Annotated in this window: 43 protein-coding genes (1 of these 43 only partly in view); 24 read left to right on the forward strand and 19 right to left on the reverse strand. The window is 71.9% G+C overall.

Translation table 11 applies throughout. From position 1 onward, the window contains the following. Positions 1-1,382: the 3' portion of a metallophosphoesterase gene (locus V5O46_RS25135; RefSeq protein ID WP_332886965.1), read on the forward strand. It extends 73 nt beyond the left edge of the window; the window shows 1,382 of its 1,455 coding nt (coding positions 74-1,455); its start codon lies beyond the left edge, outside the window; its stop codon occupies positions 1,380-1,382. Between the two features lie 45 nt (positions 1,383-1,427). Here V5O46_RS25135 and V5O46_RS25140 read toward each other — a convergent pair whose 3' ends face one another. The 9 genes from V5O46_RS25140 to V5O46_RS25185 form a co-directional block, all read right to left on the reverse strand. Continuing rightward, positions 1,428-2,171, reverse strand: a complete 744-nt coding sequence (locus V5O46_RS25140; RefSeq protein WP_332886966.1) for a TetR family transcriptional regulator — start codon at positions 2,169-2,171, stop codon at positions 1,428-1,430. A gap of 10 nt (positions 2,172-2,181) precedes the next feature. Further along, positions 2,182-2,664, reverse strand: coding sequence for a thiol-disulfide oxidoreductase DCC family protein (locus V5O46_RS25145; RefSeq protein WP_332886967.1), 483 nt, complete (start codon positions 2,662-2,664; stop codon positions 2,182-2,184). Between the two features lie 4 nt (positions 2,665-2,668). Beyond that, the gene (locus V5O46_RS25150; protein WP_332886968.1) at positions 2,669-3,076 is read right to left on the reverse strand and encodes a hypothetical protein; all 408 of its coding nucleotides are present in this window, start codon (positions 3,074-3,076) and stop codon (positions 2,669-2,671) included. 93 nt (positions 3,077-3,169) lie between these two features. Continuing rightward, entirely contained in the window at positions 3,170-3,580 is a 411-nt protein-coding gene (locus tag V5O46_RS25155) for a VOC family protein (protein WP_332886969.1), read from the reverse strand. Positions 3,581-3,988: 408 nt separating this feature from the next. Then, complete coding sequence (locus tag V5O46_RS25165) at positions 3,989-4,756, reverse strand: succinate dehydrogenase iron-sulfur subunit (RefSeq protein ID WP_332886970.1); 768 nt, start codon at positions 4,754-4,756, stop codon at positions 3,989-3,991. Continuing rightward, entirely contained in the window at positions 4,756-6,510 is a 1,755-nt protein-coding gene (sdhA, locus tag V5O46_RS25170) for a succinate dehydrogenase flavoprotein subunit (protein ID WP_332886971.1), read from the reverse strand. The genes V5O46_RS25165 and sdhA overlap by 1 nt, the downstream gene beginning before the upstream one ends. A 19-nt stretch (positions 6,511-6,529) precedes the next feature. After that, positions 6,530-7,018 (reverse strand): succinate dehydrogenase hydrophobic membrane anchor subunit, encoded by a 489-nt coding sequence (locus V5O46_RS25175; RefSeq protein ID WP_332886972.1) that lies wholly within the window; start codon positions 7,016-7,018, stop codon positions 6,530-6,532. A gap of 5 nt (positions 7,019-7,023) precedes the next feature. Next, entirely contained in the window at positions 7,024-7,404 is a 381-nt protein-coding gene (gene sdhC / locus V5O46_RS25180; protein WP_332886973.1) for a succinate dehydrogenase, cytochrome b556 subunit, read from the reverse strand. A gap of 182 nt (positions 7,405-7,586) precedes the next feature. Further along, complete coding sequence (locus V5O46_RS25185; protein WP_332886974.1) at positions 7,587-8,114, reverse strand: 2-oxo-4-hydroxy-4-carboxy-5-ureidoimidazoline decarboxylase; 528 nt, start codon at positions 8,112-8,114, stop codon at positions 7,587-7,589. A gap of 224 nt (positions 8,115-8,338) precedes the next feature. Between V5O46_RS25185 and V5O46_RS25190 the strand changes: the two genes are divergently transcribed. From V5O46_RS25190 to V5O46_RS25210, 5 genes are all read left to right on the forward strand, one after another. Further along, on the forward strand, positions 8,339-9,961 hold the full coding sequence (locus tag V5O46_RS25190; RefSeq protein ID WP_408649052.1) for a beta-N-acetylhexosaminidase: 1,623 nt from the start codon (positions 8,339-8,341) through the stop codon (positions 9,959-9,961). A 116-nt stretch (positions 9,962-10,077) separates the two neighbouring features. Further along, positions 10,078-10,590, forward strand: coding sequence for a hypothetical protein (locus V5O46_RS25195; RefSeq protein ID WP_332886975.1), 513 nt, complete (start codon positions 10,078-10,080; stop codon positions 10,588-10,590). Between the two features lie 85 nt (positions 10,591-10,675). After that, positions 10,676-11,230, forward strand: coding sequence for a hypothetical protein (locus V5O46_RS25200; RefSeq protein WP_332886976.1), 555 nt, complete (start codon positions 10,676-10,678; stop codon positions 11,228-11,230). A 215-nt stretch (positions 11,231-11,445) separates the two neighbouring features. Next, positions 11,446-11,772, forward strand: a complete 327-nt coding sequence (locus V5O46_RS25205; RefSeq protein ID WP_332887008.1) for a hypothetical protein — start codon at positions 11,446-11,448, stop codon at positions 11,770-11,772. Positions 11,773-11,889: 117 nt separating this feature from the next. Beyond that, entirely contained in the window at positions 11,890-12,384 is a 495-nt protein-coding gene (locus V5O46_RS25210; protein ID WP_332886977.1) for an LGFP repeat-containing protein, read from the forward strand. Between the two features lie 218 nt (positions 12,385-12,602). On the opposite strand, the gene V5O46_RS25215 is transcribed toward V5O46_RS25210, so the two are convergent. Beyond that, positions 12,603-12,731, reverse strand: a complete 129-nt coding sequence (locus V5O46_RS25215) for a hypothetical protein (RefSeq protein ID WP_332886978.1) — start codon at positions 12,729-12,731, stop codon at positions 12,603-12,605. Between the two features lie 537 nt (positions 12,732-13,268). On the opposite strand from V5O46_RS25215, the gene V5O46_RS25220 reads away from it, so the two are divergent. Then, positions 13,269-13,727 (forward strand): PH domain-containing protein, encoded by a 459-nt coding sequence (locus tag V5O46_RS25220; protein ID WP_332886979.1) that lies wholly within the window; start codon positions 13,269-13,271, stop codon positions 13,725-13,727. Positions 13,728-13,733: 6 nt separating this feature from the next. On the opposite strand, the gene V5O46_RS25225 is transcribed toward V5O46_RS25220, so the two are convergent. Beyond that, positions 13,734-14,978: an IS110 family RNA-guided transposase gene (locus tag V5O46_RS25225; protein ID WP_332886980.1), complete on the reverse strand. Its 1,245-nt coding sequence runs from the start codon at positions 14,976-14,978 to the stop codon at positions 13,734-13,736. Between the two features lie 904 nt (positions 14,979-15,882). Between V5O46_RS25225 and V5O46_RS25230 the strand changes: the two genes are divergently transcribed. Further along, positions 15,883-16,917 carry a DUF4190 domain-containing protein gene (locus V5O46_RS25230; protein WP_332886981.1) on the forward strand — a complete coding sequence of 345 codons (1,035 nt, stop codon included), beginning with the start codon at positions 15,883-15,885 and terminating at the stop codon, positions 16,915-16,917. Here the strand turns inward: V5O46_RS25230 and V5O46_RS25235 are convergent. Continuing rightward, on the reverse strand, positions 16,876-17,085 hold the full coding sequence (locus V5O46_RS25235) for a DUF397 domain-containing protein (protein ID WP_332886982.1): 210 nt from the start codon (positions 17,083-17,085) through the stop codon (positions 16,876-16,878). The two genes, V5O46_RS25230 and V5O46_RS25235, sit on opposite strands and share 42 nt — an antisense overlap. After that, complete coding sequence (locus V5O46_RS25240; protein ID WP_332886983.1) at positions 17,067-17,909, reverse strand: helix-turn-helix domain-containing protein; 843 nt, start codon at positions 17,907-17,909, stop codon at positions 17,067-17,069. The genes V5O46_RS25235 and V5O46_RS25240 overlap by 19 nt, the downstream gene beginning before the upstream one ends. Before the next feature lie 177 nt (positions 17,910-18,086). On the opposite strand from V5O46_RS25240, the gene V5O46_RS25245 reads away from it, so the two are divergent. The 8 genes from V5O46_RS25245 (at position 18,087) to leuE (ending at position 25,349) form a co-directional block, all read left to right on the forward strand. After that, entirely contained in the window at positions 18,087-18,314 is a 228-nt protein-coding gene (locus tag V5O46_RS25245) for a hypothetical protein (RefSeq protein WP_332886984.1), read from the forward strand. Between the two features lie 364 nt (positions 18,315-18,678). Continuing rightward, a complete protein-coding gene (locus V5O46_RS25250; RefSeq protein WP_332886985.1) occupies positions 18,679-19,500 on the forward strand; it encodes a DUF3152 domain-containing protein in 822 nt (273 codons plus the stop codon). 127 nt (positions 19,501-19,627) lie between these two features. After that, entirely contained in the window at positions 19,628-20,245 is a 618-nt protein-coding gene (locus V5O46_RS25255; protein ID WP_332886986.1) for an RNA polymerase sigma factor, read from the forward strand. Further along, positions 20,242-20,475: a hypothetical protein gene (locus V5O46_RS25260; RefSeq protein ID WP_332886987.1), complete on the forward strand. Its 234-nt coding sequence runs from the start codon at positions 20,242-20,244 to the stop codon at positions 20,473-20,475. The genes V5O46_RS25255 and V5O46_RS25260 overlap by 4 nt, the downstream gene beginning before the upstream one ends. A 393-nt stretch (positions 20,476-20,868) precedes the next feature. Then, the gene (locus V5O46_RS25265) at positions 20,869-21,531 is read left to right on the forward strand and encodes an RNA polymerase sigma factor (protein WP_332886988.1); all 663 of its coding nucleotides are present in this window, start codon (positions 20,869-20,871) and stop codon (positions 21,529-21,531) included. Continuing rightward, positions 21,531-22,739 (forward strand): hypothetical protein, encoded by a 1,209-nt coding sequence (locus V5O46_RS25270; protein WP_332886989.1) that lies wholly within the window; start codon positions 21,531-21,533, stop codon positions 22,737-22,739. Before V5O46_RS25265 ends, V5O46_RS25270 begins: the two co-directional genes overlap by 1 nt. 315 nt (positions 22,740-23,054) lie before the next feature. Continuing rightward, positions 23,055-24,635 (forward strand): acyl-CoA mutase large subunit family protein, encoded by a 1,581-nt coding sequence (locus V5O46_RS25275; protein WP_332886990.1) that lies wholly within the window; start codon positions 23,055-23,057, stop codon positions 24,633-24,635. Positions 24,636-24,692: 57 nt separating this feature from the next. After that, positions 24,693-25,349 (forward strand): leucine efflux protein LeuE, encoded by a 657-nt coding sequence (leuE, locus tag V5O46_RS25280; RefSeq protein ID WP_332886991.1) that lies wholly within the window; start codon positions 24,693-24,695, stop codon positions 25,347-25,349. 31 nt (positions 25,350-25,380) lie between these two features. Here leuE and V5O46_RS25285 read toward each other — a convergent pair whose 3' ends face one another. The 4 genes from V5O46_RS25285 to V5O46_RS25300 all read right to left on the reverse strand — a co-directional run bounded on the left by V5O46_RS25285 (position 25,381) and on the right by V5O46_RS25300 (position 30,121). After that, positions 25,381-26,328 (reverse strand): class I SAM-dependent methyltransferase, encoded by a 948-nt coding sequence (locus V5O46_RS25285; RefSeq protein ID WP_332886992.1) that lies wholly within the window; start codon positions 26,326-26,328, stop codon positions 25,381-25,383. 63 nt (positions 26,329-26,391) lie between these two features. After that, positions 26,392-27,606 carry an acyltransferase family protein gene (locus V5O46_RS25290; protein WP_332886993.1) on the reverse strand — a complete coding sequence of 405 codons (1,215 nt, stop codon included), beginning with the start codon at positions 27,604-27,606 and terminating at the stop codon, positions 26,392-26,394. Between the two features lie 179 nt (positions 27,607-27,785). Continuing rightward, positions 27,786-29,141 carry a polysialyltransferase family glycosyltransferase gene (locus tag V5O46_RS25295; protein ID WP_332886994.1) on the reverse strand — a complete coding sequence of 452 codons (1,356 nt, stop codon included), beginning with the start codon at positions 29,139-29,141 and terminating at the stop codon, positions 27,786-27,788. Then, positions 29,141-30,121, reverse strand: a complete 981-nt coding sequence (locus tag V5O46_RS25300) for a glycosyltransferase family 2 protein (RefSeq protein ID WP_332886995.1) — start codon at positions 30,119-30,121, stop codon at positions 29,141-29,143. The genes V5O46_RS25295 and V5O46_RS25300 overlap by 1 nt, the downstream gene beginning before the upstream one ends. A 198-nt stretch (positions 30,122-30,319) precedes the next feature. Between V5O46_RS25300 and V5O46_RS25305 the strand changes: the two genes are divergently transcribed. The 5 genes from V5O46_RS25305 to cutA all read left to right on the forward strand — a co-directional run bounded on the left by V5O46_RS25305 (position 30,320) and on the right by cutA (position 35,888). Then, complete coding sequence (locus tag V5O46_RS25305; protein ID WP_332886996.1) at positions 30,320-31,771, forward strand: DUF6716 putative glycosyltransferase; 1,452 nt, start codon at positions 30,320-30,322, stop codon at positions 31,769-31,771. A 32-nt stretch (positions 31,772-31,803) separates the two neighbouring features. After that, the gene (locus tag V5O46_RS25310) at positions 31,804-33,258 is read left to right on the forward strand and encodes an N-acylneuraminate cytidylyltransferase (protein WP_332886997.1); all 1,455 of its coding nucleotides are present in this window, start codon (positions 31,804-31,806) and stop codon (positions 33,256-33,258) included. Between the two features lie 11 nt (positions 33,259-33,269). Next, positions 33,270-34,208, forward strand: coding sequence for an N-acetylneuraminate synthase family protein (locus V5O46_RS25315; RefSeq protein WP_332886998.1), 939 nt, complete (start codon positions 33,270-33,272; stop codon positions 34,206-34,208). Positions 34,209-34,260: 52 nt separating this feature from the next. Continuing rightward, the gene (locus V5O46_RS25320) at positions 34,261-35,328 is read left to right on the forward strand and encodes a hypothetical protein (RefSeq protein WP_332886999.1); all 1,068 of its coding nucleotides are present in this window, start codon (positions 34,261-34,263) and stop codon (positions 35,326-35,328) included. A gap of 236 nt (positions 35,329-35,564) precedes the next feature. Further along, positions 35,565-35,888, forward strand: coding sequence for a divalent-cation tolerance protein CutA (gene cutA / locus V5O46_RS25325; RefSeq protein WP_332887000.1), 324 nt, complete (start codon positions 35,565-35,567; stop codon positions 35,886-35,888). On the opposite strand, the gene V5O46_RS25330 is transcribed toward cutA, so the two are convergent. Then, positions 35,889-36,233, reverse strand: a complete 345-nt coding sequence (locus V5O46_RS25330; protein ID WP_332887001.1) for a hypothetical protein — start codon at positions 36,231-36,233, stop codon at positions 35,889-35,891. Between the two features lie 31 nt (positions 36,234-36,264). Beyond that, the gene (locus V5O46_RS25335; RefSeq protein ID WP_332887002.1) at positions 36,265-36,564 is read right to left on the reverse strand and encodes a hypothetical protein; all 300 of its coding nucleotides are present in this window, start codon (positions 36,562-36,564) and stop codon (positions 36,265-36,267) included. A gap of 103 nt (positions 36,565-36,667) precedes the next feature. On the opposite strand from V5O46_RS25335, the gene V5O46_RS25340 reads away from it, so the two are divergent. The 3 genes from V5O46_RS25340 (at position 36,668) to V5O46_RS25350 (ending at position 40,558) form a co-directional block, all read left to right on the forward strand. Beyond that, the gene (locus tag V5O46_RS25340) at positions 36,668-37,312 is read left to right on the forward strand and encodes a GNAT family N-acetyltransferase (RefSeq protein WP_332887003.1); all 645 of its coding nucleotides are present in this window, start codon (positions 36,668-36,670) and stop codon (positions 37,310-37,312) included. 626 nt (positions 37,313-37,938) lie between these two features. Continuing rightward, complete coding sequence (locus V5O46_RS25345) at positions 37,939-39,195, forward strand: M20 family metallopeptidase (RefSeq protein ID WP_332887009.1); 1,257 nt, start codon at positions 37,939-37,941, stop codon at positions 39,193-39,195. Between the two features lie 313 nt (positions 39,196-39,508). Then, positions 39,509-40,558, forward strand: coding sequence for a BMP family lipoprotein (locus V5O46_RS25350; RefSeq protein WP_332887004.1), 1,050 nt, complete (start codon positions 39,509-39,511; stop codon positions 40,556-40,558). Positions 40,559-40,639 lie beyond the last annotated feature (81 nt).

Here is a 40,639-nt window from a genome sequence, read left to right on the forward strand (position 1 = left end):
GCCGGCTGTTCCGCGACACGACCCGTGGACCGGGCTGGGTGCGCCGGGCCGGCGCGGTGCTGATCGCCGGGGGCTGGGTGCTGACGATCGGCGCCCTCGTCGCCGAGCGCGCGGGCGCGCCCTTCGGGCTGCAGCAGGCGCTGGCCTGGCCGGGCTTCCTGTGGCTGGCCCTGGCGCTCTATCTGCTCCTGGCCGTGCTGGCGGGGGAGCTGGTACGGCCGCTGCTGCGGCGCCTCCTGGAACGCCGGGCCGCCGCACGCACGCCGGTGCCCGCCGCCCCGGACCGGGACCCGGCCCGGGACGAGGCGCCCGCGCGTATACCGGCGGGCACGGCACCGGCGAGGACTCCGGAGGGGGAGCGGCCCGCCGCTCCGGAGCCGCCGGCCTCCGCCGGAGCGCCCGCCGCCGAGCCCGCGGCTCCCGGCTCGACGCCCGGTTCCACCGTGTCCGGGGCCGCCGTGTCCGGGGCGGTGCCGTCCGGGGCGGTGCCGTCCGGGGCCGTGCCGTCCGGGGCCGTGCCGTCCGGCGGGGTGCCGCCGGACCGTTCCCTCGCCGTCCCCTCCCGCCGTCTCTTCGTCTCCCGGGTGGTCGGCGGCGCCGCCGCCGCGGCGGCCCTCGGGACCGTGGGTCACGGGACGTACGGCGTACTGCGCGGCCCGCGGGTGAAGCGGGTCACCGTGCCGCTGGCCAGGCTGCCGCGCGCGGCGCACGGCTACCGCATCGCGGTGGTCAGCGACGTCCACCTCGGCCCGGTGCTGGGCCGCGGCTTCGCCCAGAAGGTCGTCGACACCATCAACGGCACCCGGCCCGACCTGATCGCGGTCGTCGGCGACCTGGTGGACGGCAGCGTGCAGGACCTCGGCCCGGCCGCGGCACCGCTCGCGCAGCTCCAGGCCCGGCACGGCAGCTACTTCGTCACCGGCAACCACGAGTACTTCTCCGGCGCCGGGCAGTGGATCGAGGAGGTACGCCGGCTGGGCCTGCTCCCGCTGGAGAACGCCCGCACGGAACTGCCCCACTTCGACCTCGCCGGTGTCAACGACGTGGCGGGCGAGACCGAGGGCCAGGGCCCCGACTTCGCCCGCGCCCTCGGCGACCGGGACCGCGCCCGCGCCTGTGTGCTGCTCGCCCACCAGCCGGTGCAGATCCACGAGGCCGTCGACCACGGCGTCGACCTCCAGCTCTCCGGCCACACCCACGGCGGGCAGCTCTGGCCCGGCAACCTGATCGCCGGCGCCGCCAATCCGACCCTCGCCGGTCTGGAGCGCTACGGCGACACCCAGCTCTACGTCAGCCGGGGCGCCGGAGCCTGGGGCCCGCCCACGCGCGTGGGCGCCCCCTCCGACATCACGGTGATCGAACTGGCCTCACGCCAGGCCTGAGCCGGGTCCTGAGGCCGGGCCTGCCGCCGGGCCCGGCGCCGGGTCTCAGTGGCCGTTGCCGGACTTCCGGGCGGGATCCGGCAGCGCCCGTGTCATTCCCGGCAGGAAGTCGGTGAACAGCTCGTGCACGTCCCGCACCAGCGGGCGCAGCACCCGGAACCGGGCCAGCGCCACACCCCGGGCGGTGAGCCGGGCGCCGCGCTCGGCCAGCCGGTAGCTTCGCTCGCGGCCCTCGGTCCGGTCGAAGATCCAGTACAGCACGAGTCCCATCTGGGCGAGCCACATCAGCTCGGGCAGGATCTCCCGCAGATCCTCGGGCACCCTGGTCTTCGCACCGGCCAGCACGGCCCGGTGCACGCTGACGGCCTCGTTGCGCGCGTGCTCGGACTCCGGGGAGAACGGGCTGAGCGGGCTGTCCGGGTCGGCGGCGTTCTTGAAGAACTGCACGGCGAACTCGTGGTACGGGGTGGCGATGTCCAGCCACACCTTCAGCACGCCCCCCAGCCGCGCCTCCAGGTCGGTCTCCCGGGCCAGCACCTCGCGGATCGCCGCCTGGTGCTCGGCGGCGATCCGGTCGTAGAAGCCCTGGATCAGATGCTCCTTGCCGGCGAAGTAGTAGTAGGCGTTGCCGACGGAGACCCCGGCCTCCTGGGCGATGGCCCGCATCGTCGTCCGGTCGTAACCGCGCTCCTGGAACAGCCGCATGGCCGTCTCCAGGATCAGCGCGCGGGTCTGCTCGGACTTGCTGGGTGCGGCCCCCTCGCCGGGGCCTTCGTTCGTCGCAGGCACGGGAGTGAGCCTAGCCAGTGGCGCAGGCGCCGCTGTCACAGCCCGGGGCGGCACAGGTCCAGCCGATGCGCGGGTCGTAGCGCCAGCCGTCGGCCCGGCGGTGGGTCTTGCCGCCGGGCCGGCCACCGCCGCGCCACTTGGCGGCGGCCAGCACCGCGCCCCTGGCCAGCACCGCCCCGGACGGGGTGCTCAGCCTGTGGGCGAGCGGGCGGTGCGCGCGCAGCGCCCACAGGGTGACGATCCAGGCCTGCGGGCCCCGGTAGACCTGGCCGGAGTCGCCGACGACGGTGATCTCGTCGAGGGTGGCGCCGTGGTCCAGGCCGGGGAAGCGCCGCAGGGCCTCCGCCGAGCCGGCCGGCACCGTCTCCAGCGGGACGAGCTGCGGCTGGCGCAGCAGCCAGTCCCGTACGAAGGCGCACAGCGAGCACTCGGCGTCGTAGAGGACGGTGAGCCGGCGCACGGGGGCGCCGGCCGCCGCGGTCGCGGGAGCCATCGGCTCAGCCACCGGCCGTCGGGGCGACCCAGCCCTGCGGGGGCACCGGGGGAGTCTGCTCCCGCTCCATGACCCCGCGCCGCCGGATCCGGTTGAGCACGTACACGTTGCTCAGGTGCATCACGCCGAGGACCAGCAGCACCACGCCCAGCTTGGTGGACAGGGCCTCGAAGATCCCGCGGGTGTCGGCGATGGTCTCGTCGTCGCTCAGGTAGAGCGCGACGAAGCCGAGGTTCACCAGGTAGAAGCCGACCACCAGCAGGTGGTTCACGGCGTCCGCGAGCTTCTCGTTGCCGTGCAGCACATCGGCGAGGAACACCCGCCCGTTGCGGCTGAGCGTGCGGGCCACCCAGACGGTCAGACCGACGCTGACCAGCAGGTAGATGACGTAGGCGATGACGGTGCGGTCCATACCCCACCCCTTCTTGAACGCGTTCAAAACGCTGACAGGGAAGACTCTAGCCCTGCTTTTGAACGTGTTCAATCCGGAGGTGTGAGGCCTGCGTCACGGCCGCCGGCCGAGTGCCGGGCGCTTGGTGTAGTCGGTGAGCCCGAGGACGTTGCCCCAGGGGTCGGCGAACTCCACGGTCCAGCCGGTGGCGCCGGGGAAGGGGTCGTCGAGGGGGGCGATGTCCGCCGCGCGCAGGGCCTCGGCGGCGATCCGGGCGTCCGGCACCTCCAGCCAGACGCGGGCGCAGGGCCACAGGGGCGGGCGGGGTCCGAACCCCTCCTCGGCCCGCAGCAGTACGCCGGGTGTCTCGCCCCCGGCCTTCAGCAGCGCGATCCCGGCCTCGTCGAGCCGGAACGCCACCGGGAACCCGGCGCGCTCGTAGAAGCCGACGGCCTCGCCGAGATCCCCGACCGGCAGCAGTACGTTGTCGAACCCGAGCAGTTCGTACGACTCGTCATCTGACATGCCGTCAGAGTAAGAGGATCATCGCCCGGGACCGGTGAGGTCGGGCCTCGTCGGCGGCCTGCTTACGCCGTCCGGCCGCAAGAACCGCGGTGACGTCCAGCGTGACCTCCGCACCGGGCGAGCCGGGGAGTGCGACCGAGCTCGCCGGGGGAGCGGACGCGGTGGGCGGCGTGGTCGCCGCCGTCCGGGTCGGTGAGGACGTGCAGGCGACCGCGCTTGCGGCCGACGCTTCTCGATCAGGTGCTCGTCGACGTCGGCGTCCACCACCGCGAGGTCGGGGATGGCGTAGTCCTCGTCCTCGGTGGGCAGCCCCCGCGAGGCCCTTCCCCGCCGCTTCACCCGATGGTGTGGCATATGCCAGAGGGCCCCGTCTCCAGCGGAGACGGGGCCCTCGACGGCGGGGATGCCTCAGTACCGGCGCGTGATCAGCGCCCGCTTCACCTCGGCGATCGCCTTGGTGACCTCGATACCGCGCGGACAGGCGTCCGTGCAGTTGAAGGTGGTGCGGCAGCGCCAGACGCCGTCCTTGTCGTTCAGGATCTCCAGCCGCTGCTCCCCGGCCTCGTCACGCGAGTCGAAGATGAAGCGGTGGGCGTTGACGATGGCGGCCGGGCCGAAGTACTGGCCGTCGTTCCAGAACACCGGGCAGGACGACGTGCACGCCGCGCACAGGATGCACTTGGTCGTGTCGTCGAACCGCTCGCGGTCCTCCGACGACTGCAGCCGCTCGCGCGTCGGCTCGTTGGTGTCCTTGGTGATCAGGAACGGCATCACGTCCCGGTACGCCTGGAAGAACGGCTCCATGTCCACGACCAGGTCCTTGAGGACCGTCAGGCCCTTGATGGCCTCGATCGTGATCGGCTTCTCGGGGTTGATGTCCTTGATCAGCGTCTTGCAGGCGAGCCGGTTCTTGCCGTTGATCCGCATCGCGTCCGACCCGCAGATGCCGTGCGCGCAGGAGCGGCGGAAGGTCAGCGTGCCGTCCAGATCCCACTTGATCTTGTGGAGGCCGTCGAGGACGCGCTCCTTCGGGTCGAGCTCGATCCGGAAGTCCTCCCAGGTAGCCTCGGCCGACACCTCCGGGTTGAACCGCCGGACGCGGAACGTGACGGTGATGTAGGGGGACGCCGCCGACTGAGCGTCGGCCTCCGCCTTGTCCATAACGGGGGTTGCCATCAGTACTTACGCTCCATCGGCTGGTAGCGGGTCTGGACGACCGGCTTGTAGTCGAGACGGACGGTCTCGGAGCCGTCGGCGCCCACCTCGCGGTACGCCATGGTGTGGCGCATGAAGTTGACGTCGTCGCGGTTCGGGTAGTCCTCGCGGTAGTGACCGCCGCGCGACTCCTTGCGGGCCAGTGCCGAGACCGCCATGACCTCGGCCAGGTCGAGCAGGTTGCCCAGCTCGACGGCCTCCAGCAGGTCGGTGTTGAACCGCTTGCCCTTGTCCTGGATCGCCACGTTCTTGTACCGCGCGCGCAGCTCGGCGATCTTCTCGACCGCGGTCTTGATCGTCTGCTCGGTGCGGAACACCATCACGTTGGCGTCCATCGTCTCCTGCAGCTCGCGCCGCAGCTCCGCCACCCGCTCGTTGCCGGTGGCGCTGCGCAGCCGCTCGATCTGCTCGACGACCAGGGACTCCGGGTCCTCGGGCAGTTCGACGAAGTCCGCCTGCCGGGCGTACTCCGCCGCCGCGATACCGGCCCGCTTGCCGAACACGTTGATGTCGAGCAGCGAGTTGGTGCCCAGCCGGTTGGCGCCGTGCACGGACACGCAGGCGACCTCGCCGGCGGCGTACAGGCCGGGCACGACGGTGGTGTTGTCGGCCAGCACCTCGCCCTCGACGTTGGTCGGGATGCCGCCCATCGCGTAGTGCGCGGTCGGCTGGATCGGGATCGGGTCGGTGTAGGGCTCGATGCCGAGGTAGGTCCGCGCGAACTCGGTGATGTCCGGCAGCTTGGCGTCCAGCTGCTCCGGCGGCAGGTGGGTCAGGTCCAGGAAGACGTGGTCGCCCTCGGGACCGCAGCCGCGGCCCTCGCGGATCTCCGTGTAGATGGAGCGGGAGACCACGTCGCGGGAGGCGAGGTCCTTCATCACCGGCGCGTACTTCTCCATGAAGCGCTCGCCGTCCTTGTTGCGGAGGATGCCGCCCTCACCGCGGGCGCCCTCCGTCAGGAGGATGCCCATGCGCCAGATGCCGGTCGGGTGGAACTGGAAGAACTCCATGTCCTCCAGCGGCAGCCCGCGCCGGTACACCGCCGCCTGGCCGTCGCCGGTCAGCGTGTGCGCGTTCGAGGAGACCTTGAAGAACTTGCCGCAGCCGCCCGAGGCGTAGATCACGGACTTCGCCTGGAAGACGTGGATCTCACCGGTGGCCAGGTCGTAGGCGACCACACCGGCCGACCTCTTGACGCCGTCGACCTCGGTGATCAGCTGGTCCAGGACGTAGAACTCGTTGAAGAACTCCACGCCCTCCTTGACGCAGTTCTGGTACAGCGTCTGGAGGATCATGTGACCGGTGCGGTCCGCGGCGTAGCAGGACCGGCGGACCGGGGCCTCGCCGTGGTTGCGGGAGTGACCGCCGAAGCGGCGCTGGTCGATGGTGCCGTTCGGGGTCCGGTTGAACGGCAGGCCCATCTTCTCCAGGTCGAGGACGGAGTCGATGGCCTCCTTCGCCAGGATCTCAGCGGCGTCCTGGTCGACCAGGTAGTCACCGCCCTTGACCGTGTCGAAGGTGTGCCACTCCCAGTTGTCCTCCTCCACGTTGGCCAGCGCGGCGGCCATGCCGCCCTGCGCGGCGCCCGTGTGGGAGCGGGTGGGGTAGAGCTTCGTCAGGACGGCCGTGCGGCTGCGCTTGGTCGCCTCGATGGCGGCCCGCATACCGGCGCCACCGGCGCCGACGATGACGGTGTCGTACTTGTGTACCTTCATGATTCTCGCAGCCCCGTGCCTAGCGGATGTTCGGGTCGAAGGTGAAGATCACCAGCGTGCCCAGCAGGATGGTGAACACCGTGGCGGTGTACAGCAGGCCCTTGAGCCACAGCCGCGTGTTCGGGCGCTCGGCGTAGTCGTTGATGACCGTGCGCAGGCCGTTGGCGCCGTGCAGCATCGCCAGCCACAGCATCAGCAGGTCCCAGACCTGCCAGAACGGGGAGGCCCAGCGGCCGGCCACGAAGGCGAAGCCGATCTTGGAGACACCGCCGTCCAGCACCAGCTGGATGAGCAGGTGGCCGATGACCAGGACGACCAGCACCACGCCGGACAGGCGCATGAACAGCCAGGCGGCCATCTCGAAGTTGCCGCGCGCCGACCTCGGTGTCTTCTTGGTCCGCTTGCGCGGGGGCTCGATCACCGGCGCCGGGTTGTCCACGGAGTAGACGGAGGCGCCCTCGCCCTCTACGGGGCCGATGCCCGGGGCGGCGGTTTCAGTGGTGGACATGCGCGTCAGCTCCCGAACACTTCACGAGCGGCGTGGCCGAGCACGGGGTAGATCGCCCCGAGCATCAGCACGACCCACAGACCGACGACGGACCAGAGCATCTGCTTCTGGTACCGCGCGCCCTTGACCCAGAAATCGACGGCGATGACACGCAGGCCGTTGAGCGCATGGAAGAGAATGGCGGCGACGAGGCCGTACTCCAGCACTGCGACGATCGGCGTCTTGTAGGTGGCCACGACCTCGTCGTAGGCCTCGGGGGACACACGGACGAGTGCGGTGTCCAGCACGTGAACGAACAGGAAGAAGAAGATGAGGACGCCGGTGACTCGGTGAGCCACCCAGGACCACATTCCTTCCCGGCCGCGGTACAGCGTTCCAGCCGGCACGGAAGTTTCCTCCGGGAGCGGGGATTGGGGCCGCGCCGGCTTCTCTGTCGGTCGGGCCCGGCCGGGTACGGTCCACCGGCCCCCAGCATCGTAGCCAGCCGCTGCCGCGAGGCAGACGGGGGGCCTGCCGGTGTGATCAAACTGGCACGCGGATGGGTGAGGGCGGGATGTTTTCGGGGGGTTTAGAACCCCGGGCCCCTGAGGGTGCTCCTCAGCCGTCCCTTGGCCAGGCGCCGGAGCTGTTCCGCCGCCACCTCCCGCTCGTCCTCCGGATCGTTCGTCAATCGTGACCGGATGCCTTCGAGGACGTGGTCGAGGGTCTCGGCCGCGGGGAGGCCGTCGAGGCAGATGACGAACACATGGCCGAATCTGGCCTCGTACGCCGCGTGTGCCGCGCGCAGGGCCGTGTGGGCCGCCGAGTAGGTGTCCTCGGGGAGGGCCGGCAGCGGCTCCGACGTCAGGGCCTCGGTGAGGTCCTCCCGGGTCAGGTCGTACGCCGCCTCGTCGGCCGCCGCGAGCAGGGCGGCGAGGTCCGGGTAGGGGCGGTGGGCGGCGATGCGGTGGGCCCAGCGCAGGCTGGGCAGACAGGTGAGGAGGGTGTGGACGGCGTTGTCGTGGCCCGCGGTGTTGAAGCGGTCCAGTGCGGACGGTACGGGCGGTTCGGACGGCTTGGGCGGGGCGTCCGGGGCGGTACGGGTTTGCACCGGCACCGGTATGGCGACTCGGCCGGGGAGATCGGGAAGTCGGTGCGCAGGCAGCGTGGGTCCTCGTGGGCGTCACGTGGGTGTCGGCAGGGGATCTTGTGAGGGCTGTGGTGTCACGTTATCGAGTGAGGGCATGACATGGCCGACCGATGCCCGGAATTCACCCTAACGGGAGAGTTTCGGAGCGGATCGTGGACGCCGCTCGTCGCGCGCGGCCGTAGGTTGGCAGGGTGAGCCAGCACGGGCGCCGGACCCCGGCGCGGAAGGTGAGGCAGCGGGCGGTCGTCGCCGGCGCGGCCGTGGTCGCGCTCGGTGCGGGCGTCGGCGTCTGGGCGACCGGCGGCGCCGGCGGCGACGGCGGATCCGTGGGGGCGCCCACCACCACCTCGCCCGGAGCCACCCCGAGCCCCAGCCGCTCCTACCCGCTCTCCGAGCAGCCGCGCACCATACCCGCGGTGCGCGAGCACACCCCCGCCCGCGGTCCGGGCTGGCAGCCCGAGCAGGGCCACCGCGTGGTCGTGGCCGATGCCGGGCTCGCCGACGAAGGGCGCCTGATCGCCGGTGAGCTGGGGCTGTCGTACGCGGGTGAGCGGGACGACGAGCGTCCTGGGGACGTACGGCTGGAGATGGACGAGGCCGGCGCCGCCGGCGCGAACCCGCAGTCGTACACCCTGACCGTCCGCGACGGGCGCGTCACCATCGCCGCACCGGCCGACGCGGGCGTCTTCTACGGCACCCGCACCCTCAAGCAGGCCGTGCACGACGGCGGCACCGCACCCGAGGGCGTCGTCGAGGACGAACCGGCCAAACCCCGCCGCGGACTCATGCTGGACATCGCCCGCAAGCACTACTCCGCCGACTGGATCAAGGACCGGATACGCGAGCTGGGCGACCTGAAGTTCAACGAACTGGGCCTGCACTTCTCCGACGACCAGGGCTTCCGCATCGAGTCCGAGTCGCACCCCGAGGTCGTCTCCCGGGAGCATCTGACCAAGGCGCAGGTCGAGGAGATCGTCGACCTCGCCGCCGAACGGCACATCGAGGTCGTCCCCGAGATCGACTCGCCCGGACACCTCGGCGCCGTCCTCGCCGCCCACCCCGACCTGCAGCTGCGCAACGCCCAGGGCACGCCGACCCGCGGCGCCATCGACATCTCCCGGGTCGGGGCCGCCGAGATCGTCGACGACCTGCTGGACGAGTACGCCGGCCTCTTCCCCGGCTCCCAGTGGCACCTCGGCGGCGACGAGTACCAGGCGCTGACCGTCTCCGACCCGCAGGCCTCCTACCCCGGGCTGGCCGCCGCCGCACGCGAGCGGTACGGCGCCGGCGCGACCGTCGCCGACCTCGCCACCGGCTGGCTCAACGACCGGGCCGCCACCGTCCGCGCCCACGACCGCGCACCCCGCGCCTGGAACGACGGCTTCTTCCGCGACACCTCCGTACAGCCCGCCGAGGACATCCGGGTCGCCTACTGGACCGGCAAGGAGATCGGCGCCCGGCAGCCGGTGGAGTACCTCCGCGCCGGCCGCGAGGTCGTCAACTACAACGACGAGTTCCTCTACTACGTGCTCGGCGAACCGCAGACCTTCGTCTACCCGACCGGGCAGCGCATCTACGAGCAGTGGACCCCGCGGGTGCTGCGCGGCACCCAGCCGGTCCCGGCCGAGTACGACGACCGGATCGTGGGCGGCACCTTCGCCGTGTGGGGCGACATCGCGAGCGCCCAGACCCCGGCCCAGGTCGCGGCCGGCATCCGGCTGCCGCTGGCCGCCACGGTCCAGAAACTGTGGGACCCTGCCCCGCCGGAACTGTCCTGGGCCGAGTTCCGGGCGCTGGCGGACCGCCTGGGCTGACCTTCTGCCGCGGTTCCCGCACCGTGGGCGAATTGCCGGATACGGCTGCGAAGGCCCGTACGGCTGTGGTGGTGTGAGGACGATCCGAACGCCACACCGGGGGGAGCCGCCGCACCATGGGCTACTGGGGGTACTTCGTCGTGGGCCGCGCCGAGCGGCCGATTCCGGAGCTGGACGCGCTGTCGGGCGCACAGGGCATGACCCTGCGGACCTCCGCACCCGGCGGCTGGCAGGTCTGGGAGTACCCGGGCGGCGACGGCGACGTCGGCAACATGAACGACCTGGCCGCGCAGACCGGCGCACCCGCGCTCTTCGGGTACGTCATGGACAGCGACTGCGTGGTCCTGGAGGCCGCGGGGCCGCGCAGCGGGGCGTGGACCACCTGCCTGGCGCGGGCCGCGATGGCCGGCTACCTGGGCGCCGAGAAGGAGGGGCTCACCCTGGAGGACTACTTCCTCCAGCCGCACGACGCCGCCGACCGGGCCGTCGACTGGGCCGCCGAGGCCGGACACACCGCCGACGCGGCGGAGCTCCTGGACGTGCTCACGGCCGACCCCGGCCCACCGGACCCGTTGGCCGAAAACCTCTTCTTCCGCTTCCTCGACCGGCTGGGTGTGGTGCCCCTGTGACACTCCGGAGCCGTTGCACGCAGTAAGGGGAGGTGCGGGTTCCGTGGCTGCGAGCGGCCGAAACGGCACGAACAGGGAGACATGCATGAGCCTGGTGGAACTGATCGCGCAGGCCGACGAGCGCGGACTGGCCGCGAGCGGACTGGCCTGTCTTGATCGGTGCGTACCCCTGCTGGGCGGTGACGACGAGGTGCTGCGCCCGCTGTGGGGCAGCCTCGCGGCCGACGGCGGCGACCGGACCTGGAAGGTACTGCTCGACGAGGTGCGCGGCAGCCTCGACGGCACCGAGGAGTCCGGCGACGAGGCCGCGAGCCTCGCCCGGCGCATGCTGTCCGCCGCGCCGGACGCCTGGGGCGACGCCGAGATACGAGTGTGGGCCGACGCCTGCTCCGTCGCCTCCCTCCAGATCCACCGGCTCCTCGACCCCGCCGAGGACACCACCCCGCTCGACGAGCGCAGGACCGGCGGCACCCAGGACATGTCCCCGCTCGTCTCCGCCGAACTGCGCCGCCAGGTCACCGTGCTGGAACTGCTCGCCGGACACGGCGCCGGCGGGCTGCGCAGCGCCCTGGAGGTGACCACCGAGGGCCGCCGGGTGCTGCGCGCGGTGGTCTCGCGCAGGGCGCGCGGCCTGGGCTGACCGGGAAACTGTGACCGTCGTGCGGTGGACCCGCGGTGGCGGTGCGGCGGTCCTGCGAGCGTTGCGGAAAACCCCCGGATCCGGGTGACGAAACCCCGCCCCGCAGCGCTCTTCCAGGTGTGACGACTTATGCGACGACGGATGCGACGGCCGTCCCTGCGGCCAGGCCGCCGGCGGCCACCAAGCCCGTGCGATGGGCGTCGGACACGGTGGCCATGATGCGCGAGGGCGCCCGGCTGCACCTCGACTACTCGGCGCAGAGCCTGTGGCGCGTCGACCGGATGATCGACGACATACGGTCCGAACGGCCGCCCTCGGAGGCGGTGCAGCTGGTGCTGCGCGGCTTCGGGGCGTACGCGGGCGAGGTGATCGCGCGTCACACCGGCGCCGAGTGGTGGGCCACCGGTGGCGACCACTGGGTGCGTACCCCCGACGGCCGCCTCTTCGACCCCGTCGACGAGGCCCGCCGCTGCTACGCCGGCCACGGCTCCCTGCGGCTGCTGTGCCGGGACGCGATGAGCGGGGCGCCCTCCCGGTACTGAGACCCGCGGGGACGCGGCCACGCCGGAACTTGGCGCAGTACGTGCTGTCCCCCTCACTCGTGTGTGGGGCATGCTCGGGCAGACTCGGACCGTGCCGGATTGGGGAGAGGTGGCAGCATGAAGCGTCCCGGTGCGACAGGCCCGGCCAGGGGACCAGGAAAGATCGCCGCGGCGCTGAGCCTGACGGCCCTGCTGGCGAGCTCACTCGTGGTGTCGGCCGCGTCGTCCGCGCAGGCCGACGACGACTACTGCGGTCACCGGGTCCAGGGCGAGATCGAGCGGCGGTACATCGCCATGGGCGGCCCCGGAGGGGCTCTGGGCTGTCCCCTCACGGAGGAGTTGGTCAACCCCGACGGAGTCGGCCGACGCACACAGTTCCAGAACGGAACCATCTACTGGTCCCCACGCAGCGGCGCCTGGCCGGTCTGGGGAGACATCGGCAGGTACTGGTGCAACCAGGGATGCGAGGCCGGATGGATCGGTTACCCGACCTCCTACGAGTACGCCGCGGGTGAGGAGATCCGGCAGAACTTCCAGTGCACGGTGATCCACTTCCAGGCTCTGTCCGGAGGAACCACGAGGACCTGGTCGGACGGGAACACTTGCGTCTGACGCGGGTGGGCCACTTGGCAATCGACGGTGCTTCCGTACTCGAACAGACCGTCCGCCGGGGCCGTCCTCGCCGCGGTCCCCGCTCTCGCCCCCTACCCGAGGCCCGCGGTCGTCCCCGCTCCGACGCCGGGGACACCAGGAGCCCGGGACAGCTCCGTCGCCGGGCCGGTGCTCCGGCCGGCGCATGAACCGTGGCCGCACTGCTCCGTGCCGGACGATCAGGAGCCGTCCGGGCTGCCGCCCGTGGCCATGATCCCGGTGGTGCAGGTCTGGCGCAGGGATGCGCCGGAGACCGGTGGCCGGACGACGCCGAGGTGTTCCAACTGCTGCGGTGCCCCAACGTGCACGAGGGTCCGCCGGCTCCGCACGCGGACGACAACCCGGTCGTGGAGATCCGCTGGTGGCGGGCGGCCGACCTCCCGCAGGGGCCCTCTGCCGCACCGGAGCCGGTGCGGCAGGAGGAGGACGACTTCGGCTTCTCGCCCCTGCCGTGCCTGCTGACCCCGGTGCCGCTGACCGACTTCCCCTACCCGGGCGAACTGCCGGACGACCTTGCGGACGACGTGCGACGACTGGTCGAGGAGACCTCCGGCGACGACCGGGCGACGTCATCACACACATGGCGGGATGCCAGTTCGGCGGCTGTCCCACCTGGCATCTCACCGAACCGTGGGATTTCCGCTGCGGTAGGTGCGACCTTCCCATGCGACCCCGGTTCACCGTGGCCGGTGATCACACCACAGGCATCACCGTGGGCAGGTGGGGGGACCTCCGGGTGTTCAGCTGCCCAGCGGACATCCGGCACGGTTACGAGACACCTCAGGCGTTTAACTCGTCAAGTTGGTGGGCTCGTTGTTCGAGTGTGTGTCGGTAGCATCATGGACATGCCCGATGTGTGGATCGGTCTCAGCGAGGCTGAGCAGAGGAGAAACTGGTGGTGGACCGGTTTCCTGACGCTGGTCTTTGCCAGTGGGGCGGTAGCGGTCGGCCTGGCCGAGTTGACATCAGCCCGATGGTGGTGGGTTGGTGGCTTCGGTGTTGTGTGGTTGACCTCGGTTTTCTACATGATCAACCGTGGATACGGTCGGACGCGCCTGACTGCGGATGGCATGGAATTCCGCACCTTCGTGAGCCGGCGCTCGGTTCCCTGGAGCGAGATCACCCGAATCGAGAAGCGACAGCACCTCACGCGTAGTGGGTCCTGGTGGGACCTGCGGGCCGTACGGGGCCGTGGGCGTTCGCTTACGATTCCCGGGGCCTTCACCAACCGGATGTGGGATGCCGAGTTTGAGCGGAAGTTGTCCGTCATCCAAGAGCGTTGGTCGCGCGCGATCGGCGGCTGACGGCACTCATGCCGCGTGAGCGGCGGTGGCTGTGGGGAACGCGACGATTTCGTCGAAGTGGGTCCCGTGTTGGAGGCAGTGGTAGAGCTGTCCGATCATGCGGTTGAAGAGGTTCCTCTGAGCCGCAGAGTGCCAGTCCCCGCAGTCGCGCCGCCGCCGGTAGTGCACCTTGGCCCCCGGCGAGCGAGTCATGGCGGCGAAGGCCCAGAGGTAGCCGGCGTGGTTGAGCCGGTCGTTCTTCACCCATCGCCGGGAGACGCTCGACTTCTTCCCAGAGGCTCTGGTGATCGGCGAGGAGCCTGCGTATGCCTTCAGGCCGCGGGCGTCGGCAAAGCGATTGCGGTCGTCACCGATCTCCGCAAGCACCCGGGCGCCGAGCTGGACCCCGAGGCCGGGGAAGCTGAGGATGATGTCAGCGTCCGGGTGCTGAGGGAAACTCGCTTCGACCGCCCCGGCGAGGTCGTCGGCAGCCGTGCAAGCCGCCTCCAGTTGCACCAGGAGGGCGAGCATCTGCTTGCCGAGGGCTTCTTCGACCGGTGGCGAGTGGTGGGCCCACTCGGCCCGGAAGATCCCACGGATACGGTCCGCCTCGGTGGCGACGCTCCGTTCACGGCCAGCGCGCTTCAGCGCGGCCTGCAGCTGCATGCGCGTGAGCCGTGCAGCCTGCGTCGGCGTGGCGGCCACCCTCAGGATCTCCCGTGCTTCCCGTCGGCAGAGACCGTTCCTCCAAGGCTCGAAGGCGGCCAGCGCTGCAGGGTAGTACTCGCGCAGAAGGGAGCGGAGCTGGTTGGAGATCTGCTGACGGTTCCACGTCGCATCCTGCTGGGCGCGTGCGAGCACGGCGATCGCTTGGCTGAGTTCGCTGTCGTCAGGCAAGGGGCGGTGAGCGTGCATGTCCGTGCGCAGGATGTTGGCCAGCACGAGGGCATCGCCGGGGTCGGACTTCTTGCGCGACACGCTGTGCCTGTCGCGGTAGCGAGCAGCGGCCATCGGGTTGATCGCGAAGACTTTGCGCTTCCCGGTCCGCAGCACCGCCACCAGCAGGCCGCGCGAGGTCTCGATGGCCACCGGGATAGGCGCTTGCTCGGTGTCGCCGTGCTCGGCCAGCAGATCAAGCAAGGTGCGGTAGCCGACGGCATCGTCGGTGATGCGCAGCTTCGCGAGTAGCTGGCCGCTGTCGTCGACCAGGGCGATGTCGTGATGCCGCTCGGCCCAGTCGATTCCGCAGTAGATCAGGTCTTCCTTCCCCATGACGTGGTTGTGTTGGTCACGAGCACATGCGGGCCACGCAGCGACCTAATTCCAGGACTCCGCCGTACGGCTGGTCCGCCACCTCAGTAGCTGTTCGTGGCACCAGCTCGCCTCACGGGCCTCGGTCTTGACAGGAGCTCAAGGGCTCTGGCTTCACAAGAGGTCACCGTGCGGCGGGCTCGCACCACCAACTCCAACGAGTCATCAAGTGGCGGGTGTTGACGCCTGGAGGCGCCGGGCGGCGAGCGATCTTCCTATCAGCCCTCACAAGGGACGCGTGAACCAAAGTCGTCCGCCCGACGCCCGCGGGCGCCAACACCCGCCAAACCGTGGTGTGCTCCGAGGACACCGGGCGCCACCGGTCTCGTAAGAGGGCATGCGAGTGCCTGGTCGACGTGAGATGTCCACCCGGTGCCCACGCAGCACACCACGGTTGATCGGGTGGTGGTGGCCAGGGGAGGCGTCGACCGTCGCCAATCTCGTAGGAGAGCTTGCCGCCCTGGTTGACGTTAGGCATCCGATCGGCGCCCGCCTGACCACCACCACATGGAGCGCAGGACCGCCCGCCGCTCTCCGCTGAGGCCTCCAGGCCACGCATGGGAAAAGGCGTGACGGTCCCGCTGTTCGAACGCACCACGCCCCATCGTGCTGGCCCGGCCGTCCTTCCATGGGAATTAGTTCGACGTGCACTGACCGCATCGCGCGCCGTCCGGCGCTGTAGGACGGAAGATGCAGCGGGCCGGTTTCCAGCGGCGGGACGCACAGGCGAGAACGCCTGTACCCTGCGTCGGCCCCCCTGTATTGCCGTTGCCCACGCCGGGACTCGTCCCGCCGGGCTGCCCGAAGGAAGAGTCTCGTGTCGGTCCCTCCCCCCTGGTACCCACCCCCGTCGTACACGCGGCCGGTGCTGAACCCCCTGGCGGTCGCCGCTCTGGTGACATCGCTGCTGTGCCTCGCTCCCCTGGGGCTGGTCCTCGGCATCGTCGCGCTGGTGCAGATATCCAGGAAGGGGCAGCGGGGCCAGGGGCTGGCGATCGCCGGGATCTCCGTGTCCGGGGTGGTCCTGGTGCTGGCCGGAATCGCCCTCACGGTGGTCGACTTCAGGGTCTGGGCGCCGCCGGAGAGGGGCGACACCGGGGAGATCGCCAAGCCGGGGTGGACCTCGGTCCACTCGATCGAGGTCGGCGACTGCTTCAACCCCGGCGCGTGGATGCCGGACCGGGACACCCCGCCGCTGGGCGGCCTGAACGTCGAGCTGGTTCCCTGCGACGAACCGCACCGAGCCGAGGCGTACGCCACCTTCGCGCTCTCCGGACAGGGAGGGTTCCCGGGCCGAGACGGCATCGCGGAGACCGCTTTTGCACGGTGCACGGAGTTCTACCTCGACTACTCGATGGATCCGATGGCCTTCGGGCGGCTGCAGACCTACTACTTCCATCCCGACGAGCGTGGCTGGGACAGCGGGCGGCGCACCGTGCTGTGCTGGGTGGCCCGCCCGGGCAGCGCGGAACTCGACTTCTCGGTACGCCGGGACGCGTCCAACCTGGACTCGCCCCAGCTGACCTTCCTCACCGCCGTCAAGCCGCTGAACACCGCCACCGCGCTCCGCCCGGCGAAGAACCCGCAGCAGGACCTCGCCGGCGCCAAGGTCTGGGCCGGTCGGATGGCCGAGGCGCAGACGGAGACGGTGGACCTGCTCAAGGACGCCGAGCTGCCGACGGCCGAGCAGCCCGTCGGGCAGCTCGTCACGGAACTCGAGGCAGGGCTTCCGTACTGGGAGCAGGCGGCCGAGGCGCCGGATGCGGACGCCTTCCTGCAGGCCCTGCGCTCGGTGGACCAGCACAACGGGGAGCAGCCCCTGCGTGGGATACGTGCTGCACTGGACCTGCCGACGCCTTCAGCCGGACAGTCCGCCGTCCTTGAGGGCCGTGACGAATGACGCCCACGCGGCGGTCGCGAAGAACAGGGCGGGGGCGTCGGGTGTCTTGCTGTCGCGGACGGGGACGGTCGCGGGATGTGGAGCGGCGACCTCGAGGCAGGCGCCGCCATCGGGGTTGCTGTAAGTGCTCTTGCGCCACGTCACGTTGGTCAGGTCGATGGCTCGCACGGCACTTCCTCCAACATCCGCAGGACGAACTTCCGCGACTCGGCCGGGGACAGGGCCAGGTCACGCACCGCATCGTACGCACGTAGCAGTCGCTCCACTGAGGCGTTTTCCTCGACTAGTTCGCCCCGGTGTGCATTCTCTGTATAAGCGACGGTAGTGCCGTTCAGCAGTCGCAGAAACATCACGTCCGTGCTGACCAGACCGTGCAGGCCGGAACTCAGCGGCAGGACCTGCAGCGTGATGTTCGGGCGCTCCGTAGCCTCAAGCAGGTAGCCCAACTGTTCCCGCCACGCTGCCACGTCGCGCAGCGGGGTGCGCAGCACAGTCTCGGCGAAGAGGGCGCGGAACGGCGGGGCGTCCGGCCCCTCCAGCAGTTTCCGGCGTCCCGTACGTGCCTCTACCTGCTGGTCCAACTCCTTGCCCGAGGCGCCGCCCAACGCCAGAACCTCATGCGCGTATGCGTCCGTCTGCAGCAGACCGTGAATCGTGCTCACCCCGTAGTGCCACAGATTCACCGCCTCACTCTCCAGCAGCATGTACCGCCGATACTGCTCCTTGAACTGCGTCGGATCCCCGACCGCCAGCTCCCACAGCGCCAGCAGCAGGCCCGGTGTCCCGTAGTGCTGGTCCAGCGCCTCGGCGAGCTCGGGGCTGCCCAGGGTCGCCCCGCTCTCCAGCTTGCCGAAGAGCGAGGCGTCCCAGCCGACCACCTTGGCCAGGTCCCGCAGGCTCTCGCCCCTGGCGGTGCGCAGGAGCCGGAGTTCCTCGGCGTACCGGCGCCGGGGCTCCTGGCTGCGTCCTGTGATCACCCTTCTCGGCGGCATTGCGCTCCTTCGTCGAAGCAGGCCGTGGAAGATACGGAAGGTGCGCCACCGGTCGGCGCAGGACATCCCGCCCACGGCGTTTCGGCCCCGCTCCCGGGTCATGCTCGTCACACCCGGAACACGCAGAGTAGTTCACGCAGTTCACCCCGTGCGGGGGAACGGCGAAAGGAGCGGAGCATGGCGGTGGAGCACCCGGTCGCGGGCGACACGATCAGAGCTGCCGAAGAGTCCAGGGACGCCCTCGCGTCCGCGCTGGAGCGCGCGGGGCTTCGGCTCCCGTCGCTGGGGCTGGACCCGAACAGCTACGCGGACGCGGATCCGCGCCCGCTCGTCGAGCTGGGGCGCTGCTCGCCGCTGCTCGCGCGGGAGCTGGCGGCGGTCATCGAGCGGGGCGCGGCGCGATGACCCGCCGTCCGCCCCGTACTGCCCGGCCGGCAGTCGAGCAGGGCCCGCCCAGGGTGCCCGGGTGTGAACACCGGTGGACCGAGCGGCGTGGCGGCAAGACGTACTGCCGGGGGTGCCGGCGCCAGATCTACCTCTGACGAGGCGGTGGGCGAGCGAAGGGTGTACGCACCTCGTACGTATGCTGTATGCAACTAGCGTTCGAGTTGCGTGCAGAGTGTTCTGATACGGGGGATTTGTCGCCGTGGGTAAGCGTGCCGCGGGCGGGGGCCGGCGTGAGCGTCGGGGAAGACGCCGCCGACCCGGGGGTGCTCGTCCCCGGGGTCCTGCCCCCACCGTCCTCGCCGGTCTGGTCTTCCTGGCCGTGATGTTCACCTCGGGAGTGGCCCTGGCGTACTGGCAGGAGCTGGACGCCGCCGAGGCCGAGGGGCGGGCCGCCGTCCTCGACGGCGGGGACATGCTGGAGGAGGCCGATGCGCTCGCCTCCCCGGGCGCCGGGACGTCGGAGGAGGAGAAGGAGGGGAAGGAGGCGGCCGAGGAGAGCGCCTCGCCCTCCCCCTCTTCCTCGCCGTCTCCTTCTCCCTCCCCGTCGGCGTCGTCCTCGCCCAGCACCATCCCGATTCCGGCCGGCGGACCCGGCACGTTCGTCACGGCGCAGGCCGACGGGACGGTCGTCGGAACGGGTGACCGGGTGCGGCGGTACAAGGTGCTGGTCGAGAACGGCATCGAGGTGTCGGCGAGCGCCGCGGCGGCCGAGATATCCCGGGTCCTCGCCGACCGCCGCGGCTGGTCGAAGGACGGGGTCAACTCGTTCCAGCTGGTCAGCTCGGGTTCGTACGACTTCGTCGTTAAGATCGCCACGCCGGGCACGGTGGACCGGATCTGCGGGGCGGCGGGACTGCTCACCCGCGGCGAGGTCAACTGCAGTGTGGGCACCGACGTCGTGGTCAACCTCAAGCGGTGGGTGCTGGGCTCGCCCCAGTTCGACGGGCCCATCGGCGAGTACCGCGCGCTGATCGTCAACCACGAGGTCGGCCACCGGATCGGGCACGGTCATGAGGGGTGCCCGGGGCCGGGGCAGCCCGCCCCCGCGATGATGCAGCAGATCAAGGGGCTCAAGGGCTGTGTCGCCAACGCCTGGCCGTACGACCGGCACGGCCGGTACCTGGGCGGGCCGTCCGTCCCCTGATGGGCTGTGACGTTTCTGCGCCGTACGACGCTGATGCCCTTGAGGCGTCGGCACGGGCCGCAACCGGTCCGCGTGACGCGGACCTGCCGGTCACCCGGCACGGACACCGGCACGAACGAGGACGGTCTTGGGTCAGGGAGGGGACCCCCGCGGCACGCGTGCGGACGACGGGGAACTGGGCGCGGCCGTGGAGCGGGCCCAGAACGGGGACGAGGCGGCCTTCGCCGTCGCCTACCGGCTGGTGCAGCCGGGCCTGCTCGGCTATCTGCGCGGACTGGTCGGGGGCGATGCCGAGGACGTCGCGTCCGACGCCTGGCTGCAGATCGCCCGGGACCTGGGGCGGTTCCGGGGCGACGGGGCCGGGTTCCGCGGCTGGACCGCGACCATCGCCCGGCACCGGGCGCTGGACCATCTGCGGCGGCAGCGGGTGCGTCCGCGGACCACGGCGCTGGAACCGGACGTACTGGAACTGCCGGGGCCGCACAGCACGCACGACCAGGCCCTGGAGTCCCTCTCCACCCGGCAGGCGCTGGAGCTGGTCCGCGGACTGCCGCGCGACCAGGCCGAGGCGGTACTGCTCCGGGTCGTCGTCGGGCTGGACGGTCCCGCCGCCGCCCGGGTGCTCGGCAAGCGGCCGGGCGCCGTGCGTACCGCCGCACACCGGGGGCTGCGGCGGCTGGCCCGCCGTCTCGGCGGCCCGGACGGGCCGCACCGGGATGCCGGATCAGCGAAGGAGTCGGAATGAACCCAGGCCACTGCGGATCGCGGTCCGGTGCACGCACCCGGGACGAGACGGTACTGCCGGAGCTGCTGGGCGCCGCGATGCGGGCCGCGGTCCTCGACCCGGCGGCGCAGGATGCGGCGATGGCCGCGTTCCGGACCGCCCGGGACTCGGGGGCCCACGGGGCGCGGACGAGGCGCCGGGACGACTGGCGTCCGCGGGGGATGCGGCGCCTGCGGGGATCCGGCGGCTGACGGGCCTGGGCGGAGGCGGACCGGGGCGGATTCCCGTACGACGTCGAGACGTACGAGGGCCGCCGGCGGCCGTCCCGAGGCCGCCGGGCTGTGGGACCGAGGCAACGGCCGGGGCCGCCACCCCCCACAGGAGAGGCCCCGGCCGTCGCGCGGCACGGGCCGCGCGGCGGCCCGTACTCCCTACAGCGTCAGGGCTGCGTTTTGTGTCACACCCCACTGCGTCACGGGTTAGTTGCATCTTGTACGGCCACTCGCGGGGGCGTGGACGAGGAGCGGTTTCAAGACGTAACGTGCCATTCGCGCCGGAGTGCGCTGGGCTTGCCCCCGCGCCGACCTGCGGTAGACCACCGTAGCCAGCAAAGAACGAGTCAGGCGCAAGGAGAGGCGCGCGGGGTGCTGGGGGAGGACGCGGAACTGACCGCCGCGGTGCGCGCGGCACAGGCCGGGGACGAGACGGCGTTCCGGACTGTGTACCGCACGGTGCACCCGCGGCTGCTCGGCTACGTGCGGACGCTGGTCGGCGAACCGGACGCCGAGGACGTGACATCCGAGGCGTGGCTGCAGATCGCCCGCGACCTCGACCGCTTCAGCGGCGACGCGGACCGCTTCCGCGGCTGGGCCGCCCGGATCGCCCGCAACCGCGCTCTCGACCACATCCGGATGCGTGGCAGGCGGCCCGCGATCGGGGGCGACGAGACGGAGCTGACCGGCAGGCCCGCCGAGTCCGACACCGCGGGCGAGGCCATCGAGGCGCTCGCCACCGACACTGCCCTCTCCCTGATCGCCCGGTTGCCGCAGGACCAGGCCGAGGCCGTCGTCCTGCGCGTGGTGGTCGGTCTCGACGCCAAGACCGCCGCCGAGACCCTGGGCAAGCGCCCCGGTGCCGTCCGCACCGCGGCGCACCGCGGACTGAAGCGGCTGGCCGAGCTGCTCGGCGAGGATGCGGAATCCGCGGGTGTGCTCGACGCCGTGCCCGCCCCGCGAGAACCGCGCGGACGTGCGGCGACGTCCGTCAGTGTGACGCAAAGCGTTGCGCGGACGCAGAGGGACATGTGATGGCCGACGAGCAGGACAGGTGGCTGGACCGCAGGACGGCGGAGCTCTTGCTGCGCGGGGAACCCCTCGACGCCGTCGACCCGGAAGGCCGCGAACGGGCCGAACGGCTCGCCGCCACGCTCGCCGCACTCTCCCCGGAACCCCCCGCCACCAGCGAGGAACTCCCCGGTGAGGCCGCCGCGCTGGCCGCCTTCCGCAAGGCGCACGCCGAACGCGGCACCGAGCTGGACACCGTCGGCCTCACCCCGCCCGCCTCCGGCCACGGCAGCGGAACCCGCAGCTCCGGCGCCGGGCTGGTCCGCATCGGGGGACCCGGCGACGGCACCCCGCGGCCCGGCCGCTGGGGCCCGCTGCGCCTGGCGATGGCCGCCGCGCTGACCGTCGGACTGGTCGGCGGGGTCGGGGCCGCGGCCGGAACCGGAGTGCTGCCGGTGCTGTTCCACGGCGACGAACCCGATCCGGGCGCCTCCGTCTCCGCCGCCGCGAGCACCGGCCACCGCCCCGACCGGCCGCTGGTCGAACCGTCCCCGCAGCGCCCGACCGACGGCCGGACCGCGCCCGGTGGCGATCCGACGGACCCGGCCGACCCGGCCGACGGCGGCACCGCGCAGGACGAGGCGGACGGCGACCCGGCGGCGAAGCCCCGCTCCGACGCCGGCGACGGCCGCACCGCCGACCGGCGGAAGGCCCTCACCAGGGCCTGCCGCGACCTGCGCGAGGGCAGCGACCTCGACCGCTCCCGCAAGCGCGCCCTGATCGAGGCGGCCGGCGGCCCCGCCCGCGTGCGCAAGCTCTGCAAGCGTCTCCTCACCGACACGAACGCTGACATCGATGCCAACAGCGGCAAGGGCAGCAAGAGCGGCAAGGGTGACGGTGACCCGCAGAACGGACGCACGGAGAGCGACACCGAGGGCGACGAGAAGAGCGACAGGCAGCAGGACGAGAAGAAGGACGAGAAGAACGACGGGAAGAGCAAGCGGGGCGACGAGGACGACGACGACAAGGACGCCGGCGGCGACCGGGGTGACCGGGGCGACCGCGGCGGGAGGAAGGGGCGCGACGGCGACCGGACCCATTCCCGTGCCCTGGGCCCCGCCACGACGCGTCCCGCCGCCGAGCTGCCCCGACCGTCCTTCGTCCCGCACTCCGAAAGCCGTCTTGACCTGGCCTTTTCCCGGCTCACGGAGAAAGTCTCGCCGAGGGTGTGACACTTTCGGCAGCCGTGACGCAGTACTGATTGAGCCGACTGGTCATCGGCTGTCGCACTGAGCCGGGGTTCCCCCCGTACCTACGGTTCGTGCACCTGGCGCGGGCGGGACACGTTCCCCCGGTCCCGCCCGCGCCCCGAAACCTTCCCCGCGGCCCCGCCGCCCTCGCGCTCACCGGTACTCACCACGGCCCGCCGTCGTCCCACGGGTCCGCTGCCGGCCCTCGCCGGCCTTCTCTCCGATGTTCCCCGCGGATGACGCCCGGCGAACGGCGGGGCATGGTGGTGAGCGGGGCGCGGCGAAAGGCGGCACACCATGGCGCACGAGTCGGAGTCCGGACTGCCCGTCCAGCCGGTCTACGGCCCCGGCGACCTCGACGGCTGGGATCCGGGGCAGCAGCTGGGCGAACCGGGGGCGTACCCGTTCACGCGGGGCGTGTATCCGACCATGTACACCGGCAGGCCGTGGACCATGCGCCAGTACGCGGGCTTCGGCACGGCGGCGGAGTCCAACGCCCGCTACCGGGATCTGATCGCGCACGGCACCACCGGGCTGTCGGTCGCCTTCGACCTGCCCACCCAGATGGGTCACGACTCCGACGCGCCGCTCGCCCACGGCGAGGTCGGCAAGGTCGGGGTCGCCGTCGACTCCGTCGACGACATGCGGGTGCTGTTCGGCGGGATCCCGCTGGACGAGGTCTCCACCTCGATGACGATCAACGCCCCGGCCGCGCTGCTGCTCCTGCTCTACCAGCTGGTGGCCGAGGAGCAGGGGGCGAGCGCGGACCGGCTGACCGGCACGATCCAGAACGACGTGCTGAAGGAGTACATCGCGCGCGGCACGTACATCTTCCCGCCGAAGCCGTCGCTGCGGCTGACCGCGGACATCTTCCGGTACTGCCGGGCGGAGCTGCCCCGGTGGAACACGATCTCGATCTCCGGCTACCACATGGCCGAGGCGGGCGCCTCCCCGGCGCAGGAGATCGCGTTCACGCTGGCCGACGGGGTCGAGTACGTCCGCACGGCGGTGGCGGCCGGCATGGACGTCGACGACTTCGCGCCGCGGCTGTCGTTCTTCTTCGTCGCCCGGACGACGATCCTGGAGGAGATCGCCAAGTTCCGCGCGGCCCGGCGGATGTGGGCGCGGCTGATGAAGGAGGAGTTCGGCGCCCGGAACCCCAGGTCGCTGATGCTGCGCTTCCACACCCAGACCGCGGGGGTGCAGCTGACGGCGCAGCAGCCGGAGGCGAACCTGGTCCGGGTGGCGGTGCAGGGCCTGGCCGCGGTCCTCGGCGGCACCCAGTCGCTGCACACCAACGCCTTCGACGAGGCCATCGCCCTGCCCACCGACAAGTCCGCCCGGCTGGCGCTGCGCACCCAGCAGATCCTGGCCCACGAGACGGATGTGACGGCGACCGTCGACCCGTTCGCCGGTTCGTACGCCGTGGAGCGGATGACCGACGACCTGGAGGCCGCGGCGGTCGGGCTGCTGCGGAAGGTGGCGGAGCTGGGCGGGGCGGTGGCCGCGATCGAGCGCGGCTTCCAGAAGCGCGAGATCGAACGCAACGCGTACCGGATCGCCCGGGAGACCGACACGGGCGACCGGGTCGTGGTCGGCGTCAACCGCTTCCGGCTCGACGAGGAGGAGCCGTACGAGCCGCTGCGCGTGGACCCGGCCATCGAGGCCCGCCAGGTGGAGCGGCTGGCCCGGCTGCGTGCCGAACGCGACGGGGGCGTGGTGGACCGTGAACTGGCCGCCCTGGAGCGAGCCGCCGAGGGGACGGAGAACGTCCTGTACCCGATGAAGCGGGCGCTGCGGGCACGTGCCACGGTGGGCGAGGTGTGCGACGCGCTGCGCGGGGTGTGGGGGAGCTACGAGCCGAGCGGCCATCTCTGACCGGGGCACGGGGAAACCCCGTGAGGTGTGTCAGTCCCTCGTGCGACACTCCTGGTCATGTTCGGCGTCATCGATCTGCCCACCTATCTGGCGGGCCTCGTGCTCATCGTGCTGCTCCCGGGCCCCAACTCGCTGTACGTCCTCTCCGTCGCCGCTCGCCGCGGTGTGCGTGCCGGGTACGGTGCCGCCGCCGGGGTCTGGTGCGGGGACACCGTGCTGATGACGCTCTCGGCGGCCGGTGTCGCCTCGCTGCTGCAGGCCAATGCCGTGCTGTTCGGGATCGTGAAGTACGCGGGCGCCGGATATCTGACGTGGCTGGCGATCGGGATGCTGCGGGCAGCGTGGGGGATGTGGCGGGCGCGCCGCGAGCAGGACGGACCGGCGGCGGTGTCCCGGGCCGCGGAGGGCGCCGACGAGCGGCCCTTCCGGCGTGCGCTGGTCATCAGCCTGGTCAACCCGAAGGCGATCCTCTTCTTCGTCGCCTTCTTCGTCCAGTTCGTCGACCCCGGGTACGCCTATCCCGCCCTGTCCTTCGTGGTCCTCGGCACCCTCGCCCAGCTCGCCAGCTTCCTCTACCTCAGCGCGCTGATCTTCAGCGGAACCCGGCTGGCCGCGGCCTTCCGCCGCCGCAGACGCCTGTCGGCCGGGGCGACCTCGGCGGCCGGTGCGCTGTTCCTGGGCTTCGCGGTGAAGCTGTCGCTGTCCAGCGCCTGACTCGCCCCCGTGCCGATGATCGGCGGGGTGATCAGCGCGGCGTCGAGGCGCGGGACGCGGTCCGGGTCCGCCCGGTGCGGTAGCGCCGTACGGCCCGGGTGATCACCGGGGGCAGCAGGTCCACGGCGAGGCGGCGGACGCGGGCGGTCGCCGCCGGGCGAACCGCCGCCGACCGCACGGCCGCCGCGGGCGCCGGGGGCGTGTAGTGCCGGGAGTGCGGGAACGGCGGCGGCTGCATGCTCCTGCCCCGGGCCCGCACCAGCCGGTGGCCCGCGGCCTCCTGCACGCTCACCGAGACGTCCGAGCGCGCCTCCAGCAGGGCCAGCAGCTCCTCCTGGACCGGCTCGGGGTCCGCCCAGGTGGCGTACAGCTTCTGGGTGCTGAGGCAGACGGGGCGCAACCCGCCGTTGAGCACCGCCTCCCAGGCGGCGACCGCGACGCCCGGGGTGTGCTCGGAGCGGTAGTCGTCGAGGACCACGATGCCCTCCGGGAGCAGCAGCTCGCGGGCCGCCTCGATGTCGTCCCGGACGTGCTCGTACAGATGCGAGGCGTCGACGTGCACGAAGCGGCAGCTCCCCGGTGCGACCTCGTCGGTGATCACCGAGGTGGGGGCCTGCACCACCGTGGGCAGTGTGTCGTGGAACGCGAGGTAGTTCCGTTCGAACGCCTGTCGGGTGAGGGTGGCGTAGGAGCCCGCCGACTCGGCGCGGTTGGCCTGGTCCGGGGCGTCGCTGCCGAACAGGTCGCAGACCGTGAACGTCTCGCCGGCCTGGAGGTGGTGCCCCAGCAGGATGGCGCTCTTGCCCAGGTAGGCGCCGAGTTCCAGCAGGTCGCCCTGCGTGCCCAGGTCGGTCTGCCGCTGCAGGAACCACGTGAACAGGACCTGGTCCAGGGGCCAGAACCAGCCGGGGACGTCCTTCAGCTCGCCGGGGCGGCTCTCGGCCGGCTCTGCCGTACCCGTGCCCTGTGCAGTTCCCATGCAGGGAGGGTGCCCCCTGTGGGTGAGGGAATCCAGCCCTTCACCGAATATCGCACCAACGCATCATCGTCCCGGCCGCACCATCGCCCGCTTCAGCCGCGGCCCGACGGGCCGCTCCACCCACCGGTGCAGCCACCAGGCCAGCGCGAGCAGCACGGTCACGGTCGCTGCCACCGTCTCGTAGGGGCCCAGCCCCAGCTCGCGGTGCAGCACCCGGATGACGAACCAGCCCAGATGCTCGTGGATCAGATAGAACGGGTAGGTCAACGCCCCGGCCAAGGTCAGCCAGCGCCAGTTCGCCCCGCGGGTCCAGCCCAGGGCGACCGCGGCGACCGCGGCGAACGCGAGCAGGACCAGTGCCTGGACGACGTACGGATCGCGGTGGAAGTCGCCGCCCGGGTCCGGGGACCACAGGGCCGTGACCGCGGCGCGCTGCCCCAGCAGGAAGGACATGCCCACGATCCCCCAGAGCAGCAGATCGCCGCCGAACCGGTGGATCAGATACAGGGCCAGCCCGCCGACGAAGAACGGAGCGTGGTCGGGCATCACCAGCTCGTCCAGCAGCGGTGTGTCCGCGACCCGGGCGACCGCGCCCGCCAGGGTCCACAGCACGCAGAACAGCACCACGCGCCGGTAGGTGACCCCCTTCCAGATCACGAACAGCGCGAAGAGCACGTAGAAGCGCATCTCCACCCACAGCGTCCAGCACACACCGAGGACCCGGGGCACGCCCATGGGCTGCTGGAGCATGGTGAAGTTGACCAGGAACTCGTCCGTCCGCAGCGGAGGGACCACCGCCGGCAGCGCGAGCGAGGCGGCGCCCACCAGCAGCAGCGCCGCCCAGTAGGCGGGGAAGAGACGGGCGGTCCGGGACCGGAAGAAGTCCCCCGGGGACCGGCCCCAGCTGCTCAGGCAGATCACGAAACCGCTGATGACGAAGAAGAACTGCACACCCAGACAGCCGTAGACCGCCGCCTGGGACAGCGTCGGGAACAGCTGCCCGGGCGACTGCCCCCAGGAGCCGGTGACCTCACCGCCCCGCCCGGCGAAGTGGTACGCGCACACCATCAGCGCGGCCAGCAGCCGCAGCCCGTCCAGAGCACGCAGCCGGTCCCCGCCGGATCCGCGGACACCAGCGGCTGAGGCGGACGCAGCAGATGCGGCGCGGGAAGAGGGTGCAGCAGGTTTCGTGCGGGAGGCGGTGTCGGAGGGCTGCACCCGCCGGGCGGGCTCCGGGGCCGGGCTCGTCGGAGCCACGGCCGGGTCGGCCGTGTTCATCGGAGACCTTTCGCGGTGGGGGAGACGGCACGCGGGCCCGCCCGGTGAGGGCGTGGTGCCGCCCGTCGATACGGCCGGGGCGGGCGGCAGGGCAAGCGGGCGTCCCCGGTGGAACGGGGAGCGGGGTGGTCGGGGCGGTCGGCCCGGTCGTGGGGCGCCCGGGCGCGGCGGGGCCGCGGTCAGCGGCGGGCCAGCGCCCGCGCACGCCGGGCGATCCGGCGTACCGTGGCGTTCCGCGGGATGAACGACAGCTGCGCGGGCAGCGCGCCCGGCAGGGCCAGCGCCGTCAGCCGGCGCCGCTTGAAGTACCGCCAGGTGTGCGGGCCGAGATGCTCGGCGAGATAGCCCTCGGCCTCCGGCCGCAGCCGCGGGTAGATCCTTGGTTGCATCGCGAAGCCCACCGCCGTCAGCAGCGTCGTCAGCTCCGCCACCCGCTCCGGCGTGGGAGGCCGCCACCCGGTGACCGCCGAGGCGTCGGCGAGGTCCGGCAGCAGCGCGTCGACGATGGTCAGCGGAACCCGGTTGCTGTTCTGGTACGGGGCGAGCCGGGCCAGCACGGTCTCGGTGCCCGCCCGGGCGACCGGGAGACCGTAGAACGTCGCCGCGGTCAGCAGCGCGGTGGAGAAGCAGCCGACGACGAGCGCCGGACGCATCCGCTGGAAGACCACCTCGGCCAGCACCGGGCGGTCCAGCACGGTCAGCCGTGCCCCCAGCCGGCCGGCCTCCTCCTCCAGCAGCCGTGACCAGCCGGCCGGTGCCATCGGGTGCGGCTTGAAGACCAGCCGCCGGTGGCCCAGAGCCACCGACTCGCGCACCATGCGCAGGTGGAGTTCCTCCTCCTGGGCGGCGGTCAGGATGCCCAGGGCCGACAGGTACTGCCCGAGCAGCAGGGCCGGCGGCTCCTCCCCGACGTCCTCCGGTTCGCCCTCCTCCTCGGCGAGTTCGCCGAGCACCTTCAGGAACGCCCCGGTCGGCACCACCTCCGGGGCCACGCCGAACTCGGTGAGCAGCAGCGGGCGCAGACCCGGCACCAGGTCGAGGTGCAGCACCCGGCCGATCCGGGTGCCGACCAGCGGGTCGATCTTGTCGCGGGTGGGGCCGTAGCTCATCAGGCCGTCGGCGTACACGTCGACGGCGGTGCCGGGGAACAGCTGACACAGCGCCAGCGATGGGTTGACCTGGATCGACTCGACGGCCAGCCGGACCTCGTCGTCGCCGAGCCCCCACAGCAGCCGCAGATGCCGCTCCCACAGCGGCACGTCGTCGGGGCGCGGGCCCCAGCCGCTGGGGTGGAACGGGGCGATGGTCTCGTTCCAGGACAGTACGCCGTCGAAGCGGTCCCGGATCCGCCCGAAGCCGGGCATGGCGTCGACGGACGGGGTGACCTCCGGGTTGGCCGCGTTGTTGGTGACCAGCAGCAGCCGCCGGTCGGCCGGTTCGAAGAGGCCTGCGTCGAGCGCGGCGGCCACCGTCGCGGCACCGTAGAGCGTGGAGGCGCAGAAGATCTGGGTGGTGCGGGGCGTGGTGCGGGGCATCAGACGCTCACCGCCCGGGCGGAGGCGGGCCTGCGCCGCAGCCGCCGCAGCCGGCCCGCCCGCTGACCGTCCATCGAGTCCAGCACGTCCGTCAGGATGCCCTGCGGCATGCCTTTCAGGGCGGCGGAGCTGAGGGAACGCAATTTCCGAGCCACGGCGGGTTCGAACCTCTCGATAGAACCGAGGTGATGAGCCATGATCGCGCAGTAGGTGCGTACTGCCTTGGGCAGCAGCTTATCGGCCTCCGGATCCCTCGAGGTCTCCTCGATCACCTGGTCGAATGCGCGAATGAAATCCAGTTGCCGCACATCACCGATCTGGGTGAGCGAGGAGGCCACTCCACGCCGGTAATAGACGCCCAGCAGCCCCACCGCGGCGAACGACTCGGCCTCCCGGTGCAGCCGCCAGATCCACGGCCGGTCCTCGGCGGTGCGCAGCCCGTGGGTGAAGTGCAGCAGCCCCCGGTCGACCAGCCGCCGGTGGTAGACGCCGGCCCAGGCGTAGGCGTAGTCGACCGAGGTGGTCCGGTCGGCGGGCAGGATTGCGTCCCGGGGGGCGGTCACCACACCGCGGCGGCCCAGCGGGACCCGGTGGATGGTGCGCGACCGCCCCGAGCACTGCACATGGTCGGTGCGGAGGAAGTCGCAGCCCAGTTCCTCGGCGGCGGCGAGCAGTTGCGGGTAGTAGCCGGGTGCGAGCCAGTCGTCGCCGTCCAGAAAGGTCAGATACCGGCCGCGCGCCCGGTCGATACCGGAGTTGCGCGCGGTGGCGAGGCCGCCGTTCTCCTCGTGCCGGACGAGTACCGCGCCCGGCAGTTCGCGTTCCGCGCGCGCGAGGATCTTGGGCGTCTCGTCCTGGGAACAGTCGTCGACGAGGATGAATTCGACGTCCTCACGTGCGTTCGCGCGCAGACTCTTCAGCGTGTCCGGCGCGTATTGCTGCACGTTGTAGAACGGAACGATGACGGAGAGCTTGACCACCCGACCGACGTTAGGAGACGGCCCGGCGTCCGTTCTGACCGGGGTCTTGATGTCGGGTGAACTCCGCGTGGCGAACCTGTGAACCACAAATGTTCGACACTCGAATGCGGCCCGATTCGCCATTCGGCGATGTGCTGTTAACCCTTTGTTGGATTTCGGTTGGGCAGATCCTAGGAATCGATTCCTAGCGTCTTCGACGTGCCAGCAAGTGCAACGAAGGCCCTGCGGGTGGCCGTCCTCGCGGACTCCGACACCCGGTGGAAATGGGGCGCTCTCACCGCGAACCGCATCGTCCCGCAGGGCGTCCCGAGGGACGTCCCGAAGGGACTCGGGACGGCCGTCCAGGAGGACGCCCAGGAGGACGCCCAGGAGGACTCCCCGGAGGACTCCCCGGAGGATTCGAACTTCCGTCTGGACGGGTATCTGCTGCGCGGCCGGGCGACCCCGACCGCCAGACAGCTCCAGGAGGTCGGCGTCCGGGCGGACTCCCTGCGCGAGGTCACCGCGGTCGAGTTCCTGCGGACGATGAGCGAGGAGACCGAGGACCCGTACGACGTGCTCGTCCTCGCCCTGGTAGGCGGCGGCGTCCAGGCGATGCTGCACGGCCTGAACCGCGTCTGGGGCGAGCGCACCGACCGGCCCGCCGTCGTCACCGGCTATGTCGGCGTCGTCTACGAGAAGCTCGCCGACGGCCTGCTGCTGCGGCACGGCGCCGACCTGGTACTCGCCAACTCCCGCCAGGACGCGGACCGCTTCCGCGCCGTCTACGACGGGGTCGGCGCCGACTCCTCCCCGGTCACCGAGGTCGCGCTTCCCTTCCTCGGCGGCGAGCCCTACACCGGCGAACACGACCCGTACACCGTGGTCTTCGCCGCCCAGCCGTCGGTCCCGGAGAGCCGCAGGGACCGCACCTATCTGCTGGACCGGCTGATCCGGCACGCCCGCAGCCACCCCGAGCGCGAGGTGCTGCTCAAGCTGCGCTCCAAGCCCGGCGAGCACACCACCCACATCGAGGAACTGCCCTACCAGAAGCTGGTGCAGAAGGCCGACCCGCCGCCCAACTTCCGCCTGGTCTACGGACATATGGGCGAGGTCCTGGACCGCACCGACCTGCTGGTCACGGTCAGCTCCACGGCCGCCCTGGAGTCGCTGCACCGGCGTATCCCGACCGTCGTCCTCACCGACCTCGGAGTGCGCGAGGCGCTCGGCAACCACCACTTCGTCGGCTCCGGCTGCCTCGCCTCCTGGGACCAGCTCGACGCCGGCCACCGGCCCGCACCCGACGCCGAGTGGGTCGCTCGCCAGGGAGTCGCCCCCGGCGGCACCCCCTCCGGCGGCACCCCCTCCGGGGAAGGCTCCTACGCCAACGCCTTCGACACGGCCCGCGAACGCATCGCGAAGCTGCTGGCCCGCCCCGGCGGCCTGCCGCCGCTGGCCCCGTACTACACGCCCCAGACCGCGCCCGGCTATCTGCCCGGCATCCTCGCCCGCCACCACCTGGGCCCGGACGGCACCCCGCTGCCCGGCGCCCCCGCGGCCGACCGCGACCCCGGCCCCGTCCGGCAGATCGTGCGCCGCGCCGCCCGCGGCGCCTACCGGCACGGCGTCCAGCGCGTCGCCCCGGTGATCCGGCGCATGGGGGAGCTGTGAACACCGTGACCCGTACCCGAGGAGGGGTACCCATGTCCCAACCGGAAGCGGGCCAGGGCGCAACCGTGCGCCGCGTGCTCGCGGTCATCCCCGCGCGCGGCGGCTCCAAGGGCGTCCCCGCGAAGAACCTCGCCCCCGTCGGCGGGGTGCCGCTCGTGGCCCGCGCCGTGCACGAGTGCCGGGCCGGCCGGCTCGTCACCGACGTCGTCGTCTCCACCGACGACCAGGCCATCGCCGCCGCGGCCCGCGAGGCGGGCGCCGAGGTCGTGCTCCGCCCCGCCGCCATCGCCGGGGACACGGCCACCTCCGAGGCCGCCGTGCTGCACGCCATGGACGCCCACGAGGCGCTGCACGGCGCCACCGTCGACGTGGTGCTGCTCGTGCAGTGCACCAGCCCCTTCATCGCCCGCGAGGACATCGACGGGGTGGTCGCCGCGGTCGCCGAGGACGGCGCCGACACGGCGGTGACCGTGGCCCCGTTCCACGGGTTCATCTGGCGCGACGGCGACGAAAGCGGCGAAGAAGGCGGCGAAAGCGGCGGCGAAGGCGCCGGGGAGGCGGCTGCTCCCGGCGGCCGGGGCGTCAACCACGACAAGTCCTTCCGCCCGCGCCGCCAGGACCGCCCGCAGGACCTGCTGGAGACCGGCGCCGCCTACGCGATGGACGCGGCCGGCTTCCGCGAGCACGGCCACCGCTTCTTCGGCCGCACCGAACTGGTGCGCACCGACCCCGCGCGCGTGCTGGAGATCGACGACCCGCACGACCTGGCCCGCGCCCGAGCGCTGGCACCCCTCTTCGACGCAACCCGCCCCGGTGACCCGCCCGTTGCTCCCCCCGACCACCAGGCAGTCCCTCCTCCCGCCCACCTCGCGGTGGTTCCTCCCGCCCACCTCGCGGTGGTTCCTCCCGCCCACCTCGCGGTGGTTCCTCCCGCCCACCTCCCCGCGGCGGAGGACATCGACGCGGTCGTACTCGACTTCGACGGCACCCAGACCGACGACCGGGTGCTCGTCGACTCCGACGGACGGGAACTCGTCGCCGTGCACCGCGGCGACGGCCTCGGCATCGCGGCCCTGCGCAGGTCCGGGCTGCCGCTGCTGATCCTGTCCACGGAGCAGAACCCGGTCGTCGCCGCCCGCGCCCGGAAGCTGAGGATCCCGGTGCTGCACGGCATCGACCGCAAGGACCTCGCGCTCAAGCAGTGGTGCGAGGAGCAGGGCATCGCGCCCGAGCGCGTGCTCTACGTCGGCAACGACGTCAACGACCTCCCGTGCTTCGGTCTCGTCGGCTGGCCCGTGGCGGTCGCCTCCGCCCACGAGATCGTCCGCGGCGCCGCACGTGCGGTCACCACCCTTCCCGGCGGTGCCGGAGCGGTCCGCGAGATCGCCGGCTGGCTCCTGGGCCCCGCCCTCGACGTCACCCCGGCCGCCCCGCGCCCCCTCGACCCCGTCGACTCCTCCGATCGCCCCACCACGCACACCCAGTAAGGACACCCCTCATGAGCACCAACTCCCGCATCCGCACCCTCGGCTCGCGCGAGGCCGGCCCCGGCCACCCCGTCTACATCACCGGCGAGATCGGCATCAACCACAACGGCGAGCTGGAGAACGCCTTCAAGCTCATCGACGTGGCCGCCGAGGCCGGCTGTGACGCCGTCAAGTTCCAGAAGCGGACCCCGGAGATCTGCACCCCGCGCGACCAGTGGGACATCGAGCGCGACACCCCCTGGGGCCGGATGACCTACATCGACTACCGCCACCGCGTGGAGTTCGGCGAGGACGAGTACCGCCAGATCGACGAGTACTGCAAGTCCAAGGGCATCGCCTGGTTCGCCTCCCCGTGGGACACCGAGGCCGTCGCCTTCCTGGAGAAGTTCGACGTGCCGGCCCACAAGGTCGCCTCGGCCTCCCTGACGGACGACGAGCTGCTGCGTGCCCTGCGCGCGACGGGCCGCACGATCATCCTCTCCACGGGGATGTCGACCCCCAAGCAGATCCGCCACGCGGTCGAGGTCCTCGGCAGCGACAACATCCTGCTCTGCCACGCGACGTCCACCTACCCGGCCAAGGCCGAGGAGCTGAACCTCCGCGTGATCAACACCCTGCAGCAGGAGTACCCGAACGTCCCGATCGGCTACTCCGGCCACGAGACCGGCCTGCAGACCACGCTCGCCGCCGTGGCGCTGGGTGCCGCCTTCGTCGAGCGCCACATCACCCTGGACCGCGCCATGTGGGGCTCCGACCAGGCCGCCTCCGTCGAGCCGCAGGGCCTCACCCGCCTGGTCCGCGACATCCGCACCATCGAGGCCTCCCTCGGCGACGGCGTCAAGAAGGTCTACGAGTCCGAGAAGGGCCCGATGAAGAAGCTGCGCCGCGTCCCGGGCGTCGTCGCCGAGGCCGAGATCGCCGCGGCCGCGGGCGAGCCCGTCAACGTCTGACGTCCCACCCGCCACCTCCGCCCACGCCCAACGACGGGACGGTCATACGCCGATGAGCCCCCGTGCCGGGAATGCCGGCCTCCGGACTCTCGCCTTCGTCGAGAGTCCGGTACAGCTCCTGAACGTGCTGGAGTGGGCGCACACCCGCGCCCCCGGCACGGGGCTCACCCTCGTCGTCCTGTCACCCGTGGACCCCATGACCCGGGGCCAGCTGCGCCGCATGGCGGAGCTGGCCCGCAAGGAGGGACACGAGGTCCGCTGGGAGGAGGCCCGGGGCGGGGTCCTTGCCCCCTTCCGCACGATCGGCGGGCTGACCGGAGCCCTGCGCCGTGCCGACCGGATCGTCATGGGAGACCCGTTCTCCCGCTACGTACAGCTGCTGCTCACCATCACCCGGGCCCGGGACCTCGTCGTCGTCGACGACGGCACGGCCACCATGGAGTTCGTCACCCAGCTGGCCCGGGGCGAACGCCTGGTGCGCTGGCACCGCAAGGGCAGCCGACCCGGCCCGCGGGACCTGCTCTTCGCCCCGGTCTCCTCCTCCGCCCGCCGTACCCTGACCCCCGCCGGGGACCGCAGGGTGGAGATCTTCTCCGCCATGCCGATCGAGGAGACCCCGGAGGGCGTCACCGTCACCGCCCACCACTTCACCTGGACCCGGGACCGCTTCGGCCCGCCCCGCATCACCCAGGGCGCCGACATGGTCGGCACCTCCCTGGTGGAGACCGGCGTCGTCGACGCCGACCGCTATCTGGACGCCGTCCGCACCCTCGCCAGGACCCACGGCGCCACCCGCTACTTCGCCCACCGCCGGGAGAGCGCCGAGAAGCTCCACCGGCTCGCGGTCGAGACCGGCCTGGAGGTCGTCCGCCCCGACCTCCCCCTGGAACTGATCGCCCGCCGCGGCCCGGTCGGCCGCACCATCCTCAGCTTCCCCTCCACCGTCGTCCACACCCTTCCCCTGGCCCTGTCCGGCACCAAGGTCAAGATCGCCGTCTGCGACATCGACCCCGCCTGGCTCACCCAGCACGCCTCCCCGCGCGCCCGGGGCTTCCTCTCCGGGGTGACAGGCTCGGCCCGGGACGTCCACCGGTTGTCGGCGGTGACGAGCGCGGGTTAGAGACCCGCTTCGACGCGCTGTGCGTGCGCGAAGACGTCTGCCTTGCAGTGAAGGCGGTGGCCCGGTGGGAAGCCGAGCGAGGCTCCGAGACCCGCCGTCGGAGCTGACCAACTCATGGGCATCTGTCAGCGTTTGCATGCATCCCGAGGGCATGACCGTGACGTACCTGTCCCGTGCGCCGATGTTCCTCGAGCCCGAGTACGGTGCCGGGGACGCCGTACCGAAGGAGACCAACCGTGGCCGAGTACCTGACCGTTCTGACCACGACCGACGCCGCCGAGAAGGCCCGGACCCTGGCCGTCGGCGCGGTGGAGGCCGAGGTGGCGGCCTGCGCGCAGATCGATGGACCGATCACCAGCGTGTACCGGTGGGAGGGCGCGGTGCAGACGGACCAGGAATGGCGGGTGCTGTACAAGACGACCGCCGAGCGGTACCCGGAGCTGGAGGCGTACATCAAGCAGGTGCACGACTACGACACGCCGGAGATCATCGCCATCCCGGTCACGCACGGCAGTGACGCCTACCTGTCGTGGGTGAGCGAGGAGACGGCCAGGGGCTGATCAGGCGGCGAGTGCGGCGCCGATGGTCTCGGTGAGGTCCCGCGCCGCGCTGTGCTGCCGGGGCAGCGGCGCGGCCATGGACGCCAGGCGCTTGCGACCCATGGTCGTGGACATGGTGGTCGCGGCGTCCACGAACCGGCGCCCGACCTCCACGCCCCGGTCCACGTCGCCGTACGGCACGTAGCCGGTGGCCGCGTCGGACAGGACCGCGACGGACACCCTGGAGCCGTCGTCCCTCAGGTGCGTCAAGGCGTCGTCGGCGGCCCGGCCCAGGTCGGAGTGGCGGAGCCGGGAGTACGTGGAGACCGTCAGGGAGTCCAGGCGGGGCCGCTGGCAGAAGCGCATCCACGCCTGTTCGGCGTCGGGGTTGGCGTAGTCAAAGGCGGTGGTCGCGGCCCATGGCCAGGGCCACGACGGCCGGGTGTCCGGCCTCGCGTCCGGCCGGCGCCGCCGTCTTGTAGTGGTGCCGGGCCGTGTCCGGGTCGCCCACGTCGTAGGCCGCCCAGCCCACGAGCGCGGCCGTCTCTCCGGCCGCGATGGCGAGCGCCTGGCGGTGGGAACCGGAGCGCGGGATGAGCACGGTCAGAGTCTCCAGGTGGCCGCCCAGGCGGCCGGCCGGCAGCTTGGCGAGGTCGCCGACCCGTCCGCTGCGCGACTGCGGCAGGCGTGCGCCCATCGGGAACTCCTATAGTTAGGGTGCCCTAACTAAGGAAACCCTTACCGGGCGCGTGCGGTGTTCTGCCTGCGCGCCGGCCGGACGAGCTGAAAGCGGAACCTGAATGAGACCCGAGTCCACCGCCCTCGCCGCCGCTCCGCGCGCAGACGTGATGACAGAGACCTTGGAAGGCTTCGGCACGGTCCGCTTCACCCCGGTCGATCCCGCCGCGGACTCCGCCGTGCTGCATTCCTGGGTCGTCGAGGAGCGCGCACAGTTCTGGGGCATGAACGGCGCGAGCCGGGAACTGGTCCAGGAGATCTACGAGGACGTGGACCGCCGCGACACCCACCACGCGTTCATGGTCCGGCTGGACGGCGAGCCGGTGGCGCTCTACCAGACCTACCGGCCGTCCGAGGACCGGATCAGCGAGTGCTACCCGGTGCGGGACGGCGACATCGGCGTCCACCTGATGCTGGCCCCGATGACCGGCCGGCCCCGGCCCGGATTCAGCAGGACGCTGATCGGATCCCTCACCCGGTTCACCTTCCGGGACCTCGCCGTCCGGCGTGCCGTGGCCGAGCCTGACGCGCTCAACGGCAAGGCCGTCGCCCTGATGAACCGCCTGGGATTCGTCCGGCAGGGGGAGATCACCCTCCCCGAGGTCGACCTGCCCGAGGTGTACCTCCCTCCGAAGCGCGCCGTGCTCGCCTTCCTCGACCGCCCCGCGGTCCTCCCGCCCGCGGTGGCGGTCGCCCCCCGCCCCTGAGGGGCGGCCTGTCGGCGCGGCGCCGCGCGGGCGGGACGTTCCCCTCCCGGAGTGATCGCCGAGACGCCGCCGATGCCGAGCACGTCCCTGCGGGAACGGTGACCAGCAGGAGCTTCCCGTCCCCCGACTGGGCCGGTCCGTGCGGGGGCCGGGCAGGGGCCGGGACTTGTACGGGTCGTCAGGTGATGATGACGCGGTGCGACTTGATCACGTGTCCTATGCGGCGGTTCCGTGGCCGTGCCGGGAGCCGAACCGGGTGAACGCACTGCGCGCCGAGCTGGGATCGCGCCGTTCGCCGACCGTGTCGGGCGGCGCGCGCCGGGCTGACGGCGTACGGGGAGGCGTCCGCCGGGTGAACGCGCGCGCGTGGGGTGGGCGGGACGTGGTATCCGTGAGGGAGAGCGGGTACCCGACGCCGTCGCTCCCACCCGGCCCTGCGGGGCCGGGGCAGATCCGACCGGTGCGTCCCGGAAGCCTTACCCGGGAGAAACGGATTAGTGTACCCAACACAGTCGATACGTATGCGCAGGGCGGCCAGATTTTCTTCCCCTAACGGGCTGAACTTTTGTTGATCGTGGGTCAATAGGCCACCCGGGCGTCCTACCCTTCAGAGGGTGAAGCAATTGATCTCCCCAGAGTCCGAGGCCGACCTTCCCGGAGGGGCCGTGCTTCCCGGCGCCCTGCCCGAGGAGCTGCGTGCCGAACTCGTCGCGTTCCGGCGTGACTTGCACATGCACCCCGAGCTGGGCAACCAGGAGTTCCGCACCACCGCCGCGATCAAGGACCGGCTGGTACGGGCCGGTCTGAAGCCGCGTGTGCTCCCCGTCGGCACCGGGCTCGTGTGCGACATCGGTGTCGGCGCCGGGGAGCGGGAGGCCGGGGAGCGGGACGGCGGGCCGCGCGTGCTCGCCCTGCGGGCCGACATCGACGCCCTGCCCATCCCGGACACCAAGAGCGACTGCCCGTACCGCTCCACCGTCCCGGACCGGGCGCACGCCTGCGGTCACGACGTGCACACCACGGTCGTCCTCGGTGCCGGGCTCGTCCTCGCCGAACTGCACCGGCAGGGGCTGCTGCCGCGCCCGGTGCGGCTGGTCTTCCAGCCCGCCGAGGAGGTGCTGCCCGGCGGCGCCGGCGACGCCATCGAGGGCGGGGCGCTGGACGGAGTGCAGCGGATCCTCGCCCTGCACTGCGACCCGCGCGTGGACGCCGGGCGGATCGGGCTGCGCGAGGGCGCCATCACCTCGGCCTGCGACCGGCTGGAGATCTCCCTGGACGGCCCCGGCGGCCACACCGCCCGACCGCACCTGACCACCGACCTGGTCACCGCCGCCGCCCGGGTCGTCACCGACGCCCCCGCGCTGATCACCCGGCGGGTGGACAGCCGCAGCGGCCTCGCGCTGACCTGGGGCCGGATCGAGTCCGGGCACGCCCCCAACGTCATCCCGCAGCACGCCGAGCTCGCCGGGACCGTGCGCTGCCTCGACCTCGACACCTGGCGGCAGGCGCCCGACGTGGTGGTCGCCGCCATCGACGAGGTCGCCAACCTGCACCGCGCCAAGTCCGAGATCACCTACGTACGGGGGGTGCCGCCGGTCGTCAACGAGGCGTCCAGCACCGAGCTGCTGCGCCGTGCCATGGTCGCCCGGCGCGGCACCGAGTCCGTCGAGGGCACCGAGCAGAGCCTCGGCGGCGAGGACTTCTCCTGGTACCTGGAGCAGGTGCCCGGTGCCATGGCCCGGCTCGGCGTCCGTCCGCCCGGCGAGCGCGGCGTGCGCGATCTGCACCAGGGCGACTTCGACGTGGACGAGCACGCCATCACCGTCGGCGTGGAGCTGTTCACCGCCGCGGCGCTGCTGGACGACCACACCGCGGCCCGCTGATCATCGACTGCGGCCCCCCGCCCCGGTGACGGCCTCGCCGGCCCCGGTGGCGGCCCCGCCCCTCCGGTTGCGGGCCGGGCGGGACGGGGGCAGCCTGTGAACCAGCACCGCACCGGACGGTCGCGGCATGCCCCGATGCCCTGTTTCGCACCCGCTTCGCACCCCTTCGTCTCGGTGGTTCACCGGGGCGTAACGGCCATCGGCACGAATGGATAACGGCCCCGAGCAACCCCGTTCCCAGGTGTTTCTACGCGCGTTAATGTGCGCCGAACCGAGCGCCCGCTGCGGGGTTTTGGAGAATGGGGAACTTCAGATGCGTCGGATATCGAAACTGACCCGCGTTGCGGTGGGGGTCGCCTCGATCGCACTCGTCGCCACGGCCTGCGGCGGCACCAGCGGCGAGAGCGGCAGCGCCGGCGGCGCGGACGACAAGGGTGTGGCCATCGCGTACGACATCGGCGGGCGGGGCGACCAGTCCTTCAACGACGCCGCGTACCGGGGGCTGGAACAGGCCAAGCAGGAGTTCGGCTACGAGACCGCCGACATCGAGCCCACCGAGGGCGAGACCGACGCCGACAAGGAGCAGCGGCTGTCCTCGCTGGCCCGGCAGGGCTACAACCCGGTGATCGGCGTCGGCTTCGCCTACGGACCGGCGATGACGGCGGTGGCCGAGCAGTACCCCGAGACCACCTTCGGCATCGTCGACTCCGTGGTCGAGGCGGACAACGTCGCCTCCCTCGTCTTCGCCGAGAACGAGGCCTCCTACCTGGCCGGCGTCGCCGCCGCCAAGGCCACCGAGACCAAGACGGTCGGCTTCATCGGCGGCGTGGACGTCCCGCTGATCCACAAGTTCCAGGCCGGCTACGAGCAGGGCGTCAAGGACACCGACCCCAGCGTGAAGGTGATCTCGCAGTACCTGACGCAGACCGCCGAGGAGGGCGGTTTCTCCAGCCCGGACAAGGGCAAGGCCGCCGCCGAGGGCCAGATCGAGAAGAACGCCGACGTGCTCTACCAGGCGGCCGGTCTCTCCGGACAGGGCGTGATCGAGGCCGCGTCCAAGGCCGGCGTGTGGGCCATCGGCGTCGACTCCGACCAGTACGAGCAGGAGGCGCTCGCGGCGTACCGGGACGCCATCCTCACCTCCGCCCTCAAGGACATCGACGGTGCGGTGTACGCGCTGGCCAAGTCGGTCGAGGACGGTGAGCCGCTGACCGGCGTGCAGACCTTCGACCTGCAGACCGACGGCGTCGGCCTGTCCGAGAGCAACCCGCGGTACGCCGAGGTCCCGGGCCTGGGGGACGCCGTGGAGCAGGCCAAGGAGGAGATCATCAGCGGGGCGATCCAGGTGCGCACCGAACCGTAGGCCCGCACAGGTCACACGACAGCCGGTACAAAGTCATACGAAGCGGGGGGGGCCCCTGGGGCCCCCCCCCCTAACCCGGGG

It is taken from the genome of Streptomyces poriticola, from assembly GCF_036689765.1.
Classification (GTDB): domain Bacteria; phylum Actinomycetota; class Actinomycetes; order Streptomycetales; family Streptomycetaceae; genus Streptomyces; species Streptomyces poriticola.

What these genes read in the sequence shown, in the direction of transcription:
- V5O46_RS25145 (WP_332886967.1), bottom strand. Translation starts at nt 2,664, where the DNA reads ATGGCTCCCGCGACCGCGGCGGCCGGCGCCCCCGTGCGCCGGCTCACC.
- V5O46_RS25150 (WP_332886968.1), bottom strand. Translation starts at nt 3,076, where the DNA reads ATGGACCGCACCGTCATCGCCTACGTCATCTACCTGCTGGTCAGCGTC.
- V5O46_RS25155 (WP_332886969.1), bottom strand. Translation starts at nt 3,580, where the DNA reads ATGTCAGATGACGAGTCGTACGAACTGCTCGGGTTCGACAACGTACTG.
- V5O46_RS25165 (WP_332886970.1), bottom strand. Translation starts at nt 4,756, where the DNA reads ATGGCAACCCCCGTTATGGACAAGGCGGAGGCCGACGCTCAGTCGGCG.
- sdhA (WP_332886971.1), bottom strand. Translation starts at nt 6,510, where the DNA reads ATGAAGGTACACAAGTACGACACCGTCATCGTCGGCGCCGGTGGCGCC.
- V5O46_RS25175 (WP_332886972.1), bottom strand. Translation starts at nt 7,018, where the DNA reads ATGTCCACCACTGAAACCGCCGCCCCGGGCATCGGCCCCGTAGAGGGC.
- V5O46_RS25195 (WP_332886975.1), top strand. Translation starts at nt 10,078, where the DNA reads ATGGGCTACTGGGGGTACTTCGTCGTGGGCCGCGCCGAGCGGCCGATT.
- V5O46_RS25200 (WP_332886976.1), top strand. Translation starts at nt 10,676, where the DNA reads ATGAGCCTGGTGGAACTGATCGCGCAGGCCGACGAGCGCGGACTGGCC.
- V5O46_RS25205 (WP_332887008.1), top strand. Translation starts at nt 11,446, where the DNA reads ATGATGCGCGAGGGCGCCCGGCTGCACCTCGACTACTCGGCGCAGAGC.
- V5O46_RS25210 (WP_332886977.1), top strand. Translation starts at nt 11,890, where the DNA reads ATGAAGCGTCCCGGTGCGACAGGCCCGGCCAGGGGACCAGGAAAGATC.
- V5O46_RS25220 (WP_332886979.1), top strand. Translation starts at nt 13,269, where the DNA reads ATGCCCGATGTGTGGATCGGTCTCAGCGAGGCTGAGCAGAGGAGAAAC.
- V5O46_RS25225 (WP_332886980.1), bottom strand. Translation starts at nt 14,978, where the DNA reads ATGGGGAAGGAAGACCTGATCTACTGCGGAATCGACTGGGCCGAGCGG.
- V5O46_RS25240 (WP_332886983.1), bottom strand. Translation starts at nt 17,909, where the DNA reads ATGCCGCCGAGAAGGGTGATCACAGGACGCAGCCAGGAGCCCCGGCGC.
- V5O46_RS25245 (WP_332886984.1), top strand. Translation starts at nt 18,087, where the DNA reads ATGGCGGTGGAGCACCCGGTCGCGGGCGACACGATCAGAGCTGCCGAA.
- V5O46_RS25250 (WP_332886985.1), top strand. Translation starts at nt 18,679, where the DNA reads ATGTTCACCTCGGGAGTGGCCCTGGCGTACTGGCAGGAGCTGGACGCC.
- V5O46_RS25260 (WP_332886987.1), top strand. Translation starts at nt 20,242, where the DNA reads ATGAACCCAGGCCACTGCGGATCGCGGTCCGGTGCACGCACCCGGGAC.
- V5O46_RS25270 (WP_332886989.1), top strand. Translation starts at nt 21,531, where the DNA reads ATGGCCGACGAGCAGGACAGGTGGCTGGACCGCAGGACGGCGGAGCTC.
- V5O46_RS25275 (WP_332886990.1), top strand. Translation starts at nt 23,055, where the DNA reads ATGGCGCACGAGTCGGAGTCCGGACTGCCCGTCCAGCCGGTCTACGGC.
- leuE (WP_332886991.1), top strand. Translation starts at nt 24,693, where the DNA reads ATGTTCGGCGTCATCGATCTGCCCACCTATCTGGCGGGCCTCGTGCTC.
- V5O46_RS25285 (WP_332886992.1), bottom strand. Translation starts at nt 26,328, where the DNA reads ATGGGAACTGCACAGGGCACGGGTACGGCAGAGCCGGCCGAGAGCCGC.
- V5O46_RS25290 (WP_332886993.1), bottom strand. Translation starts at nt 27,606, where the DNA reads ATGAACACGGCCGACCCGGCCGTGGCTCCGACGAGCCCGGCCCCGGAG.
- V5O46_RS25295 (WP_332886994.1), bottom strand. Translation starts at nt 29,141, where the DNA reads ATGCCCCGCACCACGCCCCGCACCACCCAGATCTTCTGCGCCTCCACG.
- V5O46_RS25310 (WP_332886997.1), top strand. Translation starts at nt 31,804, where the DNA reads ATGTCCCAACCGGAAGCGGGCCAGGGCGCAACCGTGCGCCGCGTGCTC.
- V5O46_RS25315 (WP_332886998.1), top strand. Translation starts at nt 33,270, where the DNA reads ATGAGCACCAACTCCCGCATCCGCACCCTCGGCTCGCGCGAGGCCGGC.
- V5O46_RS25320 (WP_332886999.1), top strand. Translation starts at nt 34,261, where the DNA reads ATGAGCCCCCGTGCCGGGAATGCCGGCCTCCGGACTCTCGCCTTCGTC.
- V5O46_RS25330 (WP_332887001.1), bottom strand. Translation starts at nt 36,233, where the DNA reads ATGCGCTTCTGCCAGCGGCCCCGCCTGGACTCCCTGACGGTCTCCACG.
- V5O46_RS25335 (WP_332887002.1), bottom strand. Translation starts at nt 36,564, where the DNA reads ATGGGCGCACGCCTGCCGCAGTCGCGCAGCGGACGGGTCGGCGACCTC.
- V5O46_RS25340 (WP_332887003.1), top strand. Translation starts at nt 36,668, where the DNA reads ATGAGACCCGAGTCCACCGCCCTCGCCGCCGCTCCGCGCGCAGACGTG.
- V5O46_RS25350 (WP_332887004.1), top strand. Translation starts at nt 39,509, where the DNA reads ATGCGTCGGATATCGAAACTGACCCGCGTTGCGGTGGGGGTCGCCTCG.